The following is a 57,671-nucleotide window of genomic DNA, read 5'->3' on the forward strand; positions in this document are numbered from 1 at the left end:
GACTCACGATGGTCCAGCGGAAGGAAGTGCTCGCTCACCAGCGGCTACCAGGCACCGAGTCTGCCCGATCAGCCGACCCGGTAGCTCCCATTAGCGGAGACCGAGGGTCGAGGAGATGACCTCCCGCTGGATCTCGTTCGTGCCCGCGTAGATCGTGGGCGCGATCGCCTCACGCAGGTGGGCCTCCATGCCGTACTCGACGGCGTAGCCGTAGCCGCCCATCAGCTGCACGCCCTCGAGCGCGACCGTCTTGGCCGTCTCGGTGAGCTTGACCTTGGTAACCGACGTCAGGCGGACGATCTCCTCGACCGGGCGGCTGTTCTCGATGACCGCCCCGACCGTGCTGTACGTCAGCGCCTTCGACGCCTCGACCTCGATCACCAGGTCGGCGATCCGATGCCGGACGGCCTGGAACGACCCGATGGCCTTGCCGAACTGCTTGCGCTCCTTGACGTAGGAGAGCAGGTCCTCGAGGGTTCGTTCGGCCATGCCCAGAGCCTCGGCGGCGGCGACGAGGCGCTCGCCGTTCAGCCCGGCCATCAGCTGCGGCCACGCCTGGCCCTCGACGCCGACGAGGTCTGACTCGGGGACGAAGACGTCGGTGAAGTACAGGTCGTTGACAAGCGGGCCGCCCATCGTCTCGATGGGCTTGATGGTCAGGCCGGGGGCGTCGGAGGGCACCAGCAGCATGGTGAGGCCGTGCTGCGGCTTGTCTCCGCGACCGGTGCGGACGACCACGAGGATGCCACCGGTGGCGTGGTCCGCCGCCGAGCACCAGGTCTTCAGCCCGTCGATGCGGTAGCCGCCGTCGACCTTGGTGGCCCGGCAGGAGATGTTCGCGGCGTCCGACCCGGCTTCGGGCTCGGAGATGCTGATCGACATCGGGGCGCCGCCGGCGATCCCGCCGAGCACCGCCTTCTTCTGATCCTCGTTGCCGAACCGCTTGAGGACGCCCGCCACCGTGTGCGTCGACCCGATGGCGTGCACAGGGGCCATCCCGCGGTAGAGCTCCTCGTGGAGCAGGCACAGGTCGAAGAGGTCGCCGCCGGCGCCGCCGTACTCCTCGGGGATCGAGATCCCGAGATACCCGGCCTCGGCGAGCTTGCCGTAGAAGCCCGCGTTGTGCGCGTGCCGCCCGCCCCCGGTCAGCTCGGCACGCTGTTCCCGGGTGCCGCACTCCCGACGGCAGAAGTCCTGCAGCGCCGCGACCAGCGCGCGCCGCTCCTCGGTCAGCATCGAGGTCTCACCGTCCTTCGTAGGTGCCGGAACGCTTGTCCTTGAACGCCGCGATCGCCTCGACCAGGTCGGCCGAGGCGAGGGTGACCCCCTCGGCGAGCAGCGCGGTCTCCACGACCTCACCCGCCCGCTGCCGGGTGACCTGGTTCAGCGCGGCCTTGGTGCCTCGCACCGCGAGCGGCGCCAGGCCGGCGATCTTCGTGGCGATCTCCCGCGCCAGGGGGGCCACGTCGTCGGGAGTCTCGACCAGGTCGGTCACCAGCCCGAACTCGTAGGCCCGCTCGGCGGGCAGCACGTCACCGGTCAGCAGGTAACGCCGGGCCCGCAGCATGCCCGCCGACTGCGGCCAGTACAGCGCTCCCCCGTCCCCAGCGACGAGGGCGACCCCGACGTGCGTGTCGGCAAGAGTCGCGTTGCGCGAGGCGACGACCGCATCGCTGCCCAGGGGCACCGTGGCGCCGAGGCCGATCGCGGCCCCCTGCACGCCGGCCACGAGCGGCTGCGGGAGGTGCTGCAGCGCCGCGAGCAGGTTGCGGGCCCGCTGCAGAGCCGCTTGACGCTCGGTCACGTCGACGTTCGCCCGGAGCATCAGCTCGAAGTCGCCGCCCGCCGAGAACGCCCGCCCCTTGGCCAGCAGGACGACGACCCGCACCGACTCGTCCTCGGCGATCCGGCGCAGTTGGTCGGTCAGTTCGGTCTCGAGGAGGGCGTCGAAGCGGTTGAGCAGCTCCGGCCGGTTGAGCGTGATCTCGACGATCCCGCCGGCCTCGGAGACGATCAGCGTCTCGGGGGCTGTGGTGGAGGCGTCGGCGGGATACTCGACGGCATGTTCGGCGGGCACTGCGGGCTCCTTCGGCACGGTCTCACGGCGGTCAGGGCGCGATCTATCACAGGAGACCGAGCTGCTTGAGCAGATCGTGGTTGTTCCAGAAGTCCCGGTTCCGGACGATCTTGCCCTGGCTGACCTGGGCGATCGAGGCACCGGGAACGGTGAAAACCTTCCCGGTGGCAGGCATGCCCGGCAGGTCGTGATCGTGGCTGCCGCCCATGTGCCAGGCGATCCCGAACCCCTCGTCCGTCGCGTAGATCGTGTCCACGATCCACTTGACGTTCAGCGCGCCCATCGTCGTGATGTAGAACTTCTTGACCGCCTTGATCCCGTAGTGGATCTGCCGGACGGCGCAGTCCTCGTACACGATGTTGTCGGCGTAGAAGGGCCAGACCCGCTCCAGGTCACCAGACCCGATCGCGTCCACGTATCCCTTCACCAGCTTCTCGGTGTCCGGATCGTTCGGCATGAACCCCAACCTCCTCCTTCCCAGGGCCGCAGGCCGGCCTCGGGAAGTTTTGCGTCTAGATGTCTCAGAATCTATTCCGACGAGACCTCGCGGTCAACTGCCACTTTCCGCTCGTGGAACGATCGCTCCTCGCCCGGCGCGACGTCCGCAGGGTCAAGCGCCACCCGTGCCGGACCCTCGACCGACCCGGCGCGGGGCCGATCAGCCGACGTCGAGCCCCTGCAGAAGGCAACCCCCGCGACTCCCGCATGGGCTGGTAGATCACGGCGAGCACGAGGACAGCCCGGCCCTGGGCCCTGAGGCGCCCGTCGCGGCGCCGCTCCGTGGCTGACGGTGAGGACTCGGACCCACTGAGATCTTGTGTATTTTTAAGACCCTACCGCCAATAAGAGTGGCGGGAGTCGGCGTCGAGGACGTGGTGAGACAGCGCCGGAACGCATGTCGAAGGACGAAAGATCGTTCCGCCTGACCCACCCCGGCAACTCCGCGCGCAGCCGTCTCGGTGGAGTTGAAATCCCTGTTCAGAGCATCGATGCAGCATCTGTGCCGGCAGGCCGGACGGGCGGAACGCCCGGCGACGTCAGCGACTGCGGGTCATTCTGAGCACGGGCTGTGCCGGGTGGCCCGCTCAGCGCTGGCGTGGCGTGACTGGCTGATCGAGTTGCGAGACCGGTTGCGGCTGTCCGTCCTGCCCGGTGAGCCCCTCGACGAGGAGCGGCGGGGAGGTGACCCGCTCCAGCGTGCGCCCCTCCAGGACGACGCCCGCATGTCCACCAGCACCGCGTGCACGAACCTCGGGTGATCGAAATCCAGGCCACCGGCGGCGTACGCGCACATCGAACGCGAACCGGTCCACCGCCTCGCGATCAGACAACCCCACGAGAAGAGGCCACCGCGAGACCACGCGAAAAACACCAGCCACCTAGGGAGTGACCACCTCGGACAGGAAGTCCCTCAGCGCGCCGTCGAACTCCTCGGGCGCCTCCACCATGGGGTAGTGACCGCAGCCGGGCAGTTCGACGATCCGCGCATCGGCCAGCCGCTCGTTCAGCCAGCGGGCCCCGTCGGCAGGGTGCACCGGATCGGCCTCCCCCACGATCTGCAGCACCGGCACGCCGATCTTCGGCAGGTCCTCCATCAGATCGGAGTGGATCATCGACCGGTAGCAGGCGATCGCGCTCCACGACGGCATGCGCAGCGAGGACGAGACCAGCCAGTCGAGCACGTGCGGGTCCACCTCGGCCGCGATCCCGGACGCGATCGTCGTACGCCGAGCGGCGACGCGGTCGCGCTCCTCCGCGCCGACGAGGGCCGCCTCCAGAGACTCTGCCCGGCGGCCGAACGGGAACTCCTCGCTGCGGGTGGCGCGGACGGCGTTCGACCCGACCAGCACGAGCCGCTCGACCAAGCCAGGGTATGCGGCTGCGAGGTGGAAGCCGATCTGCCCACCGAACGACCACCCGACCACCGCACAGCGGTCCACCTCGAGCGCCCGCAGGACCGCCCGGACGTCCGCGGTCAGCCGCTCGACCTCGTAGCCGTGCAGCGGCTTGTCCGACAGTCCGTGACCGCGGACGTCGACGCACAGCACCCGGTGGGACTCGGCGAGCAGCCGGACCTCGCGGTCCCAGACCTCGTGGTGCATGCCGAGCCCGGCGAGCAGTACCACGGTCGGCCCGGCACCGACGTCCTGAACGAACAGCCGGACTCCGGCGTCCACCTCAACATGTCCCATGCCGATCACAGTAGTACACCGGTCGGCCTGGCCGGAACGATCGTTCCGGCCCGATGTCCTCACGCTTCGCGGCGTTCGGCCCCGCCCACCGCCATGGTGGCCTCAAACGTGGCGCACCGCCGGCCCCGGGCGTCCTCCACCACGCACTCGACGAAGATCAGTGTGCGGCCGGCCGAGATCAGCCTCGCCCGGATCGTCAGCTCGGGGATGGCAGGCCGATGGAACTGGCCGTGCAGCGACGCGGTCACCGACAGCCGGTCCCGCGGCGCGTTCACCACCGAGACGACACCAAGGCACTGGTCGGCGATAGCGGAGACGATGCCGCCGTGCACGGCGCCGTTGGGGTTGGCGACCAGCGGCCCGAAGGGCACCGTGAAGACCCCCTCCGCCAGGCTCAGCGAGCGGCAGACAATGTTCAGCCCACCCGTCATCGGCAGCGCGTTGGCCCACTCGACGAGCTCCCGTTCAGGCGCGTCCGCCAGCGGGGGGACCCAGCGAACCTCCTCTTCCGACGACGCGAGCACCTCGGACACCTCGGACATCGACACCTCCGGAACCGGCACCCGTGCTCCTCGGCCTGCCGAACCTCAGGCTCCGCATCAGGCGTGAACGATCGTTGACGTGATTCGAATGACGACCCTAGCATCCAGAGGGCCGCCACCGCGTCGGACGCGGCGCCCGGGAGCCGGGCGGTGCGGCGGGAGGAGCTTTCCCATGACGACGGTGTCCTCGGCTCAGGACCGCACTGCGCATGAAGGCCCGAACGGTCTGCCGTCCCTGCCCTTGATAGAGACACCCGAACAGAAGCTGCTGCGGGACTCCGTGTCCGCCATCGCCGGCCGCTTCGGCCCGGACTACTTCCAGCGGATCGTCGACACCGGCGAGAAGGCGACCGAGTTCTGGACCGCGCTCGCCCAGGGCGGGTTCACCGGGGTGCACCTGCCCGAGGAGTACGGCGGCGGCGGGGGCGGCCTCGCTGCGCTCTCCACGGTCGTCGAGGAGGCCGCCGCCGCAGGGGTGCCCCCGCTGTCGGCGGTGTTCTCCTCCGGGGTGAACGGCACGATCCTGGCTCAGCACGGCAGCGCCGAGCAGAAGGACCGCTGGCTGCGGGGCCTCGCCAACGGAGCCGCCCGGAGCGCCTTCGCGATCACCGAACCCGACGCCGGTACGAACTCCTACGCCGTCACGACCACGGCACGGCGAGTCGGCGGCGACTGGGTCATCAGCGGCAAGAAGTACTACATCACCGGCATCGACGTCGCCGACTTCGTGATCGTGGTCGCGCGGACCGCCACGGACGAGGCCGCGGGCCGCGCAAGGCTCTCGTTGTTCATCGTCGACACCGACGCGCCGGGGCTGAGCCACCAGCCGCTGCCCACCGCGCTGCAGACCCCTGAGAAGTCGTCGACCGTGTACTTCGACGATGTCATGGTCGGGCCGGACCGGCTGCTCGGCGCTGAGCACCACGGCCTGCGTGCGGCGTTCGTAGGGATCAACGCGGAACGGATCCTGGTCAGCGCCATCTGCACCGGCGTCGGGCGCTACGCCCTGAACAAGGCAGTCGCCTACGCCCGGGGAAGGTCGGTGTGGGGCGTGCCGATCGGCTCGCACCAGGCCATCGCGCACCCTCTCGCCGCGGGGAAGATCAAGCTCGAGAGTGCGCGGCTGCTGACCCAGAAGGCGGCGATGCTCTACGACGCCGGCCTCGACCCGGGCGACTGGGGCAACATGGCCAAGCTCGAGGGCGTCGACGCCGGCCTGGACTGCCTCGACGCCGCGATCCAGACCCACGGAGGCAACGGCGTCGCGCTGGAGTCCCAGCTCTCCAACTACTGGTTCCTGCTGCGCATGCTCAAGATCGGGCCGGTGTCCAAGGAGATGATCCTCAACTTCGTGGCGCAGAACTCCCTCGGACTCCCCCGTTCCTACTAGTGGGTGGGCGACGGGTGAACGGGCGCCACCGGTCCGCCGCACGCGGCCCCGCACTGTGGCGGTGTGCCGCGACGAGTAGATCTTCGACGCCGAGGAGCCCTTCTGCGAGCGCAGTCCACCGACGCGGTCAGGATGCACACCCCGCGGTCGCCGCCGCCGGCCGCAGCCTTTCGCCACGACCTCGCCGTCGGACGACGGCAGGTCGGCGATCACCACCGATGCCGCGCCCGCGTCGACCAAGCGCCGCGTGGTGGCCAGGCCCACCCCGGACGCGCCGCCTGTGACGACTGCGGAGATCCCGGCGACGTCCCCGTTCTTCCTCCCGAAAGCCGGCTCAGAGTCGCTCGATAATGGTGGCGTTGGCCATCCCGCCGGCCTCGCACATGGTCTGCAGCCCGTAACGGCCGCCGGTGGTCTCCAGGCCCCGCAGCATTGACGTCATCAGTCGCGCACCCGAAGCCCCCAGCGGGTGGCCGAGGGCGATCGCCCCGCCCCGCGGGTTGAGCCGGGCGAGATCGGCGCCGAAGTGTTGCGCCCAGGCCAGGGGCACGGGCGCGAAGGCCTCGTTGACCTCGTAGTGGTCGATGTCGTCGAGCGCGAGCCCAGAGCGCCGGAGCGCCTTCTCAGTCGCCGGGATCGGGCCGGTGAGCATCGTGATCGGATCGTCGGAGGCCAGGCCGAAGGCGTGGAAGCGGGCGCGTGGACGCAGCCCCAGCTGGTTCGCCCGCTCCTCGCTCATGATCAGCATAGCGGCGGCCCCGTCGGTCAACTGCGAAGAGTTGCCCGGGGTGATGCGCCACCCGATCTCGGGGAAGCGCTCCGCCATCTCCCGGGAGTGGAAGGAGGGCTTCAGCTGCCCCAGCTTCTCCACCGTGGTGCCGGGGCGCGGGGTCTCGTCCTGGTCGACCACCGTGCCGTCAGGTAGGGTGATCGGCGCGATCTCATCGGCCATGTCGGCGGCGATCGCCCGCTCGTGAGAGCGGGCCGAGTACTCGTCGAGGGCCTCCCGGTCGAGTTTCCAGCGCGCCGCGATCAGCTCTGCCGAGACCCCCTGCGGGACGAAACCGGGCGCGTAGCGGGCGTTCGCCGCCGTGCCGAACGGGTCGCTGCCCTGCCGTGAGGCGAACATCGGCACTCGGCTCATAGACTCGACGCCCGACGCGACGATGACATCGTAGGCACCGGCGATGATCGCCTGGGCTCCGAAGTCGGCGGCCTGCTGGCTCGACCCACAGGCGCGGTGCACCGTGACCGAGGGGACGTGCTCGGGGAGCCCGGCCCCGAGCCAGGCCCAGCGGCCGATCGGTCCCGACTGCTCGCCGACCTGGCTGACGCAGCCGGTGATGACGTCGTCCACCTCGCCCGGGTCCACCCTGGTGCGCTCGAACAACTGTCGGAGCACCTGGCCGAGAAGGTCGGACGGATGGAGCGAGGACAGCGCACCCCCGGGACGACCGTCCCGGGGGGCCTTGCCTCTGGCCATCGGGGACCGGATAGCGTCGACGATGACCGCGGTGCGGGTCATGCGGGACCTCCTTGTTCCCAGCGGCCGTGGCAGGCCGCCGGATGTGGTCGGTGATTGAACTCAGCGGCCGGACACCGTCGCTACCCGCGCGGCGCAGGCGGCGGTGTCCCGGTAGTAGGCATCGATCGCCGCGACCCGGCCGTCGGCGAAGGTCCAGATCTCCACGGCCCCGGTCGCGAGCGGGTCGTCAGATCCCGGTGCGTACCAGTCGAAGGCGAGTTCGACGGCGACGCGGTCGTCGCCGACGGTGACCGAGGTGATCCGCAGGTCCACCGGCCCGACCTTGACCGTCGACGAGGCCGACCCGGTGAACATCCGGCGCAGCCGCCGGGCGCCGGACACCTGGCCACCGTAGGGCAGCGACGGCGGCAGCGTGAGGACCGCGTCCTCGGCGAAAAGCTCGTCGATCAGCCGGCCGATCGCCTCGGCGTCCTTGGCCGCCACGGCGGCGTAGAACCGGTGGACCACATCCGAGCCGGACGGTTCCTCCATCGTGCGACCCCTTACCTCGTGCAGCGTCACCGAGAGCTCGGCCCGAGTTTTGAACATTCAATCTCAAATTAGGCTCCGATCGAAGGCCAGTCAATGCGACGAGCGAGAAGCGATCCTCGCGTGTCGACCGATGGCACCAGGATGGGTTTCTTCATGTAGGCATCTCAAAGCTAGATTATCCGGACTAATCATGTACCCCTGGCGTCGCTGCTCACCGCCCACGACAGCGCCGAATCACTCTTGTCCTTCTGAGATGTGAAGTCTATAAATAAAGGCGAACGTACGGTGTCGGCAGATCGAATGCCGGTGCCGGCCACCTCGGCGATGGAGGACGCCATGCGACATGTGCTCGAGCTCGCACCGTGGGGGTCCGAGGTCCGATACCTGGTAGGTGGCAAGGCCACTGGGCTGGGGACCATGCTGGGGCTGGGCCTCAACGTCCCCGCAGGTTTCGTGGTGACCACCGAGGCGTTCCGCGCCTCGGTGTCCCTCGACCTGCGTCGCGACATCACCGAGATGCTCGCCCACGCCCGGTCCCCCGAGCAGGTACGCGAGGCGTCGGCACGGATTCGGCAGCAGTTCGGCCCCGACCTCATCGGGCCGGAGCTGCGGGCCGAGATCGTACATGCCTACGGCAAGCTCGGCGACGATTCGGTCCCCGTGGCCATCCGCTCAAGTGCCACCGCCGAGGACCTCGCCGAGGCGTCCTTTGCCGGCCAGCAGGACACCTACCTGTGGGTCCGCGACGCTCCGATGGTCCTGAAGGCCATCACGGAGTGCTGGGGCAGCCTGTTCACCGCTCAGGCGATCGAGTACCGGCGACGCATGAAACTCGACACCGGCGACCTGGCCATGGCCGTAGTCGTCCAGGCGATGGTCCCCGCCGAGGCGGCGGGGGTGATGATGACGCTCGACCCTGCCTCGGGGAACCGCTCGTGGGCGTGCGTCGAGTCCGCCTTCGGCCTCGGCGAGGGAGTCGTCAAGGGGGACGTTCCCTCCGACAGCTTCCGGGTCCCCGCCGACGGGAGCGGTGCGGTGGTCGCCGAGGTGCGCACCAAGACGCACGCCTACCGGTTCGATGAGTCGACCGGTAGCGTCCGCCGTCTGCCGGTCGACTCCGAGCAGCAGACCCAGCCGTCGATCACCGAGGCCGAGGTGGCTCAGATCGCCGCGATCGGACGTCGCCTAGAGGCGGCGCTCGGCGGGCCGCAGGACGTCGAGTGGGCGTTGACCGGCTCACCGGGCAGCGCGCGCGAGCTGTTCTTGCTGCAGACCCGCGCGGAGACCGTGTGGAGCCGCAGGCCGCAGACCCCTGAGCCTGGTTCCGCCATATCGGCCGGCCCCCACGTCGACCCAGACGAGGTCACGCTGCTGCACGGCCACTCCGCCCGCGACGGACTGTGGACCGTGACCAATATGGCAGAGTCGATTCCCGGCGTCTCCACTCCGATGACCTGGTCGATCTGGTTGCCCGCAGCCGAATTCGTCAACCGCAACCATTACCGCTTCATCGGGGCGCTCTCGCGCATGGAGGCCGCTCTCCCCCACCGCACGCAGGACTGGATCGTCGGCGTCTTCTATGGGCAGTTCGCCCTGCGGGTCGACCTGCTGGCCGACTGGGCCGACCGGGTACCGGGGATGTCCGGACAGGACCTGATCAACCAGTTCTTCACCTCGTTGCCCGGCTCAATCGGTACCGGATCGTCGAGAAAACGGCGACTGCGCACCCTGCTGCGGACCCCAGGAGTCTACCTGCTTGTGCCACGCCGGATGCGGGCGAACAGGGCCGCGGTGGAGACGTTCTGGCACACAGCCGTCGACGAACTGGCGGACGCGGATCCGGTGGAAACGAGGCGCATCCTCGACGAGGCGGTCAAGCGCTTTACCCACAGCCTGGCGCTGCAGGTCAACCTCACGCAAGGCGCCTTTCTACGGACGATGAAGCTGCTGCGTGGCGTCGCGGCCGACTCGGGAGTCTCGCCCAACGACATCATCGGCGGGTCCGGGGGGCATGAGGAGTCCGCCCTCGTCGAGGACATGTGGCGCTGCTCTCGCAGACAACTGGATGTTCAGGAGTTCCTGGCCCGGCACGGCTACCACGGATGGCGCGAGGGCGAGCTGTCCCACCGCAGCTGGCGGGAGGACCCGAGCATGGTCCTGCGCCAGATCGAGGCCTACCGGAGCCGGCCCGACAGCGACGATCCGCGAGCGTCCGCGCGCCATCGCGTCGCGCAGAACCGGTCGCTGCGGCGCCGACTGCTCGCCGCGCTGCCGGGCAGGCAGCGGCCCTATGCCCGCGCCGTCCTGGCTCTTGCGCTGTATTACGCCCCGATGCGCGGCGTGTCGAAGGTCGCGTTCCTGCAGGCACTCGACGTCGTCCGCACGGCAGTGCGCCGGATGGGCGAGCACCTCGCGGCGCAGGGCGATATCGCCGATCGCGAGGACGTGTTCTTTCTGACCCTGGACGAGGTGCGAAACCTGCATGTGCCCCACGGCCGTGCCGTCGTCGAGGAGCGCAAGCAGCTGCGCAGGCGCTATGAAACCGTCGAGATCCCCGACGCGTGGCAGGGTGTGCCTGAACCTCGACCGGTCGACCCAGGCAAGATGATCGCCGCCGTCCAGGGCACGCCGGCGAGCCCTGGGATCGTGGAGGGTCCGGCTCGGGTCGTTCTGGACCCAAACGAGGCCCACGTTGAGCAGGGGGAGATCTTGTTCGCTCGCGACACCGACCCGGCGTGGGCCTCGCTCATGTTCTTGGCGGCCGCGCTGGTGGCCGACATCGGCGGCGTCATGAGCCACACCGCCGTCGTCGCACGTGAGCTCGGTATCCCGTGCGTGGTCAACGCCAAGGTGGCCACCCGGCACATCCGGACCGGTGACCGGGTCCGGATCGATGGTGCCGCCGGAACAGTGGAGGTCCTCGAACGCGCACCCGCACACCAATGACCCTCGTCACCGACGGCACCACTCAGCCCGCCCTGCCCCAACATGAGGAGGATGCATGACCCGCAAGACCGTCCTGGCCCCACCGATCGATCCGTCCCTCTACGACCACGACCCCGTCTGGGGCCCAAACAGCTATCCGGCAAGAGTCACCACCGAGCCCGGCTCACCGCCCTGGAAAGACCACGTCTACCTGGCCTTCTGGGACGTTACCTCCCAGGCGTACGGGTTCTTCCACTGGAACTCCTCACCCAACCACCCCACGACGAAGGCACAGCTCAACCTGGCGATCGGGGACACGTCCTTTGATCTGCGCGAAGAACTGCCCGCGCGGGTCGACCGGTTCGACAGCGCGTCGATCAGCTTCGACCTCAAAAGCAGAATCACCGTCAACCACCCCCGGCTGAACGGCGAACTGTCGCTGGCACCCCGCCGCGGCCCGGTCGACTTCGGGTCCAGTGGAGCCATCCCCCGCCTCGGTGAGCTGCCGCCGCTGCAGCACTACCAGCACCCGCTGACCATGACCGGCGGGCTGGTCCTAGACGGGCAGGCACACACCATCGCCGCGACCGGCTACCGAACTCGAACCTGGGGCTACCGGGACGACTCCGAGCAGTTCCCCGAGTACTACTACCTGTGGGCGTCATTCGACGACTTCGACGTCGCGGTCCTCAAGCACCTGCACCCGGACGGTGTGCAGCGCACCGTTGGCGCGCTGATCAGTGACGCCGGCACAGTGCCGGTCATCGACGTCCATGTCCCCAAGGACATCTCTGGCTTCGCCCTCGAGACGCGCTACGACCTGGCCGACGAGTCACACCTGGTACTGGTGGACCAGAAACGGCTCTGGGGAGGTTGGTGCCCCATCGGCCTGCCGCGTCGTGACGGGCCCACGTTCAGCGCCTTCGACGAGATCCTGGAAGTGCGCACCAGCGACGGGCGAACCGGGTACGGGCAGAGCGAGTACGGCACGATCCGGCGGGTCCACTGAGCACCGGCACCGGCCGGGTGCTGCTCATCACGGGCGCATCCGGTGGTGTTGGGCAGGACCTGGCCAGGCGGGCGGTCGATGTCGGCTACCGGCTCGTGCTGATCGCCCGCCGGATGGAACGACTCCGGCCGCTCGCCGAGGAGATCGGCACGGACCGCGTGCTGTGCGCCTGCGCCGACGTGACCGACTGGCCTCAGATGTCGTCGGTCGTCGACGCCGCGGTTCAGCGCTTCGGCCGCATCGATGCCGCCGTCGCGAATGCCGGGATCTCGCTGCCGGCCTCCTTCTTCGGCCGGTCCGGGGCGGAGCCCGAGCAGTGGCGGGAGATGGTGCTCACCAACGTCTATGGCACCGCCCTGACGGCGCGGGCCGTGCTGCCGGAGCTCGAGCGGTCGACCGGCCATCTCATCGTCATGGGGTCGATCTCCGGACGCGTCACGCGACCGGGTCTATATTCGCCAACGAAGTGGGCGGTCACTTCGCTTGCCGCCTCGATCCGTGCCGAGGCGGTGGGTACCGGCGTGCGAGTGACCCTGCTCCAGCCGGGTGTGATCGACACCGGCATCGTCCGCGAGGAGCTGCGTTCACGTCCCATGCTGGAGCCGGCGACGATCAGCCGTGCCGTGCTGTTCGCACTCGAGCAGCCGGCGTCGGTCGACGTCAGCGAGATCATAGTGCGCCCGACCGGAACTCCAGCCGACTGCTGAGCGGCCCCGTCCGGCCGGCGACGGACGGGGCCGCTCACAGTATGCCGACCGTGCGAGGCAGACTTCGACGCGGAACAGGTGACGGTGGAGCGTGTGCAGCGCCCTGGGCCCGAGCCGCCGGTGATCAGGGCGACGTTGTCCCTGGATCATTGCCATGGCCTGCTCCTCTCCCTGGTCAAAGCCAGCCACCGGCGTCGACCACCAAGGTGGTGCCGGTGACGTAGCGGCCGACATCGGTGACCAGGTAGAGCACGGTGTTGCTGATATCGATTGGTTCGACCGCTGCGATCGGCAGCTTGTTCAGGGCGCGCGCGGCCACCTCGAAGTCTTCGCGTTTCGGGTCGTCGAGGTCGGGGCGGAACAACCGGTAGGTCGGTTCGTTGAGGATCATGTCGGTGGCAACCGTGGTGGGGTGGATGGTGTTGACCCGGATGTTCTTTGGGCCAAGCTCCTTGGCCAGCACTCTCATGAGACCGACCAGGCCCGCCTTCGCGGCCGAGTAGTGAGCAATGTTCTCGTTGGCATGGAGTGCGGCCAGTGAGCTGGTGATGACGACCGAGCCACCCCGGCCGCCGGCGATGATGTGCGGGACGGCAGCACGGATGGTCTTCCATTGCCCGGTCAGGTTGATGTCAATCATCTGGTCCCACACGTCCTCGTCCATGTCCAGCGTGGGCGCGGGCGCGGAGATGCCGGCATTGGCCAAGACGATGTCGAGACGTCCGAGCCGGCTGACGCCGTCGTCGACCGCCTTCTGCACCGCGGCCAGGTCCCGGATGTCCACTTCGGATGCGATGATCCGGCGATCGAGCGCCTCGACCTCCCGCACCGTCTCCGCAAGGTCCTCCGGCGTCGACATCGGGTAGGGCACTGTCTCGACCTGACGGCAGATATCCACCGCGATGATGTCAGCGCCCTCGGCGGCGAGCGCCACCGCGTGGCTGCGCCCTAGGCCCCGTGCCGCTCCGGTGATGAACGCAACATGCCCGTCCAACTTGCCCATCGTTGCCTCCTTTGGCCTACTGCGCGACACCCAAAAAAACGGCTGCTCACCGAGGCCGGTCACGTCGATCTGAACGTGCGGCCTTCCCCGCTCACGGCTCGTGGCTGCGCCGTCATGGAGGGCGGTGAGGCGATCCGACGTGCGAAGGGGAACGTCTTTTCGCCAAGGTCACGCATGGGGAAGATCCTGCTGACCACCCCGAGGCGGTGGCCCTGCTCGGCGTCCACGGAGTCTCCCGTGAACAGGTTCCGCCATCGCCGGATCTTGTCGAAGCGATACCCGCCAACCTGCACAAATCGTCCGGGCTCACGGGCGCAGAGATCATACTTGCCACACCGAAGGCTCGGGGCCGGGCAAGGTGAAGGCACGCGAGCCCTGTCCACGCTCTGGGGTGGCCAGGTTGGGCCGCGGTCTGGTCGCCGAGCACGATCACGCTCCATTCGGCGTCCTCAGCACCGTCACGATCGCGTCATACGCTTTGGGCACCTTTATTCACCTTCGCCGGATCACTCGCCGGCCGCACGCTGCGACGCTCTTGAGCTTTTGAGTTGATATCTCTCAATATTGGTCGGAGCATGGCGGTCCGTCAAGGGCCTCTTCTGTCGACCCGCGTCGGCCACCTGCCTTCGTCCGAGCACATCGATGAGGTTGGCGGCATCGCATTTCGGTTACAATGAGAACCGCCATCTTAGAATTCCGGTGCCGAGAGGGATGCCCGATGCCTGCCGACCCGGCACGAACCGGCACGAATGGTGCGGAGAGGCGCAGGAACGGCGCCTCTCCCAATGTCGAAAGTACCCCCATGGCCAAGCGCCCCCCTGGACGACCCCGCAAGGAGATCGACCTGTCGGCAGTGGCGGAAGGCGTCGCGCGGCTGTTCGCCCACGGCGGGTACGAGGCGGTCTCCATTGAAGCGGTCGCGGAGGAGCTGTCGGTTTCCCGCGCCACTCTGTACCGAACGGTCCCCACGAAGGACCACCTCCTAGGAATCCTGTTCGAGCGGTCGACCGGGCACCTCGACCGCGCTGCCACGGCCTTGGTCGCCGAGGGCCGCGAGCCCGCCGACGAACTCGTTTCCCTGGTACGGCTGCATGTGCTTGCCGCGATCGAGACGCGCCAGTACATGGCCGTGCTCTTCGGCGGAGCAGGGCTTGCGCCGGATGTGTACGCCCGGTGGCGGAAGTTCCGCCGCAAGTACGAGAGGCTATGGGTTGGTGTGGTCCGGCGGGCAATGAAGGCGGGCGTCCTCGGGCCTGGCGACCCCGTACTGACCACTCGGCTGCTGCTCGGCATGGTCATCTGGGTGTCCCGGTGGTACCGCCCCAGTGAGAAGTACACGGCAGAGCAGATCTCAGAGGCGGTCATGGCGCTCATCGGGCAGCATTCCCCGCGCTGACCCGACAGCACCCGCCAGGGACTGGCCGGGGCCGGCCGGGGATGGGCCTGGGATCCCGTCAGTGTCCTGGGCCGGGTAAGCCCCGGCCGATCAACTGAACGGCGGCCTCCGCGATCTCGTCGGCAGTGACGCGCTCTGACGTGCGGTACCACCGGGAAACCCAGATCACCATGCCCAGCAGGAGCCGCGTCGTCACTTTGGGCTCACCAGCCGCGAGAACGCCCGCTTCCATCGCTTGCCGAACGACCTTTACCCACAGCCTCTCGTACTTGCGGCTCCACCGCTGCCACCGGGCGAAAACCTCGGGCGGTAGCCCAGCGCCTCCAAAGAACACCGTAAGGTAGCGCCGCATCCTGATGGCCGCCGAGACGTGGACACGGATCAGGCCGAACAGCGCCTCGGCCGGATCGGCCGTGCCCGCGACCTGCGCGCGCGCGCTTTCGTAGAGCTCTTCAGTGCTCCGCTCGAACACGATACCGAGCAAGTCCTCCTTGGCGGGCACCGTTCGATACAGGGTGGCCCGGGACAGCGACAGTTTCTCGGCCACCGCTTCGATCGACACCGCGTCATAGCCGCCCTCAGCGAACAGGGTCGCGGCGGCATCGGCGACCGCGTCCAGGTCGATCTCTTTCCTCGGGCGTCCACGAGGCCGACTCTGCGAGGGCAGGGCGGCGGGCTCACCGGTCGAGGGGAGGGCTACCTTGCGTGAAGGCATGTGCGGGCTGCTCCTCACGTCGATCACGTGTACTCGCCTGAAACATTACCCCGTACCTGCTCACCTGAGTCCCTGACCAGCCGACAGGGGACTTGCTCCTCGCACGAGCGGTCGGCGTGCTCTACTTTTGGTACGAGATGACTTAGAACACTCCCTGCCTAGGTCCATTACGATCGCGAAGTGCCATGGTGGGGCTCCGAACCGCTGCGCCAACGCGTGAGCCCTGAGCGCCACCACGTCAACTGGGTGCAGCGAGCGCTTCGGCTGGTCGGGCGCCCCGCCCCTGGGATTGTGCATCCATACCCACACCTATGATTTCTCGCACGGTGAGGCTGCTGGGGGCAGGCAAGGAGACGAGGGGTGGGCCCGACATGCCTGCGATAGGCGCCAGCGTCATCCACAACGCCGGCCGCGTCCCTGACCGGATTGCGCTGGTCGTCGGTCGGCAACGGTGGACGTGGGCCGAGATCGATCGCGAAGTCGCCCAGGTCGCGGCTCGCCTGCGCTCGGCGGGGCTGGGCGTGGGTGACCGGTTCGCGATGGTCACCGGAAACACCTCAGCCGCCGTCATCTCCTACTTCGCCGCCGCCCGGCTGGGCGCGATCGTCGTCCCGGTCAACGCCCGGCTGGCCGCTCCGGAAATCACACACATCGTCAATGACGCGGGCGCGACGGTCATTGCTTCCGCTCCCGAGTTGGACAGCGTAGTCGATGCAGCAGTGGCTGATGTGGACCACGAAGTCGTCCGCTTCTCCCTGGACGATGAATACGCCGTCGTGGTGCAACACCCAGCCGTGGCGTGAACGAGCTTTGACCAGCAACAGTTCGCACTGTATCTTTGAGACACATAGCCTCAAAAATGCGATGGCCACATACGCATGCCGCACGCGGTGCCAGCACCCGATGGCCACAATGCTGGCCGGTCTGGAGGCGACAGGCGGGCGGTACGGCCTGCAGACGATGTGCGAGGCGGGCGGTATGCCCAACGCGACCGTCATCGAACGACTCTAGGAAGGAACCGCAGGCCGAATGGATGTCAAGGGGATCACGGCTGTCGTCACCGGCGGCGCTTCGGGACTGGGGCTGTCCACGGTCAAGCGGCTGATCGACAGCGGTGCGAGTGGTGTGGTCATTGCCGACCTGCCGTCCTCGGGCGGCGAGGCCATCGCCAAGGAACTGGGCGACCGGGTGCGTTTCGTCGCAGCCGACGTTCGCAACCCGGACGAGGTGAACGCGGTACTCGATACCGCCGAGACCTACGGCCCCATCCGGGCACTCGTGCACTGCGCGGGCCGTGGCGGTGCGGTGCGGTTGGTGAACAAGGACGGCTCACCAGGCTCGCTGGAAACCTACACCGAGGTCGTCGGCATCAACCTGATCGGCACGTTCAACATGCTCCGGCTGACGGCGACCCGGATGGCACGCAACGAACGCCTCGACGGCGATCGGGGCGTGTGCGTGCTCACCGCGTCGGTGGCCGCCTTCGAGGGGCAGATCGGCCAGATTCCTTACGCATCGGCGAAGGCGGGCGTCGTGGGGATGACCATCGTCGCCGCACGCGACCTCGCGAGCAAGGGCATCAGGGTGTGCACGATCGCGCCCGGCACCTTCGACACACCGCTGCTGAATCGCCTGTCCGACGAGGTGCGCGCCTCGCTGGCGAAGGCCGTGCCGCACCCGAGCAGGCTGGGCCAGCCGGACGAGTACGCGAAGCTGGCCCTGCACATCATCGACAACGGCGTCCTCAACGGGGAAACCATCCGGCTGGACGGCGCGATCAGGATGGCACCGCGGTGAGCGACCTGGTGCGGTTCGACGTCACCGACGGCATCGCGATGATCACTCTGGACCGGCCCCAGGTACGGAACGCCGTGGATCGGGCGACCGCCCAGGCACTCGCCGCGGCACTCGACGAACTGGAGGCCCGCGACGACGTGCGCGTGGGCGTGCTCACCGGCTCCGGCACCGTGTTCAGCGCCGGAATGGACCTCAAGGCGTTCAGCACGACGGGCGAGCGCCCGATCGACGAACGCCGAGGTGGTTTCGGCATCACCGCACTCCCCCCGGACAAACCGATCATCGCGGCCGTAGAGGGGCCGGCCCTCGGCGGCGGATTCGAGATCGCACTGGCCTGTGACCTGATCGTGGCGGGGGCCGGAGCGACCTTCGGCCTGCCCGAAGTCAAGCGGGGATTGGTCGCGGCCGCAGGCGGCGTGCTCCGCCTGCCGCGACGCATACCCCACGCCATCGCGAAGGAGATGGTCCTCACCGGCAATCCGATCACCGCAGCCGAGGCCCAGCGGCTGGGCCTGCTCAGCCGGGTCGTTCCCGACGGAACCGCCGCGGCGGAAGCGTCCTCACTGGCACGGGAGATCGCGGCGAACGCGCCTCTCGCCGTTCGCACGGCGAAGCTGCTGGTGGACCGATCGGTGGACTGGCCATTCGCTGAGGCCTTCGACCGCCAAGGGTCGTACACGGACGCGGTGCGCTCCTCGAAGGACGCGAAGGAGGGCGCCGCAGCGTTCGTGGAAAAGCGCGCCCCGGTGTGGACCGGTTCCTGAAGCCGCCAGAGACGAGGAGACGACAAGATGTTCGAACTGACGGAAGAGCAGCGCGACCTCCGGGAACTGGCCGCGCAGGTAGGCGCGGAGCAGTACGCGCCGCGGGCGCGGGAATGGGATGCTCGACGGGAACACCTGCCTCGGGCAGAACGGCAGCGCCTCGCTCAGCTCGGCCTGCTGGCGCTGACACTGCCCGAGGAGTACGGCGGCGGCGGTCGCCCCCTCATCGATGCCCTGATCATCCTCGAAGAGCTGGCCAAGGCCAGTCCGGTCGCGGCGTGGCCGGTCTTCGAGGCCTCCACCGGTCCCGCCAGGGTGTTGCACATGTTCGGTACCGAGGAGCAGAAAAAGCGCTACCTGCCCGCGGTCGCCGCAGGCGACACGACCATCGCGGTGGCGATCTCGGAACCGGACGCCGGCTCGGCCGCCACCGATGCCACGACCACCGCTCGGATCGAGGGCGACGAGGTCGTCCTCAACGGCACCAAGCGCTGGTGCTCCGGCGCGGGCTTCTCCGAGAAGTACCTCGTCTACGCGCGGTTCGACAACGAGCGCGGGGCAGCCGGGATCGGCGCGGTCCTCGTCGACAAGGACGCTCCCGGACTGGAGTTCGGCCCGCAGGAGGAACTGATGGGCTTTCGCGGGATCGGCTCGGCGGACATGTTCCTGACCAACGTGCGGGTCCCGGTCGACGACATCATCGTGCCCAAGGGCGGCTTTCGGAACCTGTTCACCGCGTTCTCCGTGGAGCGCCTCGGCAACTCCACCATGTCGCTGGCGATCGGCCAGACCGCGCTCGACCGCACCGCCAAGTACGTTCAGGAACGCAAGCAGTTCGGCAAGGAGATCATCGAGTTCCAGGCGATCCAGGGGGCGCTGGCGGACATGGTGGTCCAGGTCGAGGCGGCGCGCCTGCTCATCTACCGGGCCGCATTGAACGCCGGCACCGGCGCGCCCGTGACCGTTGAGGCCTCCATCGCCAAGCGCTTCGCGAACGAGATGGCGAAGAAGGTCTCCGACCTGGCCATCCAATTGCACGGTGGGTACGGCTACTCGGCAGAGTACGAGATCGAACGCCTGCACCGCGACGCCCACGGCTGGGCCCTGGCGGGCGGAACACCCACCATGCAACGGCTGCGTATCGCCTCCGAGTACCTCGGTCGCCGTTTCGACCAGCGTCGCTGAAGGAGATCGCCATGCGTGAGGTGTTCGACGCCGACCATGCGGCGTTCGCGGAGAGCTTCCGCGCGTTCGTCGAGCGAGAGACCCGCGAACCGGACGCCTTCCACCGCGCCGGCAAGGCCGGCCTACTCGGCATGCAGGTGCCCGAACACCACGGCGGCGGGGGCGTGGACGACCCCCGGTTCTGCGCGGTGGCCATCGAGGAACTGGTGCGGGCCGGCCAGGTCGGCTTCGCCCTCGCCTACGCCGACCATGTGGGCGTAGGCCAGACGCTACTGGCCGACCATGCGAGCATCGAACAGCGAGACGACTGGCTCCCGGTGCTCGCCGCCGGCGACACCACCGTCGCCGTTGCGGTGGATCCCGTCACCGGGCAGGCCACAGCCGGGGAGGTCACCTTGCACGGTGTCTGCCGATCAGTGGTCAACGGTGCCCGCGCGGGCGTGGCGCTGATCCCCGTCCACGTGGACGACCGGGGCGTGGCCGTGGCGATCGTCGCCCTGCCCGGCAACGGAATACGGCGCACGGATGTGGACGGGCTCGCCGTGGCCGAGGCCGCGCTGGCGGACCTAGAGTTCGATGGCGTCCGTATCAGCGAGTCCAACCTGATCATCGGGTCGGCACTCCAGCATCTGCGCACCGACATTCACCTGTGGACGGCTGTGATCAGCCTGGCGGGCGCGCACACGGCACTGGACTGGACATGGAGCTATGTCCGCGACCGCAAGGTGTTCGGCCGTCCGGTCGCGAGTTTCGAGAACACCCGGCTGACACTCGGCGGGCTATCGGCGGAGATCACGTCCGCGCAGGCCTACCTCGATCGCTGCCTGCTGCGCCATGGCGCGCACAGGCTGCGACCAGAGGAGGCCGCGGCCGCGAAGCTCGTCGGCACGGAACTGTTCGGCCGCGCCGCAGACCAGGGCCTACAGCTGCACGGCGGCTACGGCTACATGCGCGAGTATCCGATCTCGACGTTGTTCGCCGACGCACGTTTCCTGCGCTGGTACGGCGGATCCAACGAAGATCTGCGCCTCGAGATCACCGGCACGATGGACCAGTGAAACCCGCCTGAACCAGCACAGCGTCGGAGTACTCCCGTGGCGGGCCGAGGGTGTGCTCTTTATAGGCCGAGCCCGTGGCCGACGATGACTTTCATGATTTCGCTGGATCCGCCATAGATGCGGCTGACGCGACCATCCAGATAGGCGCGACCCAGACGGCACTGCCGGGTGTAGGCGGACGGCCCCAGCAGCTGCAAACACCGATCGACCACCCTCCCCTGCAGCTCGGTGCAGTACAGCTTCGCCATGGCGGCGTCGACGGGGGACAATTCGCCGGCCTCCAGCTCAAGCAGGGCGCGGTCGACGAGTGCCTGCCCCGCATGCACCTCTGCGGCGCAGGCCGCCAGCTCGAACTTAGCATGCTGCCCAGGACGCCGCCCGCGCAGCAGCGCCGTCGTGTGCTCAAGCGCGGCGACTGCCGCGGCCTGCGAGTTCGCCGCGATGGACAGCCGCTCCTGGGCGAGGTTGGAGGTCAGGTACTCGAAACCGTGGTTCTCCTCACCGAGGAGGTTATCCACCGGCACCCGCAGGTCGGTGAACGACAGCTCCGCCAGGTCCTGCGCCTTCAGGCCGAGCTTGTCCAGACTGCGGCCGCGGTGAAAGCCGTCGCTGTCGCCGTCCACGACGAGCAGGCTGATCCCGTTTCGCCCCGCCGCCGGATCGGTCTTGACAGCCAGGACGATGAGGTTCGCAGCGGCCCCGTTCGAGATGAACGTCTTCGCACCGTTGACCACGTAATGGTCGCCCTCTCGAACCGCACGGGTGCTCATCGCCTTCAAATCGGATCCGGCGCCTGGTTCGGACAGGCCGAGCGCCGCGACGGCTGAACCGCCGGTCAGGCGCGGGAGCCAGCGCCGCTTTTGCTCAACGGTTGCGTACTCGAGGAAGTACGGCATGCAGATGTCGGTCTGCACCCGAAGGCCGCCGACGGCGAGGAACTCGCGCTGGATCTCCTCGGTGACGACGACGCTGTGGGTGAACGACGAGCCGGGGAGGCCGCCATAGGTTTCGGGAACGCCTATCCCAAGGATCCCGATCTCGCCCGCCCGCTGCCAGAACCGCCGGTCGGGCCGACCGCGCACTTCCCACTCCGGGTAGGCGGGTACGACCTCGTTTCGGATGAAATCGCGCACCTTCGCCCGAAATGCGTCGTGCAACTCGCCGAACACCGTCCTGCGCATCACGACCTCCCTGACCCCCGGAGAGCCGGCTTCTATCTGCGACGCATCGTATCAAATTTCTTTGCCTTACGGAAAGGATCGTTTACCTCCGTGACCGTCTTGCCGGCAAGCCACCAACGAGGCACGCTCGTCCGCCGGATCAGCGGAAATCCATCCAGTGGCCGTGCGGAGTCCAGCCCATCATGAACGGCAGTTCGATGCGGCAGATCGGTCCCTTGGTGATGTCGTAGGTGTCGAAGATCTGAAACTCGCCGCGCTTGTCCGCCCACCACGACACGGGAACGATGACGTAGCCATCTCCCTCGGGAGAGTCCGGGCCGCGGGGCGCGAACGTCGCTTCCAGCACCGCGGCCGGCTGGTCGGACCGGATCTGATACACCTGGTCGGACAGCGTCCGCATGTTCGTGACCACCAGGCTGTTCATCGACATGCCATTGCGCTTCACCACCCCACCGACCTGGTAGCCCCACGTGTAGCCCCGCCCGTAGAACCGCTCGTCGACCTTCGGCAACTCCGAGGGCCGGTCGGAGAGCTGCTCACTCTTGGCCGCTCCCGTCTTCAGGTCGATGGTCCACCGGCCCAGGTTGCTCTTCGCGATGGAGAAGAACAGGGCAATGTCGTCGCCAGCGGCGAAATCCTGCTCGAAGGGGAACGGAGGCCGGTTGAAGATCGGCCCGTCCAGCAGGAGCTTGTCGTCCACGACGTTCGCCGACATGGTGTGCATGATGTACTGCGGCGGCAGGTCGGTCCTGATCCACCGGATCTCGCCATGGACGTCGTCGCGCGGAATGAGCGCGATCACGATCGGCAGCTCCGGCTGCCAATTCCAGATGTTGAGATCCTTCTCTATGCGTTTGCGGTCCAGCGTGAAGGGCTGGAACGGCATCACGATCCACTTCGGCGTCAGCCACACATCGTGGGCGACAGTATTGTACGGGGCGTCCCACAGCTCCCGAGAGTCGACCGATCCGTCCGGGTGCACGATGTGCATCGTGACGTACGGCGCGAAATCACGGTACGTCCAGCCGTAGAGCGTGCCCGTCTCATGGTCCCACTTCGGATGCGCAGTGAACGCCGCGTCGCCGAAGCCGGCCGGCGCGTGCAAGCCTTGCGAGAGCTTGGGCGACCACGGCACGATTCCCTTGGTGTCCAGAGAGATCGGGTCGACCGCGATCGGCGGGCCGCCCTGCTCGCTGGAGGCCACCATCTCACCCTGGAAGGGGAAGATATTGATGTTGGCCGTACCTTGCGGCACACCGCAGTTGAAGCGGTCGCGCTTGACGTCGCCATAAGCCGTGTCGCGCCAATCGCCGAAGCCGCCGTCGGTCCACTCGAACATGCCCCGGCCGTACCGCTCCTCCAGCAGATACTTCGGGGTGCGGATCCAGCGGTTGCGGAAGTCCGCCCGGCCGTCCCGCAGCACCAGGCCCTGGACCATGCCGTCTTGGCCGAGCAGCGGGTTGGTCCCCTGCATGGTCGGCCGCCTCCAGGTCGGGCCTGTGCGGTAGAAGCCGCCGGCGAGGTCCTTCGGGATCTCACCCTCGGTGACGATGCACTCCTCGACGGTTGCCTCGAACCGCATCGGCCGAAAGGGCCCCTTGAGCGCATTCTCCTTCGGAAGCGGATACCCCATTGCGCCCTCCTCATGACATGCAACTCCGCTCGATCGTAGCAGCCGAGCCGCCGGAACATAACGATCGTTTCCATTAGATCCAATCAAGGAGAGGCCTGTGACGATCACGTGTGGTGTCCGCCTCCATTAGTCCAGGCTGCTGACATGGCATGCTGAAGACAGCAGTAGGCCGTCGTCGCGATCGAGCGAACCCAGCGCGATGTTATCGATCGTTCCGCCCCGACAGGATGTCTTCACGGCCGACGACAGCGAGCTGACGCCGGCGACGCCATCCGTGCTGAAAGGCTCCTTGCGGCGCTGTCCGCCGCCGCCCCGCGGTCGATCTCCTTCCGGGACCGCCCAAGCGGGCGTGCGCTCATAGCGGACCTTTGGCTGCCATTCTTCGCCTTCGTCCTCGAAACCCCGATGAGCCGGACAGCCGCAGGTTGATCGCCGAAGGCCGCCTTGACAACACGAGGGCCGGGACCCTACATATTGAGAGAGACAGACTCAATATTTTGCGAAGACGCCCCGGTTCTGCCCAGACCTCGATCGGTGGAGCGGTTGGCGACCGGGAGGAGACGGGTGGGCGGATACCGTTTCATCGAGTACGAGACTCTCGACGATGGGCACATCGCACGGATCGTGTTGAATCGTCCCCGTACTCGCAACGCGCAGAACCGCGGGCTGCTGGTGGAGCTGGATGACGCCTTCGGTCGTGCGGAACGCGACGACAACGTGCGGGTCGTGATCCTCAAGGGGAACGGGCCGGCCTTCTCTGCCGGGCACGACCTCGGCTCCCGTGAAGCGCTGGCCGAGCGCAAGCCAGGACCGGACAGGCATGAGACCTACACGTGCAACGGCGCCACCGCCGGTCCCATCGAGAGCCGGCACCGCCAGGAGTACCACTACTACTTCGACAACACGCGGCGCTGGCGAAACCTACGCAAGATAACTATCGCGCAGGTCCACGGCAGCGTCCTTTCGGCGGCCCTGATGCTCGCCTGGTGCTGCGATCTGATCGTGGCCGCGGAAGGCACGACATTCGCCGACGTCGTCGGGACCCGACTTGGCATGTGCGGCGTCGAGTACTTCGGCCATCCCTGGGAGTTCGGCCCGCGCAAGGCCAAGGAGCTGCTGCTCACCGGCGACTCTCTGGACGCTGAGGAGGCGTACCGGCTCGGCATGGTCAGCAAGGTGTTCCCGGCCGAGCATCTGGACGACGACACGCTGACGTTCGCGCGGCGGATCGCCGCGTTACCCACCATGACGGCACTGATGATCAAGGAGTCGGTGAACCAGACTGTCGACTCGATGGGCTTTGCCAACGCGCTCGGCGCCTGCTTCACGATCCACCAGCTCAACCACGCCCACTGGACCGCCGAGTCCGGCGGCACGTCGATCGTCGGCACTCCCGAACTCGGCTTGCCGGACTGGCGCAACGCACCGGCGATCCATCCGGCCCGGCGAAGCCAGGCGTGATGGCCGAAACTCCCGGCGGCGCGCTGGACGGTGTGCGCATCCTCGACCTGAGCCGGGTACTCGCCGGACCCCATGCGACGATGCTGCTCGCCGACCTCGGCGCGGACGTCATCAAGGTCGAACGGACCGGGACCGGCGACGACACGAGGACATGGGGTCCACCCTGGTACGAGGGCGAGGCGACCTACTTCCTCGGTACCAACCGTAACAAGAGGTCGGTGACCCTTGATTTCGCCGACGAGGCGGACCTGCGGACCCTTCGGGGCCTGGTGGACGGGTGCGACGTCTTCGTCGAGAACTTCCGCCCAGGAACGCTCGACAAGTACGGCCTCGGCTACTCGCAACTCGCGTCGACCCACGCGGGACTTGTGTACTGCTCGATCACCGGCTTCGGGTCGGGCGGCGGAGCGCACCTGCCCGGCTACGACCTGATCGCCCAGGCCGCCGGCGGGCTGATGAGCATCACCGGCTGGCCCGGGGAGCCGGCCAAGGTCGGCGTCGCGCTCGTCGACGTCATCACGGGCCTGCACGCCGCGATCGGGATCCAGGCGGCCCTGCGGCGCCGGGACGCGACCGGCGAAGGTCAGCTCGTGGAAGTCAACCTGCTCTCGTCGTTGCTCTCGGCCATGTCCAACCAGTCGTCAGCGCACGTGCTGACCGGGGCCGTACCAACAGCCCTGGGCAACGCCCATCCCAGCGTCGCGCCATATCAGCCGTTCGACACGGCGGACCGCCCGCTGGCGGTGGCCGCGACCACAGACCGGCAGTTCCGGATTCTGGTGAGCGCGATCGGCCGGGACGATCTCGCGGACGACACGCGGTTCACGTCCAACTCGTCACGGGTCACCCACCGGACCGAGTTGATCGCCGAGCTCGAGGCGACCTTCGTAACCGAGACCGCCGACCACTGGTTCCAGTTGCTGAGCGCGCGCGGTGTGCCGTGTGGCCCGATCAACGACCTCGGTCAAGCCTTCACCCTCGCGCATGAACTGGGCCTCGACCCGATCGTCCGTCCAGAGGTCGACCACGACGGTCTCCAGGTCGCGCAGGTGCGCAACCCCATCACGCTCTCGCGGACACCCGCTGCGTACCGGCGCGACCCGCCACGCCTGGGCGCGTACTCGGCCGACCTGGGATGGTCGGCCACAGAGTGAGTACCTCAGCGCGCGCCTCCATCGATGAGGTCGACGAGCCGGAACTTCTGGACCCCGACAGGTTGCCGCCGTGGCCGGCGTTGGTGTTGGGTCCGTTGATGATGAAGAAGTTCGGGAAGCCGGGCACCGTGATCGCGGCGCCCGCCTCGTACGCCTCGTCGACACCACTGCCCAGTCGCCCCAGGTGACGATCGTGGATGAATCTAGCCGAGGCCGCCGCGCACTGAGCACCCGAACCTCGAGAAAGGAAAGCAATTGATCACCGACGACTTCTTCTGCCACCCGACGATCGAGCCGCACGCGCACGTGTCGCGGGACGATCGAAGCTGGGCTGAACGCACGTATATTACACTCAGCACCCCGAACCGGTTCGCAATAGACGTCGGCATGTCGATGTACCACAACTGATCGAAGCTCCGCAGGCGTGCGATTCCGCGCTGGTGCGCTTCACCGCCCGCCGACCATTCCAGGGCATGTCAGCCCGTGGCCTGCGCGGCGGGTTGGGCCAGCCCCTCGAGTGCCGCCATGGCCAGATTAGTCAGCAAGGTCTGCAGCTTCGGAGCGCGCTTGCCACCGGGCGGACGGGTGGCGTCCGACATGATGAGTGCGTGCAGCGCCCGGATCGTGGAGAGCAGATCCTCATTGGAGTGCCCGGGATAGCACTTGTCCAGCCCGTCGATCCAGCGGTCGATGTAGCGGCGCTGCCGACGAAGGACGTTGCGCTGGTACGCGGCGGTCAGCGCGTGTTGCTCGCGAGCCCAGATGCCGGCCAGCCGATAATGGCCGACGGCGAACTCGACATGCGCGCGGACCAGGCGGGTCAGTTCCTCGCGGGGGTCGTCCAGCGGCTCTCCGATGCGTAGCAGCAGGGCATCCGTCGCCTGGTCGAAGAGCACCGCGAGGATCTCGTCCTTGCTGTCGAAGTGCCGGTAGATCGCGGAGCCGGTGACACCCGCCTCCTTGCCGATCGCATCGACGCCGACACCGTCGAAGCTGCGCTCGAAGAAGAGCTTCTCGGCCGCCTCCAGGATCCTCTGCTCCCGATTCACCACGTCAGTATACGGACCGATCGTTAACCTCTGCGGTGGCAGATGATCCACTTCACGCACCGCGACGCCCTACCCTTACCGCCCCCGAGTCCGGTTGCCGAACAGGCCCCGTCACTCACCTCACCCCCCGGGCGGTGCTCGCGGGCAGGCGGGAAGCTGGATCCGCTCGACACGACGATCTTCCGGCGACATCGTCGAGGTGAACCTCTTCGGCGCGTGGCACGCCATCGCCGCGGCGGCCCCGGCGATCGTCGAGGGCGGAAACAGCGGATCCATCATCCTGACCAGCTCGACCCGGGGCTGACCGGTTTCGAACCGGCGCGTGAGTGGCCGCCCGCGTGTCTCCGCCTATTCTGGACGGTCGACCTCCACCACGACAGCGCCACCTTGTCCCCCACCTGCGCACATCGCGGCAACTCCGATTCCACCGCCGGTGCGGCGCAACTGGTGCACCAGAGTCGTGAGCATACGCGCGCCGGAAGCCGCGACAGGATGCCCCAAACTGCAGCCGCTGCCGAACTGATTCACGATGGACTCGTCGATGCCCAACTCCTGGCATGCGGCGACCGGAACCGAAGCGAACGCCTCGTTTATCTCCCACAGGCCGACATCGCCCACCGACAGCCCGGCCCGGCCGAGCACCTTCGAGATGGCCTCGATGGCACCGGTGCCTGTCAGTTTCGGTGCGACACCCACCGCCGCACAAGCCCGCACTGAAGCCAAGGCGGTCAGGCCTTTGTCTCGCACGAAGTCTTCGCCGGCTAGGACCAAGGCGGCGGCGGCATCGTTGATCCCCGAGGCATTCCCGGCGGTGATGGAGAACCCGTCAATCTCCGGATGCAAGGGCTTCAGCTGCGCTAACCTCTCAACGCTCGAGTCGCGACGCGGGTGCTCGTCGACGGCGAACTCGATCAGCCGACCATCGGGCGTCGTCACCTCGATGGGCACGATCTCGTCGGCGAACACGCCCTCATCGATCGCGGACCACGCACGCGTGTGTGAACGCGCGGCCCACGCGTCCATACGTTCTCGGCTCAGACCGAACTTCTGCGCGATATTCCATCCCACAGTGAGGGTCACGTCATCGTCCGCGTCCTCAGCATAGGGAAAGGTGGGCGCCATGCCCTCTCGTACCTCGTCCGGCTTGCCAGGAAGCCGCCACGTCAGCGTTGGAGCCAGGGACGACGACTGCACGCCTCCGGCCACGACCGCATCCGCCATGCCCGCCATGATCGTGGCAGCACTGTTGCCGAAGCTTGTGAGGCTGCCGGCGCAATGCCGATTCACGGCCTGGCCCGGGACCGAGATCATTCCCGCCTGGACGGCGGCATAACGGGCGATGTCCCCGCCACCCTGCAGGCTCTCCGCCAGGATCACGTCGTCGATGTCGTTGGGCGCTATTCCCGATCGACGGACCGCTTCCGTCAGGACGTGAGTCGCCAACCTCTCGGGCGATGTTCCCGCAAGGGCCCCTTTGAACGAAGTGCCGATCGCCGTTCGCACCGCGCTTACAATCAACGCCTTTGTCATGAGATCCGCCTGTCGAATGGAGTGGTTACAGATCCGCGGTCCTGCTCAGCAACTCGGCGTGTGGTCACTCAACGTACAGCGCCTCGATCTGACGGGCGTACTTCTGATTGATGATGCGGCGCTTGACCTTCGCCGTCGGCGTCAATTCATCGCTGTCGATCTCCCAGGCGTTTCCCAGGATAATGAATTTCTTGATTTGCTCGTTACTATTGAGTCGAGCGTTGCTCCGGTCGACCGCGCGCTGGATCTCTTCGCGCAACTTGGCGGACGCCATGACCTCGTCGTAGCCGAGGATCCCGAGCTCGGGATCCTGCTTCGCGAACGTGTTGACCGCCTGCGGGTCGAGGGTCATCAGCCCAACGACATAGCGGCGAGCCTCGCCGATGGCGACGAACTGCGCGATCAGTGAGCTCTCCTCGAGGATCGCGGTCTCGATCACCGCCGGAGACATGTTCTTGCCGTGCGAGTTGATGATGATTTCCTTCTTGCGATCGATGATTTTGAGGAAACCGTCGTCATCCAGCTCGCCGATGTCGCCGGTGTGGATCCAGCCGTCTCCGTCCATGACCTCGGCCGTCTTTTCCGGCTCCTTGTAGTAACCCGACATGTTGAGCGGGCCCCGGCACAAGATCTCGCCGTCTTCCGCGAGCTTGAGCTCGACATCGGGCAGCGGCTTGCCCGCCGTGCCGGTTTTGAAGTCGTCGATTCGGTTGAAGACGTTGAGCGACACCTCAGTGGCGCCGTATGCCTCGAGCATCGGGGCACCGACGGCGCGGAAGAAGTGCACGAGCTCGGGTGTCACCGTCGCACCACCAATGATGACCGCGTCGAGCTGGTCGAGTCCGACCTTCTCGAGGATCGGCTTGAGTAGCTTCAAGCCTTCTTCGCGTTCCGCCTTCAGGGGCGCCAAGCCGGCCACCGACCCGGTAAAACCCGCGTCTTCGGCGTGCGCGAAGCGCAGACCAATACTGATGGCCGCCTTCAGCTTCCCGCGCCGTGGCTCGGGTGTGTCCTCGATGATCGCCTCGATCGCTACCTGAAGCTTCTCGAACATGCGTGGGGAGGACAAGAACAGGTCGGGGTGAACATCGACGAGCGCCTTGGGCACGTCGGTCGCATCGGGGCATACTGTCAAAGTCGCCCCGTAGACGAGGGCGTAATGGTGACCGTTGTTGCGGCCACCGGCGTGAGCCATTGGCAAGAATGACAGGATTCCACGGTGCGGCAGCGGGATCGCTTGGCCGACCGAGCGCAGGCCGGACATGATCATCCGGTTCGACCACTGCGCCGCCTTGGGTGGGCCCGTGGTGCCCGACGTGTAGATGATGCACTCGATGTCCTCTGGCTCGATGGCCTGCCAGGCGGCGTCGAAATCGAAGTCGGGTTTGCCGGACCCCTCGACCGCCTCCAGCGTCTTCTCGATGCCCTGCGAGGTGCCGGTTTCGCCATCGACGACGATGATGTTCTCGACGAGATCTCCCAATGAGGCAATCGCTTCCCGCACCTTGGGGAGGAATTTCGTCTCGGTGATGACGAGCTTGGCCTCGGCGTGGCCGACCTGGTAGGCGATCTGCTCAGGCGACGAGGTGTTGAAGATGCCGAACGGGATCGCGCCGAGGTGAGCCACCGCGTAGTCCGTCAGATGGTTCTCGATGAGATTGCGCATCAAGATCGCGGCCTTGTGCCCCTTCCTTACGCCGAGCGCGTCGATGCCGGCGGCGACGGATCGGACTCGCTCGTTCAGATGGGACCAGGTCAGTTCGACACCCCCTCCGATGGTCCGCAGAGCGGCCTTGTCGGGGTACTTCATTACGGTCCGTTGAAACGCTTCCGCCAACGTCGAGGCTTCGATCGGTTCACCGATGCTCGTACCGGGTTCGGTCTCGGCCGTCACGTGCTGTCCAATCACGCTGGGCTCCCTCACTTCGCGCGCCCGGCTCTTATTAGGACTTAGCGTCTTGAAATTATCGAGTCATGTCAAGGTAGGAGCCGACCGTCGGAGTGCGGGCCCGAGCTGCCACTGCTCCGGGTCCCGTTGGAGGGGTTTGCGGCCCGGTTTGACCCTGGTGGCTTATTCGTGATCAGGCGGCGAGGGTGCGTTCCAGCCTGGAGGTGGGGCTGGTCCGAGTTCGGTCGAGGGGGTGCCCGCTCCACCACGCGTCCAGTCTGATCAAGTTCAACGCCACGGCAGAGAAGACGTGGTCAAGGTGGACCTTGCCCAGCCCGCGATACCGAGTTCGGCGGATGCCGGTGACCGCGACGGCTTGACGGATGATCCCCTCGACTCCCGCGCGGAGTTTGTACTTCTGCTGCCATGCTGTGGTGGACTGCTGGACGCGGGCGGCATCCAGTGCCTGCTGAATCTTCTGGTCGCGGATGGTGAGCCGGCGTCCCCGGGTGGTGGCTGTGTGCACGCCGAGCGGACCGGGCAGGGCTGGCAGACCTCACCGGAGAACCTGATTGTCAACGGACATGAGGTTCTGGCTCTGGCACAAATTCCGTGATCTTGTTGCGCGATCATGATGCATGCTCATCGCGGATCTTCTTGGGGCGGTGTTCCCCCATCTGGCCGCTCTGCACATCGTGGACGTGGCGGTGCAGGTAGCCACGGTCCGTGTGGAGGTACAGACCGGCAGCCGAGCGGCATGCTGCCCGGCCTGCGCGACGGTGTCGCGACGGGTCCACAGCCGCTACCAGCGGCGACTGCTCGGTCCCGCGATCGGCGAGCGGGAGACGGTCATCCACCTGCAGGTACGCCGGTTCTTCTGCGACACCTTGTCGTGCGCGAAGAAGACCTTCGCCGAGCAGATCGACGGGCTCACCTGTCGGTACGGCCGCCACAGCATGCCGGCTCGCCACGGGCTCGCAGCCATCGCGCTGGCCGTCGGTGGCCGGGCCGGTGCCCGGTTGAGTGCCCGCTTGACGATCGGTGTCGGCCGGATGACCTTGATCCGCCTGATCCGTGCCCTGCCGGAACCATCGGTGACGACACCGCAGGTGCTGGGTGTGGACGACTTCGCCCTGCGCCGCGGGCACCGCTACGGAACCGTCCTGCTCGACATGGCCACCCACCAGGTGATCGACGTCCTGGTCGACCGCACCGCCGACACCCTCGCGGCCTGGCTGGAGGCCCACCCCGGGATCCAGGTGATCTGCCGGGATCGGGCCGGCTGCTACGCCAACCCTCGGGAATTGCATCAGACGGGCGAGGAGTCGCAGGTCGCCACGTCGTAAGTGGTTCATTCTCGCGCCTGCTGCGGCTGTGGCTCGAGTGTCTGATCAGGTAGTTTGCCAGAGAGATCCCATCTGATGCAAGATATTCCCTTCAGAAGGGATGGTCCGGGGTGGTGCAGCGAGGCAGGGTGGCCTTAGCGGGGTCAGCAGGGCTGGAGTTGGTCTCCGGGGTGACGCTGCTGCGGCCTGAGGAGGCGATGTTCGATGCGATGCTGCGGGGTTGGCGTGCTCAGCAGAAGTCGCGGGGGCTTCGGGATGAGACGGTCGAGGACCGGGAGAAGCTGATCCGTCGCTTCCGTGAGTTCACCGACGAGTTTCCCTGGCGATGGTCGCCTGCGCATATGGACGAGTGGTCGGCGTACTTGACGAGCGAACGGCATCTGGCTCCGTCGACGATCCGGGCGTACCAGGGCGACGTCCGGTTGTTCACCGAGTTCCTCATCGATGCCCGTTACGGCTGGGTAGCGGCTTGCGAAGAGGAGTTCGGCACCTTCCCGGTGGCGATCTGCCACGAGTGGAACACCCGAGTGCACCTCAACGATTACGAGGGCAGCCCGGAGGCCAGGCCGTTCACGCGCGCGGAGCTCCAGCAGTTCCTGGACTACGCCGATGATCAGGTCGAGCGGGCGGTGCGTTCCGGGCGCAAGGGCGCTTTGGCCGCCTACCGAGACGCGACCATCTTCAAGACCATTTACGGGTGGGGACTACGCCGGACCGAGACGTCCAAGCTGGACCTGGTCGACTGGGGACGCAACCCCAAAGCGCCCCAGTTCGGCCGGTATGGCATCCTCGACGTTCGCTACGGCAAGGCGAAGAGAGGGCAGCCGCCGCGGCGCAGGAACGTGTTGTCGGTGATGGACTGGGCGGTGGAGGCGGTCGCTGACTACGTCGAGAACGTCCGGCCCCGGTTCGGTTACCCCGACCATCCGACGCTCTGGCTCACCGAACGCGGCGGGCGGGTGAAGCCCTCGGAGATCAACGCCCGGTTCGTCGCCTACCGAGAGGCGCTGGGCCTGCCGAATGAGCTGACGCCGCACTCCGGACGGCACGCCTGCGTCACGCACCTCACCGAGGACGGGGTGGACCGGCGGTTCATCCAGCAGCAGGTCGGCCACGAATGCGACAGCTCTACCGCGATCTAAACCCACGTCAGCGACGACTTCATGAACGCGGCCCTGACCCGGGCATTGGCACCGGCGTTCGCCGAAGGGCGAGGAGGCGATGGGGAATGAACGGCAAGCTCGACTACCGCTGGCATCTACGCAAGGTGATGGCCGACCGCGGCATGTTCTCCACCACCGACCTTCTCGCGCCGCTGGCCGAACGCGGGGTCACATTGTCGACCAGCCAGGTCTATCGGCTGGTGGTGGAGCGGCCGGAACGGCTCAGCCTGAAGATCCTCATGGCGCTGCTGGACACCCTGGACTGCACGATGGACGACCTCATCGAACCCATCGCGGCCGCCATACCCAGCACGCGTCCCAAGAAGGCCGCTGCCAGCGGAATCACGACCACCGACAGCATCGGTGACCTGCGTCCTAAGCGCGCCCGGATCACCGGGACCACACCGTGACCGGCCGCCCTGAACCTCCGGCTCCGGACGATCCGGTCGATGCTCTACTCGACGTGCTGGCCGGGCTCGAGCCCGCTCTTGCGCGGGAGGCCCTCCTCGCGGCGGTGAATCGGGCCGCGGCCCGGCCCGACGGACATCGCCGTCTGGCCCAGGCCATCGTGAGCCAGCCCGATCTGCTCACGGGCCAGGGCGCTCGCGCCGAGACGCCCAGCGTCCTGCGCCTCATCGACGCTCTCGCAGAGGCCGGCGCCAGGGCCGTGGTCGTGCCGTCATGCCCGCGCTGCGGCAGACGCAAGCAGCTCGGTTCGCCTATCGAGGGAGTACGCCTCTGCCACGGATGCGGGCCCAAAGCCCGGGCAGTGGCCTGCGGCCGCTGCGGCAAGATCAGGCCGACCGCGCGCCGCAACGACAACGGGCAGTCCCTCTGCCAGAACTGCTGGCACCAAGACCCACGAAGCTGGAAACCATGCGTCAGCTGCGGAAACAACCGGCGCGTCGCTGCGGTCACCGAGGCCGGGCCGGTCTGCCAGAGCTGTCGACCCGGCCACGATCTTCCCTGCAGCTTCTGCGGTTCGACCAGCAGCCGGGTCGGTATCTCCCGCGCGATCGGCAAGCCCGTCTGCGAGCGGTGCCGGAAGCGCTGGATCGTGTGCTCGAACTGCGGCACCGGCGCCATCCTCAAGGGCGGCACCCTTGAGGAGCCGCTCTGCGCCCGCTGCCTCAACCCCGATCCGACGTTCTGGAAACGTTGCGCGGTCTGCCAGACGACCTGGCGGCTCTCGACCGCCGAATGCGCGCGCTGCTCTCTGGACCGCAAGCTGACCGAGCTGTTCACCTCGCCCGCTGGTGCCACGCCGCGCGAACTCGATCAGCTCCGCGAGGCCTTGGTCCAGACGGACCGGCCCGACAGCGTGGACACCTGGCTGACCAGGCCCGGAGTAAGCACGACGCTACGCGAACTCGCGAGCGGGCACCGACGGCTCTCCCACGAACTAATCGACACCATGCCGGCCGGCCTCACCCTGAACCACCTGCGGTCGATGCTGGTCACCGCAGGAGCACTCCCAGACCGAGACGAGCGTCTGACCGCCCTCGAGGGGTGGATCGACCAGACCATCGCGGCACGCACCGTCCCTGAGCACCACCGGATCCTGCACGGATACGCCGTCTGGCACCACCTCCGCCGACTCCGCGGCCGCCTCAACAGCCAGCCCGTTTCCCACCAGCAGGCCATGAACGTCCGCCAGCACGTCACCGCCGCCGCGGCCGTCCTGGACTGGCTCGAAGCACGCGAGCTGACCTTGGCGACCTGCACCCAAGCCCACCTCGACCTCTGGCTCACCGATCACACCCAGAGCCACCGGGACCGGTCGGCGAACTTCGTGCGGTGGGCCGTCGTCCACCGGCACGCGTCCCGCCTCACCGCACCCAGCACCCGCTGGCATGCCCCATCCGGACCGCTTGACCAGGGCCGTAGCGGCGGCGGCCCTTGGCCATCGCCGCCGCCGTCCGCACCATCATGACCTGAGGTCGACAGCGGACGGGCGCCGCGCAGCTGCTCCGCATGTCCTACAAGCTGACGCGGCGATCTCTCCACACCTCGGAGAATCCACGCGTCGGCCCGTTGGACGTGGTGCAAGACCGCCAACGGCCAGGGAAGGGGCGGGGGAATTGTCGCATGAGGAAGCAAGTTGTTTACAGGGCCGCGAAACTTTTGCTAGTTTCAACACGTCTTTCGACTTTAGTGACGAAAGTTCCGAACCTTCCCCCCTATACCCCATCCCCCCTTCCGCCGGCCATCCGCCTGGCCCGCTCGGGGCCGGCAGGCTGATTGGAGATGCCGTGCCCGCTTTCCGCCGCCTCACGGTGGCCTTGTTCTCGCTGGCCCTGGCGCTGGCACCAGCGGCCCAAGCCACCGCACATCCCGGACCGCACACCACGCCGCCTCCCCCCGACGACCGATTCCAGAAGGTCCTGCTGGAGAACACGAACCTGACCCAGCCGGTCCGGCTGAGCGTCGCCCCCGACGGCCGGGTCATCTACATCGAACGCGACGGCCGGGTCAAGGTATGGGACCCCAAGACCAAATCCTCGGCGGTCGCGGGCACCGTGCCCGTGCGGGTCACCGGCGAACTGGGATTGATAGGGCTGGCTTTGGCCCGCGACTTCGCCAAGACCGGCCACCTGTACCTGCACTTCTCCCGGCCGGACTGGGCCACCTCCTACATATCGCGGGTCTCGCAGTTCACCCTGAGCGACAGCAACGTGCTTGACCTCGCCTCAGAGAAGGTGATCATCGACATCCAGCACCCGAAGGGTGTGTCCGGCGGGCACAGCGCCGGTGACCTGCTGGCCTCGAGTGACGGTTACCTGTTCATCTCGACCGGCGACAACACCAACTGCTGCGCCTCGCGCGGCTTCCCCGGCACTGATGAGCGGCCCGGCCAAGCCGACGGCGACGCCCAGCGCACCTCGGCCAACACCAACGACCTCAACGGCAAGATCCTGCGGATCGTGCCGACGGCCGATGGTGGGTACGGCATCCCCGAAGGCAACCTCTTCCCCGAGGGCACGGCGAAGACCCGTCCCGAGATCTACGCGATGGGTTTCCGGAACCCGTTCACGATCGGCGACTACGATCCGGCGACCGGCAAGCTGTGGATGGCCGACTACGGACCGGACGCCGTCCTGCCTGATCCGCAGCGTGGACCCGCCGGTCACGTGCGGCTGTTCCTGATGGACGGACCCGGCAACTACGGCTGGCCGTACTGCACTATGAACAACGTTCCCTACAACGACTGGAACTACGTCGAGGACAAGCCCGGCCCGTGGTTTGACTGCGACAGCCCGGTTAACGACTCGCCCAACAACACCGGCCTGGTGAACCTGCCGCCGATCAAGCCGGCGACGATCTACTACACCTACGACAAGCAGGAGTACTTCCCCGACCTGTACGGCGGCGGAGCGATGGCCGGACCGAAGTACCACTACGACGCCGACAACCCCTCGACCGCCAAGTTCCCCCAGTGGTTCGACGGCCGCCGGTTACTGTTCGACTGGACCACCGACTGGATTCAGACCACCGACTTCGACGCGCAGGGCGCGCCGAAGGAGATGCACGAACTGCTGCCGGACATGGACTTCCGCAAGCCGATGGACATGGAGTTCGGCCCGGACGGATCGCTGTACCTGCTGGAATACGGCAACGGCTGGGGCGCCAGCAACGACGACTCCGGCATCTACCGCATCGACTACGTCGAGGGAAACCGCGCTCCGCTGGTGCGCGCATCGGTCAGCGCCGACTCCGGCCCACTTCCACTGACCGTCGAGTTCGACGCCTCGACCTCGACCGACCCCGACGGTGACGCGCTCACCTTCTCCTGGGACTTCGACGGCGACGGCACCGCCGACGCCACCGGATCGAAGGCCACCCACACCTTCACCACCGCCGGACAGTTCCACCCGCGCGTAACCGTCACCGACACCGGCGGCGCAGAGGCGGTCGGCAACCTGTCGGTGGTGGCGGGCAACACCAGGCCTACCGTGACCATCGAGACTCCCACCGACGGCGGCTGGGCCGAGTTCGGGCAGAACCTTCCCTTCAAGATCAAGGTCACCGACCCCGAGGACGGCACCGTCGACTGCACCAAGGTCAAGGTGACCTACCAACTCGGCCACAACATGCACGGCCACCCCATGGCAGAGGCGACTCCCAAGGCCGACTGCACCGGTGTGCTCGTACCGGGGCGCGACGCCGCACACGGACCCGGCGCGTACGTCTTCCATGTGGTCGAAGCCATCTACACCGACGGTGGCAGCGTCGCCGACACCCCCGCGCTGACGGGCTCCAGCGACGTCGTTCTCCACCCTCGCCAGTACGCCGGATCCACCTACCAGAAGGGGCAGGGAGTCGGCCTTTACACCGGGCAACTGTTCATCCCCGACACCGGCAACTGGTTCATGTTCCCCCGCATCAACGTCAAGGGCGTCGACCACCTCAACGTCGAGTTCGCCACACGACTGGCCGGCGTGAACCTGACCGTCCACACCGACTCTCCCACCGGTCCGGTCCTTGCCAAGTTCAGTGGCGTGCCCAGCACCGGCTCCACCTCGTTGAGCAGCCGGGTCTACAAGTGGTTCAGCACCCGCGTTACCGACCCCGGCGGGGTGCACGATCTGTACTTCGTCGCGGACTGGAACGGAGTGCAGCCGGAGTTGTTCGTCCGCAACATTCAGTTCCAGACCCTGCCGGATGTCACCGCGGCCGCCGCCCCGGCCGACCCGACCGGTGACAACGGCTGGTACACCGGCGACGTCACGCTCACCTACTCCGGTCTCACCCCCGGACTCTGGACCGGCCAGTACTCCCTCGACGGCGGCGCCACCTGGGTCTCCGGAACAACCGTCATCAAGACCGACCACAAGGGAACGGTGCTCTACCGCGCCATCGACAGCGCGGGCGTGACCACCCAGAACCGTCAACTGCCGCTCAATCTCGACAAGACCCCGCCGGCCGTCGACCTAGCCGGTGTCGAGGACGGCGCCTCCTATGGAGACTCCACCACCATCACGCCCTCGTGGACGGTCACCGACGCCACCTCAGGCCCGGGCAAGAGCACCGCGTCCCTGGACGGACAGCCGGTCGAGTCCGGCAAGCCTGTCGACCTGTCCCTCCTCCCGCTGGGCGAGCACCGACTCGTGATCACGGGCAAGGACACGGCCGGCAACACCACCGGTAAGACCATCACATTCACGACCACCACGTCCTTCGCCGACCTGCTCACCCTCATCGAGCGCCACCAGGGTTCGGGTGCCCTCGGCCGAAACGAGGCGAAGCAACTCGCCGACGCGCTGACCAAGGCGCGCGACGCCGACGAAGCGGGCCGCACCAACGAGGCCCTCGCCCACCTCAACAGGTTCGTCGACAGGGCCACCAAAGTCGATGCTCCGGCATCGCTGACACGCGATGGAAAGGTACTGATTACCCAGATCCGCAAGTGACACCGGACGGGAGGGCGGGACACCTGCATAACAGCATCGGCTCCCGCTCTCCCGTCGGCGCTAACTGCCTCTGTTCCATCCCGAGGCCTACAGTCCGCCGTCATCGCGAGCGATAGGCGGGGCCGCATCCACCAGCACGCACGCCGCGGCCTGCCGCCGTCGACCATCCTCACACCCGGAAACGTGCACGACGCGACCGCATCCGAGGCGCTCGTAAGCGGCGATCCCGGCGACGCGTACGTCGAGGCCCTCGATCGCTGGCTCGCCCTCGGCGGCGCCGATCACGGCCACGGCCAGCAGCAGCCCGAGCTGTCGGCGTAGTCGGCGCCGGGCGGGCCGGTGAACCCGTCGAACTGGGCCCGGGCGACTACGTCGTCTACCCGGGCGACGCGCCGCTGGGCACCGCTCCGCACGGCCTGGCGGGGCCTGGTCGGCCAGGTCGAGCCGGGGACCGCGAAGGTTTCAGGAAAGGCGCCACTCCGCGTCGTCGCACGCTGCCGCGCGCTCGGCCATATGAGCGCGGGCCGGTGAGCCGTCCGGGCAGCCGGGTACGTCTAAAGGACATGAGGGCCTGGCGTACCGCGTTACTCACAGCGTTACTCACAGCGCTCGTGCCCGCACTGGTCACCGGCTGCGCGTCGCCCGCCGCCCGGGCCACGTCCCCCCAGGCGCGGCAGGCGCCGCCTGTCACGCGGGCGGTCGTCCTGGAGGCCGCGGGACAGCGGCCGGCCGTCCAGAAAAAGAGGACCTCCCTGATCAGGTTGCGCCGTCAGGGCGGCTTCGTGGGCGCCGACGACCGCGTGACGATCTACACCGACGGGTGCGCCGTCGTGAAGCACCGCACCGGGCCGGCGCGCGAGCCGTGCCTGGCCGCGCACGACATCCGCGCATTGCGCGGCGACCTCGGGCGGCTGCGCCTGGGACGCTCGCAGCCGGAGCCGCCCGGCGCGGACATGTACAAGCACACCCTCACCTACCACGGCAGGAGCGTCGTCCGTTACACCCTGCCCCCGACCTGGAGCCCGGTCGTGCGCCGCCTGGAGAAGCTCCTCTCCCTGTGACGGACGCACGTCCGCGCGGCGAGCGGCGGCCGTCCCTCCGCGGCCACGAGCCGGCCCGGGGCACCGGCCCGATCGCCGGGGGCACGTGGAAGCCGCGCGTCACCGGCTCTCGTCCCGTCCCGGCGGCGCCTCGCCGGCCGAGGGGCCGTGCGCGGGCCTCGCCGTGGAACGGATCAGCCGTCCTTGGTGATGGAGCGGGAGATGACCAGCCGCTGGATCTGGTTGGCACCCTCGACGATCTGCAGGACCTTGGCCTCGCGCATGTACCGCTCTACGGGCCGTGGGTGGTCCACGCCCTGACGCCGTCCAGGACGTAGCTGCCGTCCGCCGAGGCCCGCGCCCGGGTGGTGAGCGCGGCGGCGTCCGAGCCCGACTGGGGCTCCGAAAGGCAGTACGCGCCGAGCAGCTCGCCGCCGAGTATGTCCGGCAGCAGCGCGGCGCGGGTCTCCCCGGTGGCGTAGGCGGCGACGGGGAAGCACGACAGGGTGTGCACCGACAGGCCGAGGCCGACGGCGAGGAAGGCCGCGGCGAGCTCCTCGACGACCTGCAGGTACACCTCCTGCGGCTGGGCCGCGCCGCCGTACTCCTCCGGGTACGGGAGGCCGAGCAGGCCGCTGCGGCCGAGGGTGGTGAACACCTCGCGCGGGAAACGGCCCTCGGCCTCGTCGCCGGCCGCCCGGGGGGCGACCTCCTTGGCGACGAGGTCTCTCACGAGGTCGAGCAGGTCGTGGGCCTCGGGCGTGGGCAGGACGCGGTCGACCGCCATCTATTCACTCCGGATCGCAGAGGTCGGGTCTGGGGGGTACGGGCAGGGGACGCGCCGCGCGGAGGATCGCCCCGCGGGCCCGGCCGGCCCGAGCGGCCGTGACGGAGATCGGGTCGTCACGGCCGGAGATCACACGACGACCAGGTCGCGGGGCCGGTCGTTGAGGCGCTCGGCGCCGGTCTCGGTGCACACGACGATGTCCTCGATGCGGGCGCCGTGCCGGCCCGGCAGGTAGATGCCCGGCTCGACGGAGAAGGCGAAGCCCGGCGCCAGCGGCTCGGCGTTCCCCGAGACGATGTAGGGCTCCTCATGGGTCTCCAGGCCGATGCCGTGGCCGGTACGGTGGATGAACAGGTCGCCGTGGCCGGCGTCGGCGATGATCCGCCGGGCGGCGGCGTCGATCGACTCGCACGAGACCCCGGGGCGCACGGCGGCGCACGCGGCCTCCTGGGCCTGGCGCAGCACCTCGTAGTAGGCCGCGAAGTCGGCGGGCGGCTCGCCGACGCTGTAGACGCGGGTGGAGTCCGAGCAGTACCCGCTCGGCATCTGACCGCCGATGTCGACGACGACGGGCTCACCGGCCTGGATGACGCGGTCGGACAGGTCGTGGTGCGGGCTGGCGCCGTTGGGGCCCGAGGCCACGATCACGAAGTCGACCGTGACGTGCCCGGCGGCGAGGATCGCCTCGGCGATGTCCCTGCCCACCTCGCGCTCGGTGCGGCCGGCCTTCAGCAGCCCGGGGACCTGGGCGTGGACGGCGTCGATGGCCGCGCCCGCCTCGCGCAGCGCCGCGACCTCCGCGGGGCTCTTGCGCATGCGCAGCCCGCCGAGGACGGACCCGGCGAGCACCTGCTCGGCGCCGGGCAGCGCGGAGCGGAAGCGCAGCGACTGCATCGCCCACATGCGGTCGGCCAGCCCGACGGTGGCCGGGGAGCCGATCCTCGAGGCGACCAGGGCGTACGGGTCGTCGGTCTCGTCCCAGGCGACGAACTCCAGCCCGAGCCGCGCAGCCGGGGAGTGCTCGGCGGCGGGCAGCTCCAGCCTGGGCACGACCAGGAACGCCTCGCCCTCGGCGGGCACCACCAGGCAGGTGAGCCGTTCCGAGGCCGGCGCGTCGTACCCGCTGACGTAGCGCAGGTCGGGGCCGGGCGTCAGCAGCAGGGCGTCGATTCCCGCGGCGGCAGCGGCCTCGCGCACGGCCGCGACGCGGGTCACGGGGTAAAGATCAGACGACGTCGTTGTCACATCGCCCAATGTATTCCACCCCGATTCCCCCCGTCTGCCCCACCTGCCGCCCCCCGATCACGAGCCTCCGGGCATCTTGTCCCATTTGTCCCCCCAGCGGGATCGGCGCGGACGGGCCCGCGATTCCCTCCCGGAAGCCGCCGGCCGCCCCAGGAAGGTCGGCGCGTGCCGCCCGAGCGGGCGCGCGGGTGCGGCGTGACGTCCCGGACGGGCGCCGGGGGCTGCCAGGATGGGGGCATGCCAGGGCTGATGCTTCTCGATACCCCTTCGTTGTATTTCCGGGCGTTCTACGGGATACCCGAGTCGATGACCGCTCCGGACGGGATGCCGGTCAACGCCGTGCGCGGGCTGATCGACATGATCGGCACGCTCGTGCGTGGCCACGCCCCCGACGAGCTCGTGGCCTGCATGGACGCCGACTGGCGGCCCGCGTTCCGGGTCGCGGCGATCCCGTCCTACAAGGCGCACCGGGTCGCGGAGGGCGACCAGGAGCAGGTACCGGACACCCTGGTGCCGCAGATCCCGGTGATCGAGGCGGTGCTGGACGCCGTCGGAGTCGCCCGCGTCGGCGTGCCCGGGTACGAGGCCGACGACGTCATCGGCACGTGCGCGGCCCGGGCCGCGGGAGCGGTCGACATCGTCACCGGCGACCGCGACCTGTTCCAGCTCGTGGACGACGCGCGGCCGTGCCGGGTGCTGTACACGGTGAAGGGCATCCGCAACCTGCAGACGATCGACGAGGCCGAGGTCACCGCCAAGTACGGTATCCCCGGCCGCGCGTACGCCGACTACGCCACCCTGCGCGGCGACCCGAGCGACGGGCTGCCCGGCGTGCCCGGCGTCGGGGACAAGACGGCGGCGGCGCTGATCACTCGGTTCGGCTCGCTGGAGGCAATGCTGGCGGCGCTGGACGAGGGCGTCACGGACGGCTTCCCCGCCGGCAGCCGCACGAAGATCATCAAGGCCCGCGACTACCTCGCGGTCGCGCCCGCCGTGGTCAGGGTCGCCCACGACGCGCCCCTCCCCGATCTCGACATGGCCCGGCCGGTCAAGCCGCGCGACCCGGAGGCGCTGGTCGCCCTCGCCGACCGTTACGACCTGGACGGCCCGCTCAACCGCCTGCTCGCCACGCTGGCCGGCTGAACGGGCGTATCGGGCGTATCGCCCCTAAGATCCGGGTTGTGCTTCCCAAAGCGATCCACGTGTCCGGCGCGCCGAAGCTCGCCGAGGGCTTCGACCGCATCCGCGGCGAGCTGGAGCTCCCGGACGCGTTCCCCGAGCCCGTGCTGGAGGAGGCCCGCCGCGTCGCGGAGACGGCGGCGTCCGATCCGTCCGCGCTGCCCGGCCTGACCGGCCTGCCCTCCCTGCCGGACCGCACCGACCTGCCGCTGCTGACCGTCGACCCGCAGGGGTCGATGGACCTGGACCAGGCGCTGTGCATCGAGCAGCGCGCCCGGGGCTACCGCGTGTGGTACGCCATCGCCGACGTCGCCGCGTTCGTCCGCCCGGGCGGCGCGATCGACACCGAGGCCAGGAAGCGCGGCGAGACCGTGTACATGCCGGACGGACGCGTCCCCCTGCACCCGGCCGTGCTGTCGGAGGGCGCGGCGAGCCTGCTGCCGGGCGTGGTCCGGCCCGCCGCCCTGTGGTGCCTGGACCTGAACTCCGACGGCGTCACCGTCGGGGCCGAGTTCAACGGCGAGCCGCCCCGGGACGCCGGGCACGCCGCCGTCGCCGCACCGTACGCCCACGTGACCGCACCGCTGCGCCGCCTCGTGGACCGCTACGCCGGGGAGGTGTGCCTGGCGGTGGCCGAGGGCGTGCCGGTGCCCGAGCCCGTGCAGGAGGCGCTGGCCGGGCTGCCCGCGCTCATGGCAGGCGGCGGGCGCCGCGCCGCCGCCGTCGACCGCGCCTGCGTCGACCTGGTGGAGGCGTTCGTGCTGCGCGACCGGGTCGGTCAGACGTTCGGCGCGGTCGTGATCGACACCGAGGACGGCAGACCCGGCGGGCTCGTGCAGATCGCCGAGCCCGCCGTGGTCGCCCGCTGCGACGGCGACGGGCTGCGCCTCGGCGAGAAGACCGACGTGCGCCTCACCCGCGCCGACCTCCTCACCCGCGAGGTCCGCTTCACCGTCGCCTGATCCCGCCCACCCCGCCGCCCCGGACGGGGCGAGGGCAGGCGTCAGGCGACGGAGGAGTAGGCGACGACGCCGCGGCGCAGGGCGTCGAGGGCCTTGGCGGCGTTCTGCTTCACCTTCCCGCCACGCGGAGCCGCCTTGCCGATCTGGTCGAGCAGGTCGAGCAGCTGCTTGACCCAGCGGACGAAGTCGCCCGCCGCTAGGTCCCCGTCGGTGAGCACCGCGTCCAGGCTGTGCCCCTTGGCCCAGCGGAACGCGGCCCAGGCGAACCCGAAGTCCGGCTCGCGGATGAACGACAGGCCGTGGTCGCGTTCGATGTCCTCCAGCTCGGCGAAGATGCGCACCATCGCGGCCAGCGACTCCTTCGCGGCCCCCGCGGGGATCTTCGGCGGGCGGGCGTCGTCGGCCTGCCGCGACTCGAACACCAGCGAGGACACGCACGCGGCCAGCTCGGCCGCGTCGAGGTTCTCCCAGATGCCCGCGCGCAGGCACTCGGAGGTGAGCAGGTCCAGCTCGGTGTAGAGCTGGGACAGGCGGCGGCCCTCGGGCGTGACCGTCTCGCCGTCCAGGTAGCCGAGCTGGTCGAGCACCCCGCACACCCGGTCGAAGGTGCGCGCGATGACGTGCGACCTGCTCTCGACCCGCCGGCGCAGGCCGTCGGTCTCGCGCAGCAGCTTGTGGTAGCGCTCGGCCCAGCGGGCGTGGTCCTCACGCTCGTCGCACCCATGGCATGGGTGGGCGCGCAGCTTGCGGCGCAGCTCGGCGATCTCCCACTCGGGGCTGCCGGGGGTGGAGCCGCGGGTCGGGTCGGCGTCGTGGTCGCGGGCCCGGACCGGACGGCCGAGGTCACGGTCGCCGATCTTGGCGTGCAGGGTGGCGACAAGGTTGGCACGGTCCTTCGGCGCGCGCGGGTTGAAGCCCTTGGGGATGCGCAGCCGCTCGACCGGCTCGACCGGCACCGGGAAGTCGGCCGCCGACAGCCGCTTGACCTGCTTGCCGATGGTCAGCACGAGCGGCGAAGGGCCCTCGGTGCGCATGGTGAGGCCGGGGTCGAGGATGACGGCGAGACCCGCCCGGCGCCCACCGGGGACGCGGATCACGTCGCCGGGCTTCAGCGCCTCCAGCGACCGCACCGCCTGAGCGCGCCGGGCCGTGCCCCGCTGACGCGACAGGTCGGACTCACGGTCCGACAGCTCCCTGCGCATCCCGGCGTACTCCTGGAAGTCGCCGAGGTGGCAGGTCATCGCCTCCGCGTAGCCGTCGAGGGCCTCCTCGGCCCGCCGGAGCTGCTTGGCGATGCCGACGACCGCGCGATCGGCCTGGAACTGGGCGAAGGACGCCTCCAGCAGGGTGCGGGCGCGCTCCCTGCCGACCTGGCCGACCAGGTTGACCGCCATGTTGTACGACGGGCGGAAGCTGGAGCGCAGCGGGTAGGTGCGGGTGCTGGCCAGGCCGGCGACGGCCACCGGGTCGGTGCCCGGCTGCCAGGCCACCACCGCGTGCCCCTCGACGTCGATGCCGCGCCGCCCGGCCCGCCCGGTGAGCTGCGTGTACTCCCCCGGGGTCAGGTCGGCGTGCGTCTCGCCGTTCCACTTGTCGAGTTTCTCGATCACCACCGAGCGGGCCGGCATGTTGATGCCGAGGGCCAGGGTCTCGGTGGCGAACACCGCCTTGACCAGGCCGCGGGTGAACAGCTCCTCGACGACCTCCTTGAAGGCGGGAAGCATTCCGGCGTGGTGGGCGGCGAGGCCCCGCTCCAGGCAGTCGCGCCACTCCAGGTACCCGAGCACCGACAGGTCCTCGTCGGGCAGGTGGGCGGTGCGCTCGTCCACGATCTGGCGGATCTCGTGGCGCTCGCTGTCGGTGGTGAGCCGGATTCCGGCGTGCAGGCACTGCAGGACGGCGGCGTCGCACCCGGCGCGGCTGAAGATGAACGTGATCGCGGGCAGCAGGCCCTCGGAGTCGAGCTTCTCGATCGCGTCGGACCGGCTGACGCCGTTGGCCGAGCGGCGCGGCCGGCTGTAGCCGCGGCGGCCGCGCGCCTGGGCCAGGCGCTGCTCGTCACGGGAGATGCGCATGAGGCTGGGGTTGATGCGCGGCCGGTTGTCCTCGTCCACGAACAGGTCGTACAGGCGGTCGCCGACCAGCATGTGCTGCCAGAGCGGCACGGGACGGTGCTCGTCCACGATCACCGTGGTGTCGCCGCGCACCTCGCCGAGCCACTCGCCGAACTCCTCGGCGTTGCTGACGGTCGCCGACAGGGCCACCACCCGTACCGACTCGGGAAGGTGGATGATCACCTCTTCCCATACGGCGCCGCGAAAGCGGTCGGCGAGGTAGTGCACCTCGTCCATGACCACGTGACTGAGCCCGGCGAGCGTGGTGGAGCCCGCGTAGAGCATGTTGCGCAGAACCTCGGTGGTCATGACCACGATCGGGGCGTCGCCGTTCACACTGTTGTCGCCGGTGAGCAGCCCGACCTTGGGCGCCCCGTAGCGGCGGACCAGGTCGTTGTACTTCTGGTTGGACAGCGCCTTGATCGGCGTGGTGTAGAAGCACTTGCTGCCCTGCTCCAGGGCGAGGTGGACGGCGAACTCGCCCACGACGGTCTTGCCCGACCCCGTCGGGGCCGCCACCAGCACGCCGTCGCCCGCCTCCAGCGCCCGGCAGGCGTCGAGCTGGAACTCGTCCAGCTCGAAGTCGTACAGGCCGCGGAAGGAGGTGAGGGCGGGCCCACTGCCGGCATGCTTGTCACGGAAGGCGGCATAGCGTTCCGCAGGCGTCGTCATGCACTTCAGCCTACCGATACCGCCTTTCCGGTCCCGTCGCCTCCGGGCCTCTCCCCCAGGCGTGCAGGCGATCACCGCAGGTCCCCCGGGTCCGGGTCCGCGCAAAGTAAGCGCGGGCCCGCGAACGGCCGGGGTCAGGGGCGCACGCGCACGACCTGCGGGTTGTGGTCGCCGGCGCGGTCGTTGTTGGCGACCACGCCCGGGGGCTGTCGAGCCTCCCCAGGCGCTTTGATCACCCCTGCGTGAGAAGTGCCGCGATCCTGGCCGCGCACCCATGAGCGTCCCGGACGATCTCACCTCCCCAGAAGGTGAGCACCGTCCAGCCGGCGTCTCGCATCGCGGCGCGCTTGACCTGATCGGAGGCCTGGCGCTCCGGGGTGTGGTGGTGTCTCCATCCGTCGCAGAAAACGGCGACCTTCCGCTCCGGCCAGGCGAAGTCGGCGATCGTGACCGGCCGGGGAGTGCCGTCGGAGGAGCCGCGGTCCCCCCAGGGGAACTGCGCGTGACCGCGCGGCGCACCAAGAGCCACAAGCGCGATCGCCAGCCGCCGCTCGATCGCAGAGCGGGGACGGCCTACGAAGCCATCGGCATAGGTGGGGACGCGCCTACCCTCCACGTCCGGCGCGCCGGCGAAGCGGCGCAGGAAATCCGCGGCCATCCGGCGATCGAGCAGATCTTCTTCGAGCTGGTTGCCGTAGGACCGAAGGCAGGCGTAGCAGGAACGCTCGCAGGCGCACCCGTCGAGTACAGGAACCAGGGTCGCCGCGACCTCCCCGAAGCGCTCCGCGAGTTGCCTCAGATATCCCGCACCGCCCGGGACCTGCTCGTACAGCACCGCCAGCCGCAGTGCGGCGTCCTCTCCCTCCGGATCGGGGCGAGGCCAGTCGAACCCCGCGACCTCGTCCTCCCCTGCCTGGAGCACGACCCGGCAGCCCAGGTCGAGCGCGGCGCGGATGCTGGCGAGGAACTCCTGGAGATGGTCCGGTGTGATGCCGGGCTCCTCCAGGTCGGGCATGATCTGAAGACAGTCGACCCGGCGGTCGACCTGGAGAACGCTCGGTTCGAGCCGTTGGTCGTTGCATATGGCATCGTGAAGCTTCTCCCGGTTCTTCTGGGCCTGGGTCGGCTTCGGCCCGGGAATCGCGTCGAACCACAGGCCACACCCGGTGCAAACGATGAACCGCTCGCTATCACGGTGATCCTTCGCGACGCGGCCCCGGTTGAGAACGGTCAGGTCCGCCCCGCGCTCCCAGTGGAGCACGAGACCGGGCCGCTCGAACAGCCACGTCTCCGCGGTGTTGGGAGCGCCGAGGTGGTGGGTGACGTCGAACGGGGTGCGGGCACGGTGCTCCTCGTCGGCCGCGATGCGCTGGCGCCGCGTCGCCAGCATCGCTCGCATGGGAACGCTGAGCTGCGGGGCCAGCTCGTCGCTGTTGCAGGACGCGCAGTGCGCGTCGGTGGGCTGGTTGACGGTGTCGCATCGAAGGCAGATGTTCACCGTCGGCAGCGCCCCGACCCCAGCGGCGTTGATCAGATTGGCCCTGCGGTAGTCGACCTGATCGACCAGCCACTTGGCTCCTCGCGCGTACACGAGCTGGCCCGGGGCGTAATCCTTGATCGCCTGGACGGAGTCCTGGGAGAGCTCGGTCGGTTCGCGCTCGAGCGTGAGCGCGGTGGTGTCGGTCGGGAAGGCATAGGAGGGCAGGAAACCGACATTGCCCAAGTAGGACAGCACGTAGGCGCGGTTGCGGTCACCACGGCTCATCGCGCTCAGGCTCGCAACGATGCTGCTGACCGCGCGAACCGACTCCGCGCTGGGCGGACCGGCCCCCGCCCGCTGCCACTCCTCCAGAAGGGTCTTCTGCTTGAGGCGATAGGTCTCGACCGCCTCGTCGAGATCGGCGATGAAGGCGTCGACCACCGAGCGGGCCCATATCTCGTCGAGCCAGGGCAGGTCGGAGGTGCCCAAGCCCAGTCTGAACGCCTGGTGGATCCGGGCGGCGATCCGCTCGGCGTCCTCGGCCAGCGCGACCTGCACGTCTTCGATGCCCTGGAGTGTGCCGGCCTGGTCGGCCGTCACGAGGTCGCGCATCCACAGGGGAAGATCGTGGCCGCACAGCTCCAGCGCCATGGCGCGGGCGTGGCGCTTGATGACACGCTCGTTGTCGAGTAAGAAGGCGGGCGGGCGGATCGCCCCGCGGATCATCTCCACGGGACGGGCGTAGTAGTAGCTGTCGTGCGGCATGCCGCCCGCGAAGGTGACGATGAGCGCCACCCGCTCCTCGCGCCGACCGGCCCGCCCGGCACGCTGGGCGTAGTTGCTGGGACGCGGCGGCACGTTGCGCAGCATGACCGCGAGGAGTTGGCCGAGATCAACGCCCAGCTCCAGCGTCATCGTGCAGACGAGCAGGTTCAGATCGGCGGTCTTGAACCTGTCCTCGATCTTCTCCCTGTCTTCCAGCGGTATCTGCCCGGAGTGCTCCTCCGCCTTAACGACCAGGGGCGACTCACCGCTCACCAGCAGCCGCTCGTGATCGTCCGGGTCGCCGTTCCAGGGTTCGAGGCGGCCGAAGCAGTTGAACGTCGCACACCGATCGCGGGGCGATCGCTCGGGCTGGACGGCGCGGCAAGCACGGCAGCGGTGCAACGGCCCGGTGACCGGACGGATCTCCATCTCCTGGGGTGCCACCTGGCGCAGCAGCACCCGCGCCCGGCCGGTGCCCACTTGAGTATCGATGAGCAGGCCATGGCTCGAGAGCAGTTCGACGGCGGCCCTCGTGCCCCGCTCCACGGCGTCGCTGTCGGTGACCAGCGGGAAGGCGAGCTTCAGCAGACGGGCGATCGAGCCCTTGGCCCCCATGCTGAGCGCGGACGCTCCGGCGACCTTGATCGTGGTGTCACCGATGCCCGTCACCGTCTGGCCCCCGCTCAGGGTGGCCCCGGCCGCCGCCAGCTCAAGCTCGACCTTCGCGCCCAGCCGGGCACGCATCAGCTCATGGCCCACCGCGCCGCGCGTCCTGGCCAGGTCGAGGATCCGGGCCAGCAGCCAGCGCGCCGCGGCGACTTCTCCGCCCACGTGCGAGAGAAGAGGTCTGAGATCCTCGTCGCTCAACGCGTCGAGGCCTGGATATCCGACGGTCACGACGCCGAGCCGTTCGAGCGTGGGAGGCCGCCGTTCGTCGCTGGCGATCTCCCCGAGCACGTCCCACTCGCAGACCCTCAGTGCGCGCTGCCGGGCGTCGGTGCCCGCCGGGTCGTCGTACAGCCTTGTCCGCTGGCCACGCTGGAACACGTCCGCCACCAGGCCGTTGAAACTGGCCGGCGGTTCATCGGCGGTGGCACGTGCTCTCACGCTGTCCACGATCAGGCGGCGCACCTGAACGGCGCGGGACCGGTCCCTCAGGTAACCCGCCTGGAAGGCGGTGTCCTGGCGCGAGTCGGCGAAGATCAGCAGACGGCGCAACATCTCGTCGTCGCTCTGCTCGGCCAGCCCGCTGTGCAGGCTGAAGGCCGCGGCGGTCACGGCGGCTGCCGTACGAGCGGTGAATTCCTGCACCGCTCCCCCACGGGAACGCAGGTACCCGCAGACCTTGCACCGCGTCAGCGGCTTGCCGGGGTCCGGGACGGCGACGACGACCTCCCGTGCGGGAGCGTCACACCCGAGGCACATGCCCCCGTGGACGTCCTTACCGCAGACGGCGCATCTGCCGGCCGGGTACCACTGGCGGTCCCGGGCTCTTGGCTCCTCCAGCGGCTCGGCGATCAGGTCGCGCACGACGTAGCGCGTCACCGGGCCGCCGGGCTCGTCGTACTCCAGGTCATAGTCCTGACCGCAGCCCAGGCAGACCCCCAGGGCGGTCGTCGACTCGGCCGCGCAGCCGTCGACGCCACAGGTGGTCGCCCCGTCGAGGAGAAGATGCCCGGCCTCGGCGGCACACCGCACCGGACTCGGCAGACCTCGCAGGAAGAGGTGAACCTTTGCCTCCAGCACCGGCGGACCGGCGGCCGTGTGGGTGCCCGCGCCGAGCAGCAGCCAGCCCACGACCTCGTCGTGAAGGGCCTCGCGGTCCGCCCCGGCCCGCTGGGGTACCTCCGCGAGTGCGTCGACCAGATCGTCGATCGTACGCGGCTCCGCCAGGTGCGTGCGGAACATGTCCAGGACCGCACTGGCCTCTGGATCTCCCAGTACGGCGCGCAGCCGGGCGGGTTCACCGCCATCCGTGAGCGCCTGACGCAGGGCGTTCCCGTCCGGAGCCGACCCGATGGCGGTGATGTCCGGCTGCAGCACGGGAACCGCGGTCTCCTCGACGATCGCGTCCACATCGAAGTCAGAGGCGAAAAGCCGACCGGCGAACGCGGCGGTGCGCCGCAGATCCGCCTGGTGATCGCCGCCAGCGCTCACGGTCGCCGACAGGCCGACGCAGACCAGACCGTCGGCGTCGACGTGGCCGCGCAGCCTCCGGATGAGACCGGCGATCTCCGTGCCGAGCGCGCCCTGATAGGTGTGGACCTCGTCGAGGATGAGATGCCGCAGCACCCCGGAACCGAAAAGCTGACGATCGTCGCGCCGGGTCAGGATGTATTCGAGCATGGAGTAATTCGTGAGCAGGATGTCGGGAGGGTTCTCCTGCATCCGGGCGCGTTCACTCTGCGCCGTCGCGCCCGTGTAGACGCCGTAGGTGAGCCCGAGCGCCTCACACGCGGTCTTCACCCGGTCATGCTGGTCGTTGGTTGACCAAGGCGTTCATCGGATACAGCGCGATCGCCTTCACGCCCGGCCGGTGCCTGTTGCGGTAGGCATGCGCGACGACGGGGATGAGGAACGCCTCGGTCTTGCCGGAGCCGGTACCGGTGGCGACGAGGGTGCTCCGGCCCTCGTTGATGCGGGTGATGGCGGCGACCTGGTGGGTGAAGAGGCGTTCGACCCGCGGGAACGCCTTCACGATCTCCGGAGGCAGCCCGATCCGCGAGGCGAGCTCGGCGAGCGTGGCATCCAGCCGGAACCTCGGCTGCACCGAGAGATACGGCCCGCGCCAGAGCAACGCCTCGTCGTCGACCATACGTTCCAGTTGTGCGCGAAGGCCCTCGTTGGCGATGGGGTAAGTGGTCCAGGTGAACCGCCGGTAGTCATCCCGAAGCCGCTCGGCCAGCTCTAACGGGTTCACCCGGACTCCTCGCTTCCGTCGCCGTCTTCTCCCATAACGCGCGGCAAAGCCCCCGCCCATCACGCGCATGCAGCGCTCAACCTAACGGACACCACCGACAATCCGCGCCACGCCCGGAAGCCGATCAGGCAGAGGATCCGTCCGCAGGTCGTCGGCTTCCTGCGATGATCCAACAGATCAAGACATTTCTCACCAAATCGGACAGACGCCGAACTGAAGCGAGTCTCAATCCTCGGAGACGTGCCGATACGCAGGCCCGAATCACTGACAGCGACACTGATTCACAGACAAGGCAGATTTTCTATCACCTTCCGGCCGACGTGCAGCGCTGAACACTGCTTCTTTCGCTGCTTGTGCGAGCACGCCTTGTCCCGTGGCGGGGAGCCCGATCCGGTTCCAGTGGTGGATGACGTGCAGGGCGGTCACCGCGCGGATCCCTCGGGTGAGGTCACCGCGTTCTCTGATTTGCCGCAGCTCGGCACCCGCTTCCTGGAACGCGGCCAGCCAGCCGTCGGGGAGAGCGCCCGGGTGGGCGGTGCCGAGCAGGAGTTGGCGGACTCCGCTGGTGAACTCTGCCCATGTGGTGGGGTCGGGTGGTTCGCTGAGCAGGGGCGCTCGCTGCTCGGCGACCTGTGCCCACACATCGCCCTGTTCGGTCCAGTCCAGACCTGCGGCTCGCATGAGCGTGATGAGCAGGCTGAGGGAGCGTTCCCGCCGGTCGGGCGCATCGCCGGAGATGCAGTCGATCAGGTGGCGACTGTCGCCGTGGAACAGGGTGTGAGCCGTGGTCATGCTGTCGGGGCCACCAAAGGCGTGGGTCTCTGGCTCGTAGATATCGCTCGTCCACTTCATGCCGTCGGCGAGTAGGTCGCGCACCGGGTCGTTCCGCGTCGGGTTGGGGAGCTGGTAGCGGATGCGCCACGGGCCTTTGCGGATGAACCACCATGCGGTGATCGTTCCGGCGGCCTCGGCGGCGGGGAGGATGCGGGCCAGGTGGGTGCAGGCGTGCTGTTCGCGGTCGCGGCCGTCGCCGGGATAGGTGATGTCGATCTGCCGCCACCGGGTGCCGGTGTCGTCCATGGTCGGCCTTTCAGATGAGAAGGAGGCAGGCGTCCCAGCCGGTGGCGGCTGTTGCGGTCTCGACCAGCGCGATACCTGCCGTTCCCTCCAGGAGTCCGGCGGGTTCGTTGGAGGCCGCCGTCGTGTGCCGGTGGTCCGCCGCGCGGGGGCCGAGCTCGACCGGAGCCACGCCGGCGAACCTGCCAAATGGGGTCGCGCGGGTCGTCCACCTCAGCAGATACCGGACCGTCGCCTCCACCAGGCGCCGTAGCCTGCGCGTCTGGATCGACTCGCGGGCCAGAGCGCGGGTGATCTGGGCGGCCAGGTGTGGCGCGGCCTGCACGACGGCGGCCGCGAACTCTGGCAGCGCCCACGCCTTCCGGAGCCATTCCAGCCACTCCTCGGGCTGGTCCGTGGTCAGGTCGGGCCACGCGGGCAGCGTCAGATCTCGGGGGTAGGAGGCGGCCCTGATCAACGCCGCATCCGCCGCTTGGAACATCTCTCGCTCCGCGTTCCGGGGGTTAGCGGAAGGAAGGGGAGGACCCGGCCTCTGGAGGCCGGGCCCGATGGGTGGGCGGGTTCAGCTGGAGCCGTCGCCCGAGCAGGCGTCGGAGCCGGTGTCGCCCGAGCCGCAGTTGTCGTCGGTGTTGGTGGCGTAACCGCTCGCGGCAGGCCCGGCGTCGACCAGGCGAAGGTTCAGTTCGTACTCCATCAGAGGTTCCCTTCTCATCGGGAGGTGAAGGCGAGGACGAGGCGGCTGTTCCGCTTGTCCAGAACCACCCCGTCCGGCAAGTCGCCGTCGGGGGCATGCGCGGGAAGCACGTGCAGCACCGGAGACGGGCTGCCCGCGTCCACCCACGCGCGCATGTGCTCGACCATCCGCCCGGCCGCCGCAGCGGCGTCGGGCCCGTGCGCGTATGCGCCGAGATCGAAAAGCCGGCCGGTCCAGCGCAGGGCCGACCGGTAGGCGAACGTGCCGTCATGGAGGGTGGCCGGGGTACCGAACCGCCACGAGGGCGCGACGATGCCGGACGCGACGGCCGCCTCCTGCGCCGACAGCACCACGAACTCCCGCACCTCGCGTATGAGGTGGGTCGCCAGCCACAGGTTCAGGTCGGCCAGGACGGTGCGGGGCGGCAGGCTCAGTCCGGCCCACGCCTCCTCGCGGGGCTTGGTGAGGAGGCCGGCGACCACGGCGGGGTCGATCTGCTGGCCCTCATCCAGCCGCAGGTGGACACCTTCGGCGAAGTCGATGTACCGCATCTCGTGGGCTCCGGCACCCTGGATCGATACGAACCCGCACTGGCGGTGACTCTCACTGACCAGACGGTCCCCTGAGCGTCGCAGCGCCCACGATCGGGTCATCCCGAACGTGCGCAGCGGTACGACGAGGACGCCGTCTTCGGTGAGCTGGTCGCGCCACGCGGGCGCGACGTCCCACGCCCCGGCCGTAACGATGATCAGGTCGTAGCGGCGGCCCGGCTTGATCGGCTGCTCGGCGTCCGCACACACCACGATGACGTCGTCGTAGCCCGCCGCTTCCAGGCACGCGGCGGCCCGGTCGGTCACGTCGGGGTCGATGTCGACGGTCGTGACCGATCCGGCCGGGCCGACGAGTTCGCGCAGCAGCGACGCGTTGTAACCGCCGCTGCCTACCTCAAGCACGTGCCGGCCCTCCAAGCGGCCAAGCGCGTCCGCTGCCTGACCGAGCATCTCCGCGATCAGGAACGGAGCCGACACCGAGCTGATGTTCTCCTCGCCGACCCGCTTGGTGATGATCGCGGTGTTCTCGTACGCCTCCTCCAGAGGGATACCCGGCGTGTACAGCTCACGGGGCACGGCTCGCATCGCGGCCTCCACCTCGGGGCGCAGGGCCAGACCCTTCGCATGATGATCTGATGCCAGGCGGTCGACCATCTCGTTGCGGAGACTCTCGCTGTCTATCGTCCCGACGCTCATGACGGTGCCCTCTCCCGATCGTGTGGGCCGCCGCGGCGCGGGCGGCCCCGGATGCCCACCGGGGGATCCCGGTGGCGGGTTCTCATGCTGCCCGATCGGCGAACCGCTTTCAGTCGAACGACTCGGCCTGCCCTCGGCCTACGAGTCGGACTCGGGCATGGGTTGAGCATGATGGGCGGTCCGATGACTTCGGGAGGTCGTCGCCAGTGACTTCTCGCGTCCTGTCAGGACGCCGATGTGACTTCTATGCGACACGGACGGGACATCTGCGACATGTCGGGCGGGCTGCTTTCACAGCCGAGCTCGGCGGCCTACGCTGCCAGCGACAGGACACGCCGGGAAGGGCTGGCTTGCCATGAAGCAGGTAGAGGAGACCTACCTCAAGCAGCTCGTCCGGGCACGGGATGTGCTGCCGTACAAGAGGTTCGTCCGCGTTTACGAGAAGACCGCCCGTGACCTTGAGCTACGGGGGCTCAGCGTGGAGCGGCGGCAGTATCTGCGCTGGCTGGCCGGCGAGGTGAAGGGGCTTCCGCTACCGGACGCCTGCGCGGTCCTTCAGGCGATGTTCGGTCAACCGGCCGACAAGTTGTTCACCAAGGTGCCCGTCCAGGTGAACGTTCCCGCATCTGAACGCAACCCTGAGGTGATCGACTTGTCACCGCGTCGCGGTGCCGTGTGGTCGACACCCCAGTCCTCAGCCGGGCCTGATCCCCGGGCCGTTCCCGCAACCCTGCACGAGTTGATGATGTCCGCTGCTGAGCAGTCCCGCGATTCCGCTGCCAACGCCGAAACGGCGCTGGGCCGATCCACCCTGGAACTACTTGAGGGCGACGTGATAACGCTCGCCCGAACCTACCTTTCCCAGTCGCCCGTCGTGATGTTTCCCAAGATCAGCGAATTACGGACCCGAGTGGAGGCCAAGACACGGCAGTCTCGGCAACCAGACCAGCTTCGCGATCTGTCCTTCATGAACGGCGTGCTCTGCGCACTGCTGGCCGAGGCGAGTAACGACCTGGGCATGCACCACATGGCCAACGACCATGCCCGTGCCGCGTGGGTCCACGCCAACAACATCGGGCACGTGCCGCTCGCGGTGTGGGCCCGCGGCATGCAGGCGACCTCGGCCTACTGGAACAACGCCCCCAATGACGCACTGGTCGCGATCTCCCGTGCCGAAGAGCACCGTCCCACCGGGGTACCGGCGGCTCGGCTGAACAGCATCAGAGCGCGCACATGGTCGCACTTGGGAAACACCGAGCGGACGCTACAAGCCGTGCGGGACGCTCAAGAAGCTCGGGCCACCGCCCCAGACGATGAACACGACGACTTGGCCTACGTAGGTGGCGTCTTCGACTGGGATCGTGTCCGGGAAGAGCGGTGCGCCGCCACCGCGGTTCTCGAACTGATCCGGCGGCTACACGCCGAACTGGACCCGCGCGCGTTGCAGCGCCTCACGAACCTGATTCTCGATCATGCCGACCGGGCGCGGACCATGTCACAGGCAGAGCCCGCCGAAAAGCGCTCCCCCATCGTAGAGGCGACCATCCTGCTGGACATGGCCACGGCCCGGCTCCTGCTCGGCGACGTGTCCGGCGCCCATGACACGCTGCGCCCCATATTCAGCCTCCCGGGAGACATGAGGACCTTCCCGGTGCTTCACCGGTTGCGAGGCATGCGGGCCCCGCTCGCCCAGATTCAGACGACCCGCGCGGTCCAGGAGCTGGCCGAAACGCTCAGGGACTTCAATGCCGGATCGACGGTGCGAGCGCTTCCCCCGGGGACGTCCTAGCCGGCGGCCTCTGTGCGGGTGTCCCATGTCGCGATGAGTTCCGCTTCCCGCTCGCGCGAGATGCCCAGCTCCGCGGCCCGTTCGGAGGAGACCGCAGCGCCGCCGCACAGCCATTGCCAGGTGTCGGCGACGGTCTCCTCCAGCGGCCGGCATCTCAAGCCTGCGGCGCGAGCCCGGGCGGCATCCACGTGCCAGGTGCCTTCGTAATCGCGCCACAGGGGCAGACCGACCCATTCGGGAACACCATGCTCACGTAGGAACGCGTCCTCCACCCAGACCAGCTCGGCGCCGGCACCGGTCACCTGGAGGCAGGTGTTCAGGAACCGCCCGAACGTGGAATGGCCGATCGGCGCGGTCACGTTGTAAGACCCGGCCAGATCCCGTTCAGCGACGTCGAGCGCGAACGTCGCAACGTCGCGTACGTCGACCGGCTGGATCGGCCAGTCCGGCCGGCCTGGGGCGAGCACCCGGCCGCCGGCACGGACCCGGTTCAACCACCAGGGGATCCGGCCGACGTACTCGTGCGGGCCAAGTATGACGCCGGGGCGCAGCAACGTAGCCCGGTCCCCGAAACAGTCGGAGACCGCCTGTTCACATCCGGCCTTGAGACGGCCGTACTCCTCCGCGCCGCTCTCCCCGGCCGGGCCGACCGGGGTGTACTCGCGGACCAGTGAATCATCCGTCAGCGGGAGGTCGGGCCACCCCTTGTACACATTGACCGTGGACACGAAAACGTACCGCGCGACAGAACCGGACAGGGCGCGGGCGGAGCGCTGGACGAGTGAGGCCGTCATGCCGCTGGTGTCGATGACGCCGTCCCAGTCACCCTGCGCGGCGAGTGCTTCCACGTCCTCACCGCTGGTGCGGTCTCCGCGCACCGCTGTGACACCGGGCACGTCGGCACCGGACGCGCCACGGTTGAACGTCACCACCTCGTGGCCACGACACAGCGCCTCTTCCGCTACCGCGCGCCCGAGGAACTTCGTACCGCCGAGGATGAGAAGTCGCATGGGTCAGATCCTGGCGTACGCACGCGCAGGAAGGCCATTCTCCCGTACGTGCCTCCCTTCGCCTGTGCGGAGGGCAGTGCCGTCTCCTCGCCGTGTC

The 57,671-nt window shown here is 68.5% G+C and carries 50 protein-coding genes and 2 pseudogenes; 25 read left to right on the forward strand and 27 right to left on the reverse strand.

The annotated features are described in order from the left end of the window. Positions 1–90 precede the first annotated feature (90 nt). The 3 genes from AB0M95_RS29530 to AB0M95_RS29540 are packed head-to-tail and all read right to left on the reverse strand — an operon-like array spanning position 91 to position 2,534. A complete protein-coding gene (locus AB0M95_RS29530) occupies positions 91–1,236 on the reverse strand; it encodes an acyl-CoA dehydrogenase family protein (protein ID WP_363771375.1) in 1,146 nt (381 codons plus the stop codon). A 7-nt stretch (positions 1,237–1,243) separates the two neighbouring features. Then, on the reverse strand, positions 1,244–2,077 hold the full coding sequence (locus AB0M95_RS29535; protein ID WP_363771378.1) for an enoyl-CoA hydratase/isomerase family protein: 834 nt from the start codon (positions 2,075–2,077) through the stop codon (positions 1,244–1,246). A gap of 46 nt (positions 2,078–2,123) precedes the next feature. Beyond that, a complete protein-coding gene (locus AB0M95_RS29540; protein ID WP_363771381.1) occupies positions 2,124–2,534 on the reverse strand; it encodes an ester cyclase in 411 nt (136 codons plus the stop codon). A gap of 619 nt (positions 2,535–3,153) precedes the next feature. Here AB0M95_RS29540 and AB0M95_RS29545 point away from each other — a divergent pair. Then, positions 3,154–3,336: a hypothetical protein gene (locus tag AB0M95_RS29545; protein ID WP_363771384.1), complete on the forward strand. Its 183-nt coding sequence runs from the start codon at positions 3,154–3,156 to the stop codon at positions 3,334–3,336. 120 nt (positions 3,337–3,456) lie between these two features. Here the strand turns inward: AB0M95_RS29545 and AB0M95_RS29550 are convergent, their stop codons facing one another. Together AB0M95_RS29550 and AB0M95_RS29555 are read right to left on the reverse strand one after the other, a co-directional pair. Continuing rightward, a complete protein-coding gene (locus AB0M95_RS29550) occupies positions 3,457–4,269 on the reverse strand; it encodes an alpha/beta hydrolase (RefSeq protein ID WP_363771387.1) in 813 nt (270 codons plus the stop codon). 59 nt (positions 4,270–4,328) lie between these two features. Then, positions 4,329–4,832: a PaaI family thioesterase gene (locus tag AB0M95_RS29555; protein ID WP_363771390.1), complete on the reverse strand. Its 504-nt coding sequence runs from the start codon at positions 4,830–4,832 to the stop codon at positions 4,329–4,331. 151 nt (positions 4,833–4,983) lie between these two features. On the opposite strand from AB0M95_RS29555, the gene AB0M95_RS29560 reads away from it, so the two are divergent. Beyond that, entirely contained in the window at positions 4,984–6,201 is a 1,218-nt protein-coding gene (locus tag AB0M95_RS29560) for an acyl-CoA dehydrogenase family protein (protein ID WP_363771393.1), read from the forward strand. A 168-nt stretch (positions 6,202–6,369) separates the two neighbouring features. On the opposite strand, the pseudogene AB0M95_RS29565 reads toward AB0M95_RS29560, so the two are convergent. The 3 genes and pseudogenes from AB0M95_RS29565 to AB0M95_RS29575 form a co-directional block, all read right to left on the reverse strand. Beyond that, positions 6,370–6,498, reverse strand: a pseudogene (locus AB0M95_RS29565) (3-hydroxyacyl-CoA dehydrogenase); the annotation flags it as partial. A 37-nt stretch (positions 6,499–6,535) separates the two neighbouring features. Next, positions 6,536–7,726 carry a thiolase family protein gene (locus AB0M95_RS29570; RefSeq protein WP_363771396.1) on the reverse strand — a complete coding sequence of 397 codons (1,191 nt, stop codon included), beginning with the start codon at positions 7,724–7,726 and terminating at the stop codon, positions 6,536–6,538. 60 nt (positions 7,727–7,786) lie between these two features. Then, complete coding sequence (locus tag AB0M95_RS29575; RefSeq protein ID WP_363771399.1) at positions 7,787–8,275, reverse strand: nuclear transport factor 2 family protein; 489 nt, start codon at positions 8,273–8,275, stop codon at positions 7,787–7,789. A gap of 279 nt (positions 8,276–8,554) precedes the next feature. Here AB0M95_RS29575 and AB0M95_RS29580 point away from each other — a divergent pair, with 279 nt between their 5' ends. The 3 genes from AB0M95_RS29580 to AB0M95_RS29590 are packed head-to-tail and all read left to right on the forward strand — an operon-like array spanning position 8,555 to position 12,859. Continuing rightward, positions 8,555–11,164: a PEP/pyruvate-binding domain-containing protein gene (locus AB0M95_RS29580; RefSeq protein ID WP_363771402.1), complete on the forward strand. Its 2,610-nt coding sequence runs from the start codon at positions 8,555–8,557 to the stop codon at positions 11,162–11,164. Between the two features lie 55 nt (positions 11,165–11,219). Further along, on the forward strand, positions 11,220–12,152 hold the full coding sequence (locus AB0M95_RS29585) for a hypothetical protein (RefSeq protein WP_363771405.1): 933 nt from the start codon (positions 11,220–11,222) through the stop codon (positions 12,150–12,152). Between the two features lie 17 nt (positions 12,153–12,169). Continuing rightward, entirely contained in the window at positions 12,170–12,859 is a 690-nt protein-coding gene (locus AB0M95_RS29590; protein ID WP_363771408.1) for an SDR family oxidoreductase, read from the forward strand. Positions 12,860–13,034: 175 nt separating this feature from the next. Here AB0M95_RS29590 and AB0M95_RS29595 read toward each other — a convergent pair whose 3' ends face one another. Further along, positions 13,035–13,862, reverse strand: coding sequence for a mycofactocin-coupled SDR family oxidoreductase (locus AB0M95_RS29595; RefSeq protein ID WP_363771411.1), 828 nt, complete (start codon positions 13,860–13,862; stop codon positions 13,035–13,037). 802 nt (positions 13,863–14,664) lie between these two features. Here AB0M95_RS29595 and AB0M95_RS29600 point away from each other — a divergent pair. After that, complete coding sequence (locus AB0M95_RS29600) at positions 14,665–15,258, forward strand: TetR/AcrR family transcriptional regulator (RefSeq protein ID WP_363771414.1); 594 nt, start codon at positions 14,665–14,667, stop codon at positions 15,256–15,258. 58 nt (positions 15,259–15,316) lie between these two features. Here AB0M95_RS29600 and AB0M95_RS29605 read toward each other — a convergent pair whose 3' ends face one another. Continuing rightward, positions 15,317–15,973: a TetR/AcrR family transcriptional regulator gene (locus tag AB0M95_RS29605; RefSeq protein WP_363771417.1), complete on the reverse strand. Its 657-nt coding sequence runs from the start codon at positions 15,971–15,973 to the stop codon at positions 15,317–15,319. 371 nt (positions 15,974–16,344) lie between these two features. Between AB0M95_RS29605 and AB0M95_RS29610 the strand changes: the two genes are divergently transcribed. From AB0M95_RS29610 to AB0M95_RS29635, 6 genes are all read left to right on the forward strand, one after another. Then, positions 16,345–16,776, forward strand: coding sequence for an AMP-binding protein (locus tag AB0M95_RS29610; protein ID WP_363771420.1), 432 nt, complete (start codon positions 16,345–16,347; stop codon positions 16,774–16,776). Positions 16,777–16,837: 61 nt separating this feature from the next. After that, positions 16,838–16,984: a hypothetical protein gene (locus AB0M95_RS29615; protein WP_363771542.1), complete on the forward strand. Its 147-nt coding sequence runs from the start codon at positions 16,838–16,840 to the stop codon at positions 16,982–16,984. Between the two features lie 18 nt (positions 16,985–17,002). Then, positions 17,003–17,770, forward strand: a complete 768-nt coding sequence (locus tag AB0M95_RS29620) for an SDR family NAD(P)-dependent oxidoreductase (RefSeq protein ID WP_363771423.1) — start codon at positions 17,003–17,005, stop codon at positions 17,768–17,770. After that, complete coding sequence (locus tag AB0M95_RS29625) at positions 17,767–18,534, forward strand: crotonase/enoyl-CoA hydratase family protein (protein ID WP_363771426.1); 768 nt, start codon at positions 17,767–17,769, stop codon at positions 18,532–18,534. Before AB0M95_RS29620 ends, AB0M95_RS29625 begins: the two co-directional genes overlap by 4 nt. A gap of 27 nt (positions 18,535–18,561) precedes the next feature. Beyond that, the gene (locus AB0M95_RS29630) at positions 18,562–19,719 is read left to right on the forward strand and encodes an acyl-CoA dehydrogenase family protein (RefSeq protein WP_363771429.1); all 1,158 of its coding nucleotides are present in this window, start codon (positions 18,562–18,564) and stop codon (positions 19,717–19,719) included. A gap of 11 nt (positions 19,720–19,730) precedes the next feature. Then, positions 19,731–20,777, forward strand: a complete 1,047-nt coding sequence (locus AB0M95_RS29635) for an acyl-CoA dehydrogenase family protein (RefSeq protein WP_363771432.1) — start codon at positions 19,731–19,733, stop codon at positions 20,775–20,777. A 59-nt stretch (positions 20,778–20,836) separates the two neighbouring features. Here AB0M95_RS29635 and AB0M95_RS29640 read toward each other — a convergent pair whose 3' ends face one another. Together AB0M95_RS29640 and AB0M95_RS29645 are read right to left on the reverse strand one after the other, a co-directional pair. Next, entirely contained in the window at positions 20,837–21,958 is a 1,122-nt protein-coding gene (locus AB0M95_RS29640) for an acyl-CoA dehydrogenase family protein (protein ID WP_363771435.1), read from the reverse strand. A gap of 139 nt (positions 21,959–22,097) precedes the next feature. Next, a complete protein-coding gene (locus AB0M95_RS29645) occupies positions 22,098–23,699 on the reverse strand; it encodes a carotenoid oxygenase family protein (RefSeq protein WP_363771438.1) in 1,602 nt (533 codons plus the stop codon). Positions 23,700–24,155: 456 nt separating this feature from the next. On the opposite strand from AB0M95_RS29645, the gene AB0M95_RS29650 reads away from it, so the two are divergent. The 3 genes from AB0M95_RS29650 (at position 24,156) to AB0M95_RS29660 (ending at position 26,614) form a co-directional block, all read left to right on the forward strand. After that, positions 24,156–25,052, forward strand: coding sequence for an enoyl-CoA hydratase (locus AB0M95_RS29650; RefSeq protein WP_363771441.1), 897 nt, complete (start codon positions 24,156–24,158; stop codon positions 25,050–25,052). Then, positions 25,052–26,206, forward strand: coding sequence for a CoA transferase (locus AB0M95_RS29655; protein ID WP_363771444.1), 1,155 nt, complete (start codon positions 25,052–25,054; stop codon positions 26,204–26,206). The genes AB0M95_RS29650 and AB0M95_RS29655 overlap by 1 nt, the downstream gene beginning before the upstream one ends. A gap of 255 nt (positions 26,207–26,461) precedes the next feature. Next, positions 26,462–26,614: a hypothetical protein gene (locus tag AB0M95_RS29660; protein ID WP_363771447.1), complete on the forward strand. Its 153-nt coding sequence runs from the start codon at positions 26,462–26,464 to the stop codon at positions 26,612–26,614. Positions 26,615–26,682: 68 nt separating this feature from the next. Here the strand turns inward: AB0M95_RS29660 and AB0M95_RS29665 are convergent, their stop codons facing one another. The 4 genes from AB0M95_RS29665 to AB0M95_RS29680 all read right to left on the reverse strand — a co-directional run bounded on the left by AB0M95_RS29665 (position 26,683) and on the right by AB0M95_RS29680 (position 31,199). Continuing rightward, the gene (locus tag AB0M95_RS29665; protein WP_363771450.1) at positions 26,683–27,255 is read right to left on the reverse strand and encodes a TetR/AcrR family transcriptional regulator; all 573 of its coding nucleotides are present in this window, start codon (positions 27,253–27,255) and stop codon (positions 26,683–26,685) included. A gap of 348 nt (positions 27,256–27,603) precedes the next feature. Next, positions 27,604–28,785 (reverse strand): thiolase family protein, encoded by a 1,182-nt coding sequence (locus AB0M95_RS29670; protein WP_363771453.1) that lies wholly within the window; start codon positions 28,783–28,785, stop codon positions 27,604–27,606. Positions 28,786–28,849: 64 nt separating this feature from the next. Then, complete coding sequence (locus AB0M95_RS29675; RefSeq protein WP_363771456.1) at positions 28,850–30,694, reverse strand: long-chain fatty acid--CoA ligase; 1,845 nt, start codon at positions 30,692–30,694, stop codon at positions 28,850–28,852. Positions 30,695–30,866: 172 nt separating this feature from the next. Next, on the reverse strand, positions 30,867–31,199 hold the full coding sequence (locus AB0M95_RS29680; protein ID WP_363771458.1) for a transposase: 333 nt from the start codon (positions 31,197–31,199) through the stop codon (positions 30,867–30,869). 112 nt (positions 31,200–31,311) lie between these two features. Here AB0M95_RS29680 and AB0M95_RS29685 point away from each other — a divergent pair, with 112 nt between their 5' ends. From AB0M95_RS29685 to AB0M95_RS29715, 7 genes are all read left to right on the forward strand, one after another. Beyond that, complete coding sequence (locus tag AB0M95_RS29685; protein WP_363771461.1) at positions 31,312–32,019, forward strand: transposase family protein; 708 nt, start codon at positions 31,312–31,314, stop codon at positions 32,017–32,019. Positions 32,020–32,129: 110 nt separating this feature from the next. Then, on the forward strand, positions 32,130–33,161 hold the full coding sequence (locus AB0M95_RS29690; protein WP_363771463.1) for a tyrosine-type recombinase/integrase: 1,032 nt from the start codon (positions 32,130–32,132) through the stop codon (positions 33,159–33,161). A gap of 86 nt (positions 33,162–33,247) precedes the next feature. Further along, a complete protein-coding gene (locus AB0M95_RS29695; RefSeq protein WP_363771466.1) occupies positions 33,248–33,592 on the forward strand; it encodes a helix-turn-helix transcriptional regulator in 345 nt (114 codons plus the stop codon). Next, positions 33,589–35,115: a hypothetical protein gene (locus AB0M95_RS29700; protein WP_363771469.1), complete on the forward strand. Its 1,527-nt coding sequence runs from the start codon at positions 33,589–33,591 to the stop codon at positions 35,113–35,115. Before AB0M95_RS29695 ends, AB0M95_RS29700 begins: the two co-directional genes overlap by 4 nt. A 319-nt stretch (positions 35,116–35,434) precedes the next feature. Then, the gene (locus AB0M95_RS29705; protein ID WP_363771472.1) at positions 35,435–38,593 is read left to right on the forward strand and encodes a PQQ-dependent sugar dehydrogenase; all 3,159 of its coding nucleotides are present in this window, start codon (positions 35,435–35,437) and stop codon (positions 38,591–38,593) included. Positions 38,594–38,776: 183 nt separating this feature from the next. Beyond that, positions 38,777–38,914, forward strand: coding sequence for a hypothetical protein (locus AB0M95_RS29710; protein WP_363771475.1), 138 nt, complete (start codon positions 38,777–38,779; stop codon positions 38,912–38,914). Between the two features lie 290 nt (positions 38,915–39,204). Continuing rightward, complete coding sequence (locus AB0M95_RS29715) at positions 39,205–39,654, forward strand: hypothetical protein (protein WP_363771478.1); 450 nt, start codon at positions 39,205–39,207, stop codon at positions 39,652–39,654. Positions 39,655–39,827: 173 nt separating this feature from the next. Here AB0M95_RS29715 and AB0M95_RS29720 read toward each other — a convergent pair whose 3' ends face one another. The 3 genes and pseudogenes from AB0M95_RS29720 to AB0M95_RS29730 form a co-directional block, all read right to left on the reverse strand. Next, on the reverse strand, positions 39,828–39,917 hold the full coding sequence (locus tag AB0M95_RS29720; RefSeq protein ID WP_363771481.1) for a hypothetical protein: 90 nt from the start codon (positions 39,915–39,917) through the stop codon (positions 39,828–39,830). 14 nt (positions 39,918–39,931) lie between these two features. Next, positions 39,932–40,420, reverse strand: a pseudogene (locus AB0M95_RS29725) (acyl-CoA dehydrogenase family protein); the annotation flags it as partial. A 129-nt stretch (positions 40,421–40,549) separates the two neighbouring features. After that, on the reverse strand, positions 40,550–41,635 hold the full coding sequence (locus tag AB0M95_RS29730) for a Xaa-Pro peptidase family protein (RefSeq protein WP_363771483.1): 1,086 nt from the start codon (positions 41,633–41,635) through the stop codon (positions 40,550–40,552). 267 nt (positions 41,636–41,902) lie between these two features. Here AB0M95_RS29730 and AB0M95_RS29735 point away from each other — a divergent pair, with 267 nt between their 5' ends. Continuing rightward, positions 41,903–42,808 carry a 5'-3' exonuclease gene (locus AB0M95_RS29735; RefSeq protein ID WP_363771486.1) on the forward strand — a complete coding sequence of 302 codons (906 nt, stop codon included), beginning with the start codon at positions 41,903–41,905 and terminating at the stop codon, positions 42,806–42,808. Between the two features lie 38 nt (positions 42,809–42,846). Then, positions 42,847–43,806 (forward strand): RNB domain-containing ribonuclease, encoded by a 960-nt coding sequence (locus AB0M95_RS29740; RefSeq protein ID WP_363771489.1) that lies wholly within the window; start codon positions 42,847–42,849, stop codon positions 43,804–43,806. Between the two features lie 41 nt (positions 43,807–43,847). Here the strand turns inward: AB0M95_RS29740 and AB0M95_RS29745 are convergent, their stop codons facing one another. The 7 genes from AB0M95_RS29745 to fxlM form a co-directional block, all read right to left on the reverse strand. Further along, positions 43,848–46,592, reverse strand: coding sequence for a DEAD/DEAH box helicase (locus AB0M95_RS29745; protein ID WP_363771492.1), 2,745 nt, complete (start codon positions 46,590–46,592; stop codon positions 43,848–43,850). Between the two features lie 232 nt (positions 46,593–46,824). Next, positions 46,825–51,303: a helicase-related protein gene (locus AB0M95_RS29750; RefSeq protein ID WP_363771495.1), complete on the reverse strand. Its 4,479-nt coding sequence runs from the start codon at positions 51,301–51,303 to the stop codon at positions 46,825–46,827. Between the two features lie 4 nt (positions 51,304–51,307). Further along, the gene (locus AB0M95_RS29755) at positions 51,308–51,757 is read right to left on the reverse strand and encodes a DEAD/DEAH box helicase (protein WP_363771498.1); all 450 of its coding nucleotides are present in this window, start codon (positions 51,755–51,757) and stop codon (positions 51,308–51,310) included. A gap of 261 nt (positions 51,758–52,018) precedes the next feature. Beyond that, positions 52,019–52,837 (reverse strand): thiopeptide-type bacteriocin biosynthesis protein, encoded by an 819-nt coding sequence (locus AB0M95_RS29760; protein ID WP_363771501.1) that lies wholly within the window; start codon positions 52,835–52,837, stop codon positions 52,019–52,021. Between the two features lie 10 nt (positions 52,838–52,847). Further along, the gene (locus AB0M95_RS29765; protein WP_363771504.1) at positions 52,848–53,315 is read right to left on the reverse strand and encodes a lantibiotic dehydratase; all 468 of its coding nucleotides are present in this window, start codon (positions 53,313–53,315) and stop codon (positions 52,848–52,850) included. 81 nt (positions 53,316–53,396) lie between these two features. Next, positions 53,397–53,528 carry an FxLD family lanthipeptide gene (gene fxlA, locus AB0M95_RS29770; RefSeq protein ID WP_363771507.1) on the reverse strand — a complete coding sequence of 44 codons (132 nt, stop codon included), beginning with the start codon at positions 53,526–53,528 and terminating at the stop codon, positions 53,397–53,399. 14 nt (positions 53,529–53,542) lie between these two features. Beyond that, positions 53,543–54,775, reverse strand: coding sequence for a methyltransferase, FxLD system (gene fxlM, locus AB0M95_RS29775; RefSeq protein ID WP_363771510.1), 1,233 nt, complete (start codon positions 54,773–54,775; stop codon positions 53,543–53,545). A gap of 355 nt (positions 54,776–55,130) precedes the next feature. On the opposite strand from fxlM, the gene AB0M95_RS29780 reads away from it, so the two are divergent. Further along, positions 55,131–56,564 (forward strand): hypothetical protein, encoded by a 1,434-nt coding sequence (locus AB0M95_RS29780; RefSeq protein WP_363771513.1) that lies wholly within the window; start codon positions 55,131–55,133, stop codon positions 56,562–56,564. Here the strand turns inward: AB0M95_RS29780 and AB0M95_RS29785 are convergent. Then, entirely contained in the window at positions 56,561–57,574 is a 1,014-nt protein-coding gene (locus AB0M95_RS29785; protein WP_363771516.1) for an NAD-dependent epimerase/dehydratase family protein, read from the reverse strand. The genes AB0M95_RS29780 and AB0M95_RS29785 overlap by 4 nt on opposite strands. Between the last annotated feature and the right edge of the window lie 97 nt (positions 57,575–57,671).

This window comes from Sphaerisporangium sp. NPDC051017, assembly GCF_040683095.1.
Lineage (GTDB): Bacteria > Actinomycetota > Actinomycetes > Streptosporangiales > Streptosporangiaceae > Sphaerisporangium.

Coding starts and splice junctions, on each gene's coding strand:
- AB0M95_RS29530 (WP_363771375.1), bottom strand. CDS start 1,236: ATGCTGACCGAGGAGCGGCGCGCGCTGGTCGCGGCGCTGCAGGACTTC.
- AB0M95_RS29540 (WP_363771381.1), bottom strand. CDS start 2,534: ATGCCGAACGATCCGGACACCGAGAAGCTGGTGAAGGGATACGTGGAC.
- AB0M95_RS29550 (WP_363771387.1), bottom strand. CDS start 4,269: ATGGGACATGTTGAGGTGGACGCCGGAGTCCGGCTGTTCGTTCAGGAC.
- AB0M95_RS29560 (WP_363771393.1), top strand. CDS start 4,984: ATGACGACGGTGTCCTCGGCTCAGGACCGCACTGCGCATGAAGGCCCG.
- AB0M95_RS29570 (WP_363771396.1), bottom strand. CDS start 7,726: ATGACCCGCACCGCGGTCATCGTCGACGCTATCCGGTCCCCGATGGCC.
- AB0M95_RS29575 (WP_363771399.1), bottom strand. CDS start 8,275: ATGTTCAAAACTCGGGCCGAGCTCTCGGTGACGCTGCACGAGGTAAGG.
- AB0M95_RS29580 (WP_363771402.1), top strand. CDS start 8,555: ATGCGACATGTGCTCGAGCTCGCACCGTGGGGGTCCGAGGTCCGATAC.
- AB0M95_RS29585 (WP_363771405.1), top strand. CDS start 11,220: ATGACCCGCAAGACCGTCCTGGCCCCACCGATCGATCCGTCCCTCTAC.
- AB0M95_RS29595 (WP_363771411.1), bottom strand. CDS start 13,862: ATGGGCAAGTTGGACGGGCATGTTGCGTTCATCACCGGAGCGGCACGG.
- AB0M95_RS29600 (WP_363771414.1), top strand. CDS start 14,665: ATGGCCAAGCGCCCCCCTGGACGACCCCGCAAGGAGATCGACCTGTCG.
- AB0M95_RS29605 (WP_363771417.1), bottom strand. CDS start 15,973: ATGCCTTCACGCAAGGTAGCCCTCCCCTCGACCGGTGAGCCCGCCGCC.
- AB0M95_RS29610 (WP_363771420.1), top strand. CDS start 16,345: ATGCCTGCGATAGGCGCCAGCGTCATCCACAACGCCGGCCGCGTCCCT.
- AB0M95_RS29615 (WP_363771542.1), top strand. CDS start 16,838: ATGGCCACATACGCATGCCGCACGCGGTGCCAGCACCCGATGGCCACA.
- AB0M95_RS29620 (WP_363771423.1), top strand. CDS start 17,003: ATGGATGTCAAGGGGATCACGGCTGTCGTCACCGGCGGCGCTTCGGGA.
- AB0M95_RS29630 (WP_363771429.1), top strand. CDS start 18,562: ATGTTCGAACTGACGGAAGAGCAGCGCGACCTCCGGGAACTGGCCGCG.
- AB0M95_RS29635 (WP_363771432.1), top strand. CDS start 19,731: ATGCGTGAGGTGTTCGACGCCGACCATGCGGCGTTCGCGGAGAGCTTC.
- AB0M95_RS29640 (WP_363771435.1), bottom strand. CDS start 21,958: ATGCGCAGGACGGTGTTCGGCGAGTTGCACGACGCATTTCGGGCGAAG.
- AB0M95_RS29655 (WP_363771444.1), top strand. CDS start 25,052: ATGGCCGAAACTCCCGGCGGCGCGCTGGACGGTGTGCGCATCCTCGAC.
- AB0M95_RS29670 (WP_363771453.1), bottom strand. CDS start 28,785: ATGACAAAGGCGTTGATTGTAAGCGCGGTGCGAACGGCGATCGGCACT.
- AB0M95_RS29685 (WP_363771461.1), top strand. CDS start 31,312: ATGCTCATCGCGGATCTTCTTGGGGCGGTGTTCCCCCATCTGGCCGCT.
- AB0M95_RS29695 (WP_363771466.1), top strand. CDS start 33,248: ATGAACGGCAAGCTCGACTACCGCTGGCATCTACGCAAGGTGATGGCC.
- AB0M95_RS29720 (WP_363771481.1), bottom strand. CDS start 39,917: ATGCGCGAGGCCAAGGTCCTGCAGATCGTCGAGGGTGCCAACCAGATC.
- AB0M95_RS29735 (WP_363771486.1), top strand. CDS start 41,903: ATGCCAGGGCTGATGCTTCTCGATACCCCTTCGTTGTATTTCCGGGCG.
- AB0M95_RS29745 (WP_363771492.1), bottom strand. CDS start 46,592: ATGACGACGCCTGCGGAACGCTATGCCGCCTTCCGTGACAAGCATGCC.
- AB0M95_RS29760 (WP_363771501.1), bottom strand. CDS start 52,837: ATGGACGACACCGGCACCCGGTGGCGGCAGATCGACATCACCTATCCC.
- AB0M95_RS29765 (WP_363771504.1), bottom strand. CDS start 53,315: ATGTTCCAAGCGGCGGATGCGGCGTTGATCAGGGCCGCCTCCTACCCC.
- fxlA (WP_363771507.1), bottom strand. CDS start 53,528: ATGGAGTACGAACTGAACCTTCGCCTGGTCGACGCCGGGCCTGCCGCG.
- fxlM (WP_363771510.1), bottom strand. CDS start 54,775: ATGAGCGTCGGGACGATAGACAGCGAGAGTCTCCGCAACGAGATGGTC.
- AB0M95_RS29780 (WP_363771513.1), top strand. CDS start 55,131: ATGAAGCAGGTAGAGGAGACCTACCTCAAGCAGCTCGTCCGGGCACGG.
- AB0M95_RS29785 (WP_363771516.1), bottom strand. CDS start 57,574: ATGCGACTTCTCATCCTCGGCGGTACGAAGTTCCTCGGGCGCGCGGTA.